The sequence below is a fragment of the Vibrio sp. Vb2131 genome, assembly GCF_033338535.1.
In the GTDB taxonomy this organism is placed as follows: Bacteria; Pseudomonadota; Gammaproteobacteria; order Enterobacterales; family Vibrionaceae; genus Vibrio; species Vibrio alginolyticus.
This window is the reverse complement of the sequence record NZ_JAWOSW010000030.1, coordinates 1-42,162: the sequence shown is the minus strand read 5'-3', so window position 1 is coordinate 42,162 and position 42,162 is coordinate 1. Positions and strand designations below refer to the sequence as shown.

Genomic DNA, 42,162 nt, shown 5'->3' with positions numbered 1-42,162 from the left:
GGTCCGGGCCCTGATCCGGATGATGACCGCCCGAATGTGACTATTACCGATGCTGGCACCATCAATGAGGGTGAGACTGCGAACTTCAAAGTAACGTTGTCGAACGCCGCCGAGTCTACAGTTCAAGTCGAACTAGGCCTGAACTTGGGTGACACCGAAGCCGGTGACTTAGGTACCTTGGAATACAACACCGGAAGTGGTTGGGTGACAGTGCCAAACGATGGTGTGGTGACCGTGCCAGCAGGGCAAACTGAGTTTGATGTGCGTATCGCTTCCATTGATGACGCTGTTTATGAAGGCCCTGAAGATTTCAGCGTGACGGTGACTGGCATTGGCGCAGTGCAAGGCAGCGATACGGGTACGGCAACGATAGTGGATGATGGCAGTGGTCCGGGCCCTGATCCGGATGATGACCGTCCAAGCGTGACTATTTCAGACGCTGGCACCATTAATGAGGGTGAGACAGCGAATTTCAAAGTGACGTTGTCGAATGCCTCCGAGTCTACAGTTCAAGTCGAGCTAGGCCTGCACTTAGGTGACACCGAAGTTGGAGACTTAGGCACCTTAGAATACAACACAGGCTCCGGTTGGGTTGCAGTGCCAAATGATGGCGTGGTAACGGTGCCAGCTGGGCAAACCGAATTTGATGTGCGTATTGCTTCCATTGATGATGCGGTGTACGAAGGCCCTGAAGATTTCAGTGTGACGGTGACTGGCATTGGCGCAGTGCAAGGCAGTGATACCGGTACGGCGACGATAGTGGATGACGGCACGGGGCCAGGCCCCGATCCGGATGATGACCGCCCGAATGTGACTATTTCAGACGCTGGTACGATTAATGAGGGTGAGACAGCGAACTTCAAAGTAACGTTGTCGAACGCCGCCGAGTCTACAGTTCAAGTCGAACTAGGCCTGAACTTGGGTGACACCGAAGCCGGTGACTTAGGTACCTTGGAATACAACACCGGAAGTGGTTGGGTGACAGTGCCAAACGATGGTGTGGTGACCGTGCCAGCAGGGCAAACTGAGTTTGATGTGCGTATCGCTTCCATTGATGACGCTGTTTATGAAGGCCCTGAAGATTTCAGCGTGACAGTAACCGGCATTGGTGCAGTGCAAGGCAGCGATACCGGTACGGCAACGATTATTGATAATGATGCTCCTCCTTCTATTTCAAATGTTGTGAATGCAGTTGTTTCGGAAGAAGGTTTAGCTAATGGTATCCCTGATAATACAGGATCACCTTCAGACACTACTAACTCCGCAAGTTTCTCAGGAACATTCACAGTTGCCGATCCAGACACGGCGAATGTTTCAGTGGTATTGGCAGGTCCTAACAACCTAACATCAGGAGGGGAGCCTATATCGTGGACGTGGGACAACAGTACTCAAACGCTGACTGCGAAAACTGCTCACCTGAGCGTTGTTGCTACTGTTGTGCTGAGCGAGCCTTCAGCTTCAGGTCAAGGCTCTTGGGACTATACTATTACTCTGTTTGAGCCACTTGATCATCCTGTTAATGATGTGGAAGACATCATCAACTTTGATTTACAGATTTCTGTAAGTGATGGACAAACAACAACATCTCAAAGCTTAAATGTGGCCGTTGAAGATGATTGCCCATACGTGCCTGTTGTTGTTCAACCCGTCGATGTGTCGCTTACTGGTGCACCTAACGTTCTGACAGGGCGCATAGATTTTGCAGGAAGTGAGGCAGATGCAACCAGTCGAACATTTGGGGACGTTGTTGTGACTGCAAACGGTTTTGTGTCTGACGAATCTGTGATGCTGGGAACAGCTGAAATCAATCAATCATCAGAAGGGATTGGCGTTAAAAGTTCTGGTAACAACGGCTTCCAATTAGAAAACGAAGTCGATTATCGATTCGCGGGTAATGAGGGTGTATCAGAGCAGTTAATCATAGACTTAGGCAATAAAGTTGCTTACGGAGCAGAAATAGAATTTGAGAAAATGTTTGGTGGTGAACTTGAGAAAGGAATCGCATCTTTTTATAGAGATGGTGTATTAATTGCTCAGCAATCGTTCAGCTCTGACGCAAGCAGTGGTGATTACGCGGCAAATTTCAATGTTCAACAGGGAGGCTTTGATAAAATCATCCTCGAGGCGACCAGTAATGGCAATGGCCCGGATACTGAAGACAACAGTGACTTTACCGTTAAATCAATAACCTTTACAGGTGCGTACTCTGGCGTGCCAATTGCTAGTGCGGATGGGAACCTCGGTGCTGTATATGGAGCTGATGGCCCTGGTTCTATAGTCTTAAATGGAGGTGAGGCTGGTTTAGAGACTCTAGATGGTAAAGACGTGTTGATATACGTCGATCCACAAAACTCTAATAGACTGATTGCAGAGGCTGATGGAGAGCTTGCATTCGAAGTTCAACTTACACCTAGCACTGGAAAATGGGAGTTCTTCCAATACTTGCCTTTGACCTCACCTTATGGCGATGGGGATATCGATTTTAACTACACTATTACTGATAATGATGGCGACAGTAAAACGGGGTACTTTTCTGTCAACCCTTACGCCCCACCAATCGTAGAAGGTGTAACACTAAACGTTTCTGAGGAAGGCTTAAGCAACGCCATTGCTGATGACTCTGCTCTAAACGGCTTTGATGACACAACTGACTCGAGTTCTGATGTAGAACAATTGACGCTGGGTCAAACCGTTGATTCTGTTACGCTCAGTGAACCATCTACAGCTCTTACTAGTAACGGGATCTCTGTAACGTGGACGTTATCAAATAACGACCAAATGCTTATCGGTTCAGCGAACGGTGAAGAGGTTATCAAAATATCAGTCAATGATACTGGAGTGGTATCTACGGAGCTTCTTGGTCCGATTGATCACTCCAACCCATCTGGAGAAGACACCTTAAATATTGAGGTGCCTGTGCTTGTCTCGAATGCTCGTGGCCTTACTAACTCCACAACGGTCAACGTTATTGTGGAAGATGACTCACCAGATTCTGCATCTATTATTCACGATGTAGTTGCAGAAACTAAAGAAAGTGCCAACGTTCAGCTCATAATGGATGTCTCGGGTTCTATGCGAACGGATAATCGCTTGCAGATAATGAAAGATTCGGCAACTCAGTTATTGAATCAATATGAGTCTATCGGTCAAACGCGAGTTCAAATTATTACTTATAGCAGTACAGCATCCACTTACGCTATAGGTGCTGCGACGTGGCTGACGGTCGAGGAGGCCAAAGCGTATATTGAGACGCTAACTGCGGGTGGCGCGACTAACTATAACAACGCGCTAAATGAAGCAAAACAGTCATGGGATGATGTAGGTAAGTTAACCAGTGCGTCGAATGTTAGTTACTTCTTGTCAGATGGTCAGCCAAACCCTGCGTCATCATTTATAAACGACGCTCGCGAGCAGAGTTGGATTGATCACCTAACCGATCCTGATAATCAGATAACAGCCCTAGCGTATGGTATGGGCGTTAATCTTATGCCGGAGCAATTAGATCGCGTAGCATATGATGGCTTTTTGAATCAAGACCTTGATGGTGTTGTGGTTCCTGACGTAACTCAATTACCTCCGGTTATGTTGCAGTCAGTGATTCAACCTGTTGGGGGGAACTTGATGTATACCACTTCTCCAGATACAGGTATTGGTGCAGATGGTGGTTATATTAGCGAAATAGAACATGACGGTGTCACTTATTCGTTTGATGGTACAGACCTAATAGTAACTGACAATAACGATGGTATTTCGCATGCATTTGACGACACAACGATGCAGCTTACTATCTATATCGACAGCAAACATACTCTGGAAATCGACCTAAACGATGGTGCGTATGCATTTTATGGTGCAGTGGGTGATACAGTTGAAACGTTAGACTTCGATTATGTATTGACGGATAACGATGGCGATCAAAGTGAGAATACCCTGCAATTCGTTATTGATGAAAACGGAGGAGTAAATGCTTCAAGTAATGGCTCTGCAAATATTATTGAAGCTGAAGTAGACGTAAGTCATGACATCTTGATCGGTAATGATAACGAGGCAGATGTCTTTAAATGGGTCAACGACTCCTTGGATACAGGAACAGATCTAATTAGAGGTTTTGAGAGAGATTTGGACACCTTAGATCTGAGTGAAGTCGTTGAAGATGCAGGGCACAATACGATAGAAGAACTTCTTAATAGTATTGACTTGAACATTGATGGCGATGACTTATCTCTAGAAATAACCCATAACGATGGAAACTCAATTCAAACTATCGTAATAGAAAACGGGGCGACAGAGTTTAGTGATTTAATCGTGGGAAATGCGGACTTTGAGAGAGATGTGTTATCCGCACTAACTAAGGTTAACTTAGAGCCATAATGAAAAGGGCCAGTAGGCCCTTTTCTTCTGCTTTGTCTTACTTATTCGTAGCCTAAAGCACTTTACATGCAAAACCTTTTAAGTAGAAGCCTTCTGGATATGCTGTATCGGTTGGGTGGTCAGCGGCTTGCTCAAAACGCTCCACAAACTTTACTTGGCGGTTAGCGTCTACGGCTGCATCAGCGATGATTTTCTGGAACAGAACTTGATCCATCAAGCCAGAGCACGAGTAGGTCAGTAGAGTGCCGCCCGGTTTTAGAATTTGCATTGCTAGCATGTTGATGTCTTTGTAACCACGACATGCACCGTTTAGTTGTGCTTTGCTCTCTGCGAACTTCGGTGGGTCCATAATAACCACATCGAACTGAGTTCCTTGATCACGATACTCACGAAGCAGCTTAAACACGTCTGCATTTAGGAACACGGCACGCTTCTTCGAAATATCAAAATCGTTTAGCTCTGCGTTGAATTTTGCGGTATCTAAAGCAGGTTGCGACACGTCAGCGTTAATCACACGCTTTGCATCACCTTTTAGAGCGTAAAGTCCGAAGCCACCTGTGTAAGAGAAGCAGTTAAGAACTTCTTTGCCTTTCATATATTTCATCGCTTGCTGGCGACTATCACGTTGATCTAGGTAGAAACCTGTTTTGTGTCCGCCAACGATATCTACACTAATCTTTACGCCATTTTCTTCGATGACGACCGATTTAGGTGGCTCTTCGCCGTGCAAAACGCCCGTGCTCTCTTTTAAACCTTCTTTTTTACGAACGGCCACGTCAGAGCGCTCGTACACATTACAATCAGGGAAGCACTCAACCAGAGCGTCAACAATAGCCTGCTTATTGTGTTCTGCGCCAGCACTGAGAAGTTGGCACACAAAGAAATTTTGGTAACGGTCGATCGTAACGCCAGGTAAGCCGTCAGACTCTGCTGCGATAAGGCGATAACCCGTAAGGCCATCACGTTTGATAATGTCTTCACGAAGAAGTTGTGCGTCTTTAAGTCGTTTAACGAAAAACGCGGTGTCGATTTCTTCTTTATCAAAACTCCAAATACGAGCACGAATTTGTGAAGCTGGCGAATATGCCGCCTTAGCTAGCCATTTACCGTCGTGAGTGAATACATCAACCGTTTCGCCAAGAGCAGGTTCGCCCTCAACTTTGTTGATGCCTCGAGAGAAGATCCAAGGGTGCTTGCGCTTGACCGATTTCTCACGACCTTTAACCAAATAGATAGCAGCTGTCATTTCATTAGCTCTTGTTGAATTTTGAAAGGGGCGTATTGTCCGGGATGTAAATGGTAAAAGCAATATCCCTCGGCAATCCAGTACATTGTAGTGACTTTTAAATACAAAAAAGGTCACTAAAGTGACCCTTTTATTGAATTTGCTGTAATAGATTCCGTTGCTATGCTTTAAGTCCAGTAAGTAGTGCTTCCATTGTGTCGCTTTGCTTACGCAGTTGATCAACGTTTTGTGAAGTCGTGCTTATCATATTGCACACGTTATCTGCTTGAACTCGAATTTCTTCAACGCTTGAGGCGATATTGTCCGCGACTACACCTTGCTCTTCAGCTGCTGTTGCAATTTGAATGCTACTGTCGGAGATAGTTTGATTTTTATCTGCCAAAGAGCCGATTTCGTGATTCACTTCCGTCATGAGGTTTTGTCCCTCATTTGCGTTATTAACTGTCACTTCCATCAGCTTAGTAAGTGACTGACTGTTACGCTGTAACGATTCAATCATCGTTTGGATTTCCACTGTCGCTTGCTGAGTGCGTCCCGCAAGAGCGCGAACCTCATCCGCAACGACCGCAAATCCACGACCTTGTTCTCCAGCACGTGCAGCTTCAATAGCCGCGTTCAGAGCAAGTAGGTTGGTTTGCTCGGAGATCCCATTGATGGTTGTCACGACTTCATCAATTTGTGCTGCATTGGCATCTAACTCGGCAACGGCTTGAGACGCAGATTGAATCTCATTAGAAAGGTTCGAAATCGAGTGAAGCGTATTCTCAACTTTCACTTGTCCAGACTGAGCCACGTTTCGCGCATCATCGGTTTGCGTGCTTGAATCGTGAGCTAGTGTCGCGACTTCTCGAATCGTTGATGCCATCTGTTCAGTTGCACTCGCAAGAGAGTTGAGGTGTTCCTGCTGAGTCGCTGAAATATCTGAACTGTGATGAATCGATTGATTCAGGTCTGAGCTAATTTGTTGCATTAACGCCACAGACTCTTGAATCGACAGCACCATTTGTTGCTCTCGTTCTGCAACTTTGTCTATCGTAATAGCAATTTCACTAAACTCGTCGCGAACAGGGAAGAAGTTCATTCTCGCAGTTAAGTCGCCACCCGCAAGGGTGTTTAATGCTTTGTTCATCGTGAACATCGCGCCGCCAATAAACGTCATGATGTAGTAAACGCCAAGAGCGAGAATAAACAAGCTCACACAGATGATGCTCACTTGAGTCGTTGATAGGGCAGTCCATAAAGAAAGTTCATGGTTCGCAACCAAACTGTACGCACCATTTAAAACAGACACGGATTGCGAACCAGAGCCAATAGAAACGGTTTCTGAACCCGCTATGAGGCTTGCTACTTGAGATTGAGAAAGGTTGCCTGCCTCTATCAGACCTTTCATAAGCATGAGCTCTTCTTGGTACATACTTGAGATCAGTGTATTAGCCGCGCTATTAAGGACGAGAGTGAGAATGACTAAAGCAAGAAGAGGGAGAACGAAGAGCAAATAGAACTTTTCTTGAATCTTTAAGTGAATGAGATACTTATCAATCCAGCGGAATGGAATTTCTTTCATAATTATAATAACCGTGCAAAAACCCACTATCCTTAGTGGGGTGAATAGACGAAAAGAATATATCACTCAGTAAAAAGAAGCGGTACAAAGATGAACGTAAAGTGTGAGAGATTTATAGTAAAAGGTCATGTTCAAGGCGTGGGCTTTCGTTACCATACTTCCCATCAAGGATTGAAGCTAGGGTTAACAGGTTATGCGAAGAACCTAAACAATGGTGATGTTGAAGTGATGGCGTGTGGAACAGACGCGCAAATAGTTGCGTTTTCGGAATGGTTACAAGAAGGACCGCGAACGGCAACAGTAGAGCATGTGATGCAGGAGCCTGCGTCGTATAAGCCGTTACGCGGTTTTAAAATTTTATGAATCTACAAGCATTTAGCTGGCTTTGGTAGGCCGGCTAATTTGGTTGCTTGTTTGGCTGGCCCCTTTTTAAACAGCTTGAATAGATACTTACTGTTACCTTTTTCCGGGCCGTGCGCTTTTTCCATCGCTTTCACAAGCATACGCACTGCAGGGGAGGTATTAAACTCTTCATAAAAGTCTCGCACAAAATGCACAACTTCCAAATGAGCATCCGTAAGCTCGATGTCTTCTTCTTTTGCTAAAAGCTCAATCATACCTTCTTCCCATTGAGTATGATCCAATAAGTAGCCTTGAGCATCCGTTTCAATTTCTTTGCCGTTGTAAACGAACATAACGTTTTATCCGTTAAGTAAACATGGATGTTTATAGATTAGCGACAGCCGAGAATGTTCTCAACAAAAGAATCTCGAAGTCGTATCGAGCGAATCAAAAGCGTACAAAGTAGTGGCCTATAACTGAATACTCTTAAATTATATTTTAAGCATAAGTTTGTTTTTTTATTCGTGTTGTTAGAAAATTTTCGGGGTTGATATCGGTGGTTTTGCATTGTTATGCAATTCGCTTGGTGTGATTGATTTGTCAGTTATATTTATTGTTTTAGATAAGTCGATCACAACGAATATAAACTAGTTTTAAATCAAAAGAATAAATTGAAAAAAATCGTTATGTTCACCCATGCTTAACAACAACACGGAGCAATTCAGGAGTGTATGGAGTGGTCGAATCTTTTCGTTTCCATTGTATGGGCGGTACTGCAAGCATGCTTTAGCATTTTCTCTTTTCTATGTCTGACGGGATTTGTAAAACATAATCCTATAAAACCGAAGTATGCTTGGTTGCAGTACATCTATGGGCCGTTACTTTTTTTGACTTGGGGAGTCATGTTAGTGACACCGATGATGTCGGCCTACATATTTTTTAGCGTAGCTGGTAAATCAGTAGTCTGGTTGCCCGCGCTCAAGATGTTCGGTTATTGGTGGGTTGCGTTTGGAGTATTTTGCTTCTTGTCATCAGTCGATGAGCGATTGCGAAGTCGCGGTTTGAATTAAGACAAGTTATACCTTGAAATCAGTTTACAAACTGAGAGAGGTGATTATAAAGCGCTCATACAAGCGATATAGCGATTGTTTGAGAATTAATAGCTTAAACGTTGTGTTTGTTTTCATAGACCGATATTCTCATTGGATTAATGAAAGCCTGTATTCAGGTTAGAAACAACAATGATGACAAGGAGTTAGTCATGTCGAAACAACGTTACATTGAGATTAATGACAATGTAAAATCCACTTGGTCCATCGAGCGTATTTGGCAACTTGCAGAATCCTTACCTGTAGAAGAAATTTCGATTGATGATATCAAAGGCCCAAATGAAGTGACTTGGTTTAGTCATGAAGGGCCACAGCCAACCTGCCGTGAAATTGCAAAACATTGCCAACGAATCAACAATGCTGATTTGTCGTATCCGGTAATCTTAACCAGTGACTATCGTGTTTTTGACGGTATGCACCGAATCGCCAAGCAAATCATGTTAGGAGAGGAAACGATCAAAGTGAGACGCTTTAGAGAAAATCCAGAAGCTGACGAAGTTATAGAGTTGTCAGTAGAGCAGGCGTAATACACTGGATTGCACACAAAGAAAAAGCCCGAAGGAATTACCTTCGGGCTTTTTTATTCTACTTAACGAGAAACGATTAATCGTCGTTCATGATGCCTAGAATGCTTAGCAGACTAGTGAACAAGTTAAGGATGTTTAGGTACATCGAAATTGTTGCACTGATGTAGTTTGTCTCTTCACCACGAACGATACGACTTGTATCGAATAGGATGAAACCAGAGAACACGAGTGCAGAAACACTGCTGATTACTAGGTGAGCCATTGTTGAACCAACGAAGATGTTAATCAGCGCTGCAACGATCACAATGATCAAACCTGCCATCAGGAAGTTGCGCATGAAAGAGAAATCTTTCTTGCTTGAAATGGTGTAAGCCGATAGGCCAAGGAACACCATACCAGTCAAACCTAGAGCTTGAGCAATGATAGTAGGACCGTTTGGAATTGATGCGTAGTAGTTAAGCATTGGACCTAAAGCACCACCCATTAGAGTCGTGAAAACGAATGTCCAAACGATACCAGATGATGAGTTGATTGCCTTTGGCATAACAAAGAACAAAATACCAATCGCTGCAACCTGCATCACAATTGCCATGATTGGTGAAATTTGCATTGCCATAGTCGCGACTGCTGCGATAGCACTGGTCATCAGTGTCATCGACAGTAGGAAGTAAGTGTTTTTCAGTACTTTGTTAGTTTCTAGTGTATTAGGAACACTTGTTGAACGAGTAAACATTGGACTGTTCATAATTATCCTCAATAAGGGAGTTTACTATTGGTACATTTATGGGGCTGAAAGTTCAAAAAATCAAGCCCTTTTCATGCATATCCTAGATAAAATGATAATGGAAATAAGATGTTATGTATTTGGCAACTTGTAACACAATATTACTGCCTAGCATAGCTATGTTGATTCTCACACAGATTTTTGAATTTAGTAACAAAAGCACTGGCTTCATAGAAACCAGTGCTTTTTTATGTCGATTCGGCTAAATCTTAGTGGTGTAAGATTTGCGCTAGGAAGTTTTGGGTCCTATCCGATTGAGGATTCTCAAAGAAATCGACCGGGTTGTTTTCTTCGATGATCTCTCCTGCGTCCATGAATATCACGCGATCGGCAACCTCTTTAGCAAAGCCCATTTCATGTGTCACACAAAGCATAGTCATGCCTTCCTCGGCGAGTTCGACCATTACATCCAGTACTTCGCGAACCATTTCCGGGTCGAGTGCAGATGTTGGCTCATCAAAAAGCATGACTTTAGGGTTCATACACAAAGAGCGAGCAATCGCCACGCGTTGTTGCTGACCACCAGACAACTGACCGGGATACTTCTCCGCTTGGTCTGGAATTTTTACACGTTCCAGATATTTCATCGCAACTGCTTCTGCCTCATCTTTTGGCATCTTCTTCACCCAGATAGGCGCGAGCGTACAGTTTTCCAGTACGGTTAAATGAGGGAAGAGATTAAAGTGTTGAAAGCACATGCCCACTTCTCGGCGTACTGCTTCAATGTTCTTTAAGTCTTCAGTTAATTCCGTACCAGAGACGTAAATGCTGCCTGTTTGGTGCTCTTCAAGACGGTTAATACAGCGAATCATCGTTGATTTTCCCGACCCTGATGGACCACAGATAACGATTTTCTCGCCGCGCTTAACGTCGAGGTTAATATTTTTTAGTACGTGAAACTCACCATACCATTTATTCATGTCCTTCAATTGGATCATGTAGTCTTGTTGTTGCGTCATAATACGTCCTTGATCTTGATGAGTTATCGTTTGTGACCGGTATGAAGTTTGTTTTCAAGCCATATCGAATAGCGCGACATGCCAAAACAAAATACCCAAAACACTAACGCGACAAATACATAACTTTCTGTAGCAAAACCTAACCATTCAGGGTCGGTATTTGCTGCTTGTCCTATACCGAGTACGTCAAACATGCCAATGATGAGTACCAAACTGGTGTCTTTAAACAAACCGATGAAGGTGTTCACGATAGAAGGAATAGTAATCTTTAGCGCCTGTGGCAAGATAATCAGCCCAGTCTTTTTCCAGTAACTTAACCCAAGCGCATCAGCGGCTTCATATTGACCTTTCGGAATGGCTTGTAGACCACCGCGTACCACTTCTGCCATGTAAGCGGAGGCAAACATAACCACACCTATAAGGGCGCGAATCAGTTTATCTGTCTCTGAGCCTTCAGACATAAACAATGGAAGCATAACCGAAGCCATGAACAAAACCGTAATCAGAGGAACGCCACGCCAAACTTCAATGTAGACGGTACAAATGCTGCGAATGATCGGCATCTCTGAACGTCTACCAAGCGCAAGCACCACACCAATTGGCAATGAAACTACGATACCAACTAGCGCAATAATGAGCGTAACGAGTAGTCCACCCCACTTGTGTGTATCTACCACTTCTAGTCCAAAGACACCACCGTATAAAAGTCCAGCGATGATGAATGGGTAGATGTTTACGAAGAAAAGCCAAATCCACATCCGTTTCGGTGTCTTCTCATACGCGAGTAAAACAGTAAATATGGCTAATGTGATATAGAACAGGCGAGGGCGCCATAGTTCGGACTCTGGATAAAAACCATACATGAACTGCTCCCAGCGCACGCTGATAAATACCCAGCAAGCACCATCTCGGCTACAGTCGTCGCGCGTTGAGCCAATCCAGTCTGCGTTAATAAACGCCCAATCCACGATATACCATATTGCAGTTACGACAATATACGCAAGAATGACAGTAACAATGGAATTGATAGGGCCATTAAATAGATTTTTCCGCATCCAACCAACGAAGCCTACAGTATTGGCGGGTGGCGGGAGATCCGGTTGAAATTGATGAGTACTCATATTATCTCTCCACCAGCGCGACTTTACGGTTATACAAGTTCATTAATGCAGACGTAATCAGACTTAATGTCAAGTACACGCCCATCGTCATCGCAATGATCTCAATCGCTTGTCCCGTTTGGTTCAGGGTAGTACCAGCAAACACAGAGACAAGATCTGGGTAACCAATCGCCATCGCTAACGATGAGTTTTTGGTGAGGTTGAGATATTGACTGGTTAAAGGTGGAATAATAATTCGTAACGCTTGAGGAATGACAACAAGCTTTAAAGTTTTCGAGCGTGGTAAGCCTAGCGACATCGCTGCTTCGGTTTGACCATGACTAACCGCATTAATACCAGAGCGAACAATCTCAGCAATGAAAGAAGCTGTATAAACACTCAATGCCAAAAGTAGCGCAGCCAATTCAGGAATAATGCTAATACCACCTCGGAAGTTAAACCCTTTTAGTTCAGGATAATTCAGTGAAATTGGCATACCAGCAAGGAAGTACACAACCAATGGAAGGCCAACAACTAAACCCAAAACTATTCTTCCCATTGGGGTTTGTTGCCCAGTGAGACGTTGCTTATTATTCGCCCATACATTAATTAATAAGCTTGCGATTACCCCGAAGATTAACGCGGCAATAACGTAGCTACTGCCGGGTTCCATAGTCGGTGCAGGGAAATATAAGCCACGAACGTTCAGGAAAATAGCTTCACCAAGACTTAAGCTTTGGCGTGGTGAGGGTAATGCTTGAAGAACAGCGAAATACCAGAAGAATATTTGCAGAAGAAGGGGGATATTTCGGAAAGTTTCGATATAAACTGCCGCTAAACGACTAACTAACCAGTTAGAAGAAAGGCGGGCAACCCCCATGGTAAAGCCAATCACAGTAGCCAGAATAATACCTAATACGGAGACTAACGCCGTATTAAGAAGGCCGATGATAAATGTTCTACCGTAAGAGTACGTTTCATCGTATTCAATTAGTGTTAACCCAATACCAAACCCGGCTTCTTGATTCAGAAAACCGAAGCCCGTTGCAATACCACGAGCATCTAAGTTATTGAGAGCGTTGTTTACAATCGTGTAAAAGAAAAATACCAGTGCAGCAATGGCAATGATCTGGAAAATAGCAGAACGAAAGGCAGGATTATAAATCAGGCTCTTGCTTCCGCTTGGTTTGGACATCGTACTTGGCGATGCATCTTGTGTCGGTTTCATACAGCGATAACCTCAAACCTTAGTTATAGATATCGGCCTGTATAAAGAAGTTTCGTCCTTGCTGGCTAAAGAATAACGCTCCATGTCTGGTGACGTACGAACCTTTAAAGCCGTTCCACCAAGCGAGCGCTTTTCGCCATCCAATGAGCGATCCTTACTCATACAGTGAGATATAATCAAGAAAAAGGGCGGCATGAACCGCCCTGATTAACTCTTTCTATCGGATTGGTGGCGCGTACATAAAGCCGCCTGCATTCCATAGCGCATTAACGCCACGAGAGATTTCTAACGGCGAACCAGTACCGACTGTACGTTCGAAGCTTTCACCATAGTTACCAACTTGTTTGATAACCTGGTAGCCCCAATCGTCGCGGATACCCAACCCTTTGCCTTTAGGGCCATCAACACCAAGGATACGTTTGATGTTTGGATCTGTTGACTTCAGCATTTCATCCGCATTCTTCGAACTAATACCGTATTCTTCAGCGTTAATCATCGCAGACAATGTCCACTTAGCGATGTTAAACCATTGATCATCGCCTTGACGAACGACTGGACCTAGTGGCTCTTTAGAGATGATTTCTGGAAGAACGGCCGCAGAGGACGGATCTTTCAAATTCAAACGCAGTGCATAAAGGCCAGATTGGTCAGTTGTTAATACGTCACAGCGTCCCGCATCAAAACCTTTCGAAGTTTGCGCCGCTGTGTCGAATACCACAGGTTTGTACGCCATGCCTTGGTTGCGGAAATAATCTGCAAGGTTTAGCTCGGTTGTTGTACCTGATTGAACACATACCGACGCACCATCAAGCTCTTTAGCACTTGATATACCAAGTTCCTTCTTCACCATAAAACCTTGACCGTCGTAGTAGTTCACACCTACGAAGTTTAGGCCCAGTGCAGTGTCACGGTGGAGAGTCCAGGTCGTGTTACGGGAAAGCACATCAATCTCACCAGATTGAAGCGCAGTGAAACGTTCTTTTGCGGTTAGGGGTACATATTTAACTTTCGTTTTATCCCCAAGAACGGCTGCAGCCAGTGCTTGGCAATATTCTACGTCGATACCTTCCCATTCGCCTTTTGAGTTAGGGTTAGAGAAACCAGGTAGACCGGTACTTACGCCACAAGTAAGAAAACCTTGTTTTGTGACTTTGTCCAGAGTAGTGTCTGCTGCTTGAGCTGATGTTGCCATCATCGCAGTAGAAGCCGCTACGACGGAAGCAAGAACTGTGAGTTTATTTGCCATTTGTATCCTTCCTGTATGATCCATGTTTAATCAGGAGTGACCTGAAATAACGTGTCCAATTCGTTAGAGTTATCGTCCTACGTGATTGATTTTCGAAGAAACGGCATTCGATAGATCAACCAGTTATAAGCGTAGGAAAGGATCTGTTAATTCTCAAATATATAATTTAAATGAAGTTTTGAGAGAACTTACAAAGTGCCTTGAGATTTAGAATGACGAAATGTTAATTGTTTGTAAATAGTGCAATTCATGGACAATTTGGTGCATCAGAACAATCAATAGAAGAGTGAACAATACAAAAGAATAAAAAGTTGTTATTAAAACTGTCATTAGCTGAGCAAGGTGAAGTTCAGTAAAAATTCAAACAAAAATTATTTGTGATACCGAAACAGGGTGATGAGCTTGCCCCATTTTTGGTAGCATGGTCTACAACAGCTAATTAGAGTAATCATGGATTGAAATGCGATATTTTCCTCTGTTCTTAGATTTAATTAATAAACCCGTTCTCGTCGTGGGTGGCGGTGAGGTGGCAAGCCGAAAGGTGGAAGCGTTGCTAAAGGCTGGGGCGGATGTGACTATCGTTTCTCCGACGTTGGTTGATTTTCTGTCTAAGCTTGCTTCTGAGCATCAACTGCGCTGGGTACAACGTTTCTATTCGAGTGACATTGTCACTAAAAACTTTGTTCAAGTGTGGGCGACGACAGACAATCCTGAGCTAAATCACCAAGTGTACAAAGATGCCAAAGAGCTAGGCATCTTGGTTAACGTTGTGGATGATAAGCCTTATTGTGATTTCATCACGCCGTCAATGATTAATCGTGGCCGCATCCAAATCGCTATCTCTAGTGGTGGAGCTTCGCCAGTTTTAATTCGAAACATCCGTGAAAAACTTGAATCGATACTGCCACAAAACATGGGGTTGATGGCGGATTTTGCTAACTCAAAGCGAAACTCAATTAAAGAGGCGCTGCCTAGCGTCGATTTACGGCGCAAGTTTTGGGAGCAATTCTTCTCGAATCCCGAGGTGGAAAACGCGCGAGATAATCGAGAGTTAGAAGCAATTTACCAAGCGACCATGGCAACACCTATAGATGAAAAGGGAAGTTGTACTTGGATACATGTTGGGAAAGATGTTGAGATGTTGCCAATAAAAGCCGTACGCTATATGCAACAAGCGGAGCTGGCTCTGTACTCAACTCGATGTGAAGCGAATGTGTTAGAACTAATACGAAGAGATGCAGAAAGAGAAGCTTTCTCGAGCGCTGCTGAGCTTTCGGATATGCTGGCCAAGGCTAAAGCTGAAAAGCTTCGAATTTGCGTGTTCATACCACAAGGAACGAGCGAATTCGTATTGCTGCAAGGGCAGGACTTAGTTATCTAGCAATGCCAAATGCTAAAAATGGATACGTAGTTCGTTACACAAAAGCCAATAAAAAACGCCAGCGCATAATCCGCTGGCGTTTTTATTTACTTCTCAGATTGATTAGATTGATTAATCACGAAAGTTGTTAAACTGGAATGGGATACCCATCTCTGCTTCACGAATCGCTGCCATTGTCGCTTGCAGGTCGTCGCGTTTCTTACCAGTAACACGTACTTTGTCGCCTTGAATAGAGGCTTGTACTTTTAACTTTGCGTCTTTGATAAGTTTCACTACTTTTTTCGCCGTTGGAGTATCAATACCTTGGCGGAAAAGCAGAGTTTGGTGCCAGTTTTTACCAGTAACGTCTGGGTCTTGTGCATCCATTGCGTTCGCGTCAATGTTACGCTTCGCTAAGTGGCCGCGTAAAATGTCGCGCATTTGCTTAAGTTGGAAGTCACCTTCCGCAGACATTTTTACGTTTTCTTCTACTAGCTCAAAGCTCGCATTTACGTTGCGGAAATCGAAACGAGTAGACAATTCACGGTTAGCATTATCAACGGCGTTACGTAGTTCAACCGTATCGATTTCAGAAACAATATCAAACGATGGCATGAAGATTCCTTGATTATTTTGTTATAGGGACTTTCGGGACTTAACAGCGCTTGCCAGCATATCTAGCATTGTAGCAGTGTCTTCCCAACCTAGGCACGGATCTGTAATAGACTGACCATACGTTAGGTTATTGATGTCAGTCATTGGCTGATTGCCTTCAAGAATAAAGCTTTCGGCCATGATACCCGCAATACGAGTGCTGCCTGACTTAATTTGGTTACAAATGTCTTGAGCTACGTCGATTTGTTTTCTGTGTTGCTTCTGACAGTTTGCATGGCTGAAATCCACAACCAAACGTTGTGGCAATCCAAACTCAGCTAAAGCATCACATGCTTGTTTGACTGATGCTTCATCAAAGTTAGGGCCTTTTTCTCCACCGCGCAGAATAATATGACCGTAAGGGTTGCCACTTGTGCGGTAAACCGTCATTCGACCGTTCTTATCTGGCGAGTAGAAGTAATGCGATGCTTTCGATGCGCGAATTGCATCAATTGCAATTTTTACGTTGCCATTTGTGCCATTTTTGAAACCAACTGGGCAAGATAGTGCCGACGCCATTTCACGGTGAATTTGTGATTCCGTTGTGCGAGCACCAATCGCGCCCCAAGTGATCAAATCCGCGATGTATTGGCCAGTGATCATATCAAGAAACTCAGTAGCAGTCGCAAGACCAAGCTTGTTGATATCCAGTAGTAGTTTACGAGCTTTATGAAGACCAGCTTCAAGTGCGTAAGAACCATCTAGGTTAGGGTCCGTAATCAAACCTTTCCAACCAACTACTGTACGAGGCTTTTCAAAGTAAGTACGCATCACGATAAACAGTTCGTCTTTGTACTTGTCTTGGATTTCACTCAGGCGAGTGGCGTAATCAATGGCAGCTTCAGTGTCGTGAACAGAACACGGACCTACAATCGCAAGAAGGCGATCGTCTTCACCCGATAAAATGTTTTCAATCTGACGACGAGATTGAGCGATACGGTCTGCAACGTCATCCGTAATAGGATGTACACTACCTAGCTCTGCTGGGGTAGGCATTGGACCCAAAGGTTGGGTTCTCAATTCATCTGTTTTTATAGGCATGTTATAGCTTTATTCTCTATTGCGAAGGGGTAAAGATAACGGAATTACAGGCAGGAATAAACCGTTTCACGGGAATCTTCGCCAGGAAATACCGAATTGTATACAAAGGTGTAGGTATTCATTTAAATGACTTATGTATAAATGACAAAACTTGATCATTAAATCAATATATATACATTTGAATTTATAACCATTTTATCTATCTCGCTGTAAGGTAATCTAAGTAACTGCGATAAACTTCATACCTCACGGGTGACGCCGTCACTTCCTGAAGGTTAAATAACTCGTGAGATCGAGCTTTTGTTAACATTTCTTTGACATCTATTTCTTTCGTTGATTAACTGGTCTGACTAGATTGGTAAGGAGACCAAAATGTTATCAGCTCTACGTCGTGCGAATTTGTATCTAAATCTGTTTGGCTTTTCAAAAGTGCCGCTGATTTGGCTTTGCCACCCTAAAATCATTGCGATAGATAGCAAGCATGTTGAGGTTCGTATCCCATTGCGCAGAAGGACGAAGAACCACCTGAATAGCATGTATTTCGGTGCTTTAGCCGTTGGCGCTGATGTTGCTGGTGGTTTTCTTGCTATGAGTAAAGCGCAAGAAAAGGGAGAAGCGATCTCGCTGGCATTTAAAGGTGTGAAAGCCGAGTTTTTAAAGCGCCCGGAAGCCGATGTGCACTTTGTTTGTAACGATGGTCATGTCATTGATGAGATGCTCGAGCACACCTTGGCAACGGGTGAACGAGTAAATCGTGACGTAAAAATTGTCGCGCTGTGTCCTAACTTACATGGTGACGAGCCAATGGCTGAATTTTCGCTTACTCTTTCGATAAAAAAAGCAGCCCAACAAAGAAAAGAGGCTGCCTAGTGGTTTGTGGCTAGTTTGTTTAAAGGCGTTGGCTTAATTGAGTTCAATCTTCTCGATAGAGACGATTTTGGAGCGATTTAAGACCACTTTCCAGCGGTAATAAACAGGCTCATCGGTGTGGTTGTCCTCTTTGACAATCACATTGAGCAAATGACGTTTCTCTACTGACTCTTTGGTTACTTGACCTTCATTTAAACGGTAAACTCGGTTTGAGCTTTTATCCATCAAGCGGATGATAGGGCGCAAACTGATGTTCAATGTTTCTCTCGTTTGTTCGTAACCACTCAAGAAAAGAGAGGTCGCCATTTCGGTTTTCTCGTGATAATGAAGAATCTGCTCTTCACGTTGAACGACGCGTTTTTTACGTATTCTTTGAATCTTATCCGGCAAGCTACTTAAGGTACGATAATCGAGCCACTCCAATTTTTTGCCAACCACTTTTTTCGTCGTTGGATCAACGTACTTCTTACGCCATTTTGGTTTGCCTTTACGGATCCATCGCCACATGGCATCGCGTAAATCATCTTTAAAGATTTCTCGTAAAGCGTAAATAAAAGACATCGCGATAATGAATGAGGCAGAAATTTCCCCCAGATAATCGCGAGCGAGAATCACGGTCGAGGTCACGACAACCATCACTAAACCGGTTGCAATACCTTTGATAGCGCGCTTAATGTTGTTACCCATCGATATGGTTTCTTCACGAAGCACGATAGGGTGTTCAATCAATCGCCTTAGCAAGCGCATTTTGTTAGATAGGCGAGTAACGTCTTCAACGACTCTTGATGAGTTGTATTTGTTGAGTTTACGATGGGCTTGCTCTTTCTCACATAGCGTGATCAGACGCTTTTTGATCGTGCCATAGTCGCCTTCACGTGGTAGATGGGCCACCAGTGACAGGAACTTTTGCTCGGTATACCAAGACAGATAGTTATCGATGTTAACGTAGTAGCGTTTTAAGTTCTCTTCATAAGGAATAGAACGCCGCAAGCGCTTTAAGATCTCAAGCGTGAGCTCGATAACTTCGTCCACTTCATCTTCCGTTACGGAGTTGTTCTCATGCTTGTTTAAACTTGCTACCGCTTTGTCTAGCGCGATAACGTATTGGTAAGCGAACAAACTCAAACTTACTCGGTATTGCTGATTCGACAGGCGTCCACGTTTGGCAAGTCGACTGTGTACTAGCGGAAGAAGGATTTCAGTACTGTAATAAGATCGTTGCTGTGTGATTGAGGTGTAATAAAATTCGGATTCACTGATGATATCGGCGTTTAAACCAAGCTCACCAGGTATAAAAAAGTAAATATCTAGGTCGACACTTTTGCTCTTTGCGAGTGCATGACTGATTTTTAATGTTATTGAGTCTTGTTTATCGACGGTGACCAAAGAAAGCTCCTGACTTTGCTAAAGCATTCTTAACTTATGCGTTCCGTTGAGCAGGTAAGTATAAGAGTGCTAAAAGAGTGACTGGGGCATATAGCTGAACGACAACAGCATAACAGAGCACTATGCTTTTCTCTCTGATTTTCTTGTTAGTTTAGGTATAATTCCACGTAAATTTAAAAAGAGACAAAATCAATGATTAAAATTGGTCAAATTAACAGCTTAGAAGTCATTAAAAAGGCTGATTTTGGCGTATTTCTGGATGGCGATGATTACGGTTCTGTTCTACTACCTAGTAAGTATGTACCAGAGGGTACTGAAATTGGTGAGTATGTAGACGTATTTCTGTACTTCGATTCAGAAAGCCAACTTGCTGCGACCATTGAAAGACCAATTGCCCAAGTGGGTGAGTGGGGTTTAATGAAGATTGAGGGTGTGAATGCGACAGGTGCTTTTGTAAATTGGGGCATCAAAGAAAAGGACTTACTGATTCCTTTTAGTGAGCAACGCACTCGCTTCTCTGCCGGACAAACCATTTTAGTGTATGTTTATACCGACAAAGCGTCAGGTCGCATTGTTGGTACGACTAAGTTCAATAAATGGTTAGATAAAACTCCAGCGAATTATGAAGTTAACGAGCAAGTTGATTTGATCATCGCAGAGCGTAGTCAACTTGGTTATAAAGCTATCGTTAACGGTAAGCATTGGGGCATGATTTTCCCATCGGATGTTTTTGGTAAGCTTTACATCGGTAAAAAGCTGAAAGGCTTTATTAAGCACATTCGTGAAGATGGCAAAATCGACCTTGCTCTACAAAAAGTCGGTGTGGCGAAAATGGACGATCTTTCTAGTAAGATCCTTGACCTGCTAGAGAAGAAAGGCGGATTTTTGCCTTTGAATGACAAGTCGTCTCCTGAAGCGATTTTTGATGCTTTCCGCACAAGTAAAGGGACTTATAAAAAGACCATCGGTGGCTTATACAAGCAGGGTAAAATTGTCATTGAGAAAGACGGTATTCGTCTAGCGTAGTCCTAACTCACGTATAGCGGATCTGCAGCCAAAAAAACGGCCCAAACTTTTCCTTTTTTTGGGCCTAGGGGAAACGGCTCCGCAGAGCCTGCGCTAAACTTGTCCAACAATAATTTTGTTGGTGAACATAGAGAGAAATGCCACATCAAAGCATTACTTTGATACAACTAGTTTAGTACAGCGTATCCGGATCGCTAGCGAGCCCAGTTGCTTTCATACTTACGAATTAAAAAGCCATCGCAAATACGATGGCTTTTCATTTATTTATGATTCGCTACTTCTTTAAAATAAGTTCTTATCTCGTACTAATTCGCGAGGAAGACCATTCTTTATTCGGTTGCTTACCCACTTGCCAAGGCCAATAACTGCGCCTTGATAGGTGACAAGTACTTCGCCTTTACCTGTTTTCATTCCCTCAGGAATGGTTTGTGGGCGAACATCACGCCCCATGTACCATTCGCGCGCTTCTTCAATACTGAGTTCAATGGCGTTGCTTTCAGAACCTGTCGCCAGGGCAGTCGCGACTTGGTGTTGCCAACGGTAGCCATTTTTATGGGCTTCCGCGATCTTTATACCCATACGGGAGAAGCGTAATTCGCCGATCATCGCTTCTAAAGCATTAGGGAACAGCCAGACATCTTTATCGCGAAGCCATACAGAACTGTCATTTGGAAGTTTAATACCTAACGCGCTTTGGAGTTGTTGAGCAATTTCTGTCGATTCTTTTTTTGAAGTTTTAGCAAAGGGGAATTTCCCCATGCGCTTTTTGACTTCTGGCGCCTCAACAGCAGCCAGTTTGCGAATTCTTGCAACAAAGAACCCTTCACAGTCGTAGACCTGCGGGAAAATATGCAAAAAGCCTTCTTCAGTTAGAGCTGCCTCTGCGTTTTCAAACAAGTTCTCAAGGCTTTCAAACTCTACAGCATCCCCAAAGGTTTCTTTCAAGTGATGACAAACTTGTTGGTTTTCTTCTGTACTGAGCGTACATGTTGAGTAAACCATCACACCACCGGGCTTTAATGCATGGAAGGCGCTTTCAATAAGATCTTTCTGCGTGTCAGCGATGTCGAGTACGGAAGCTTGCGTCCAGTTTTTCATCGCATCTTCGTCTTTGCGAACGGTGCCTTCTCCAGAGCAAGGCGCGTCGAGCAAAACCGCATCAAATTGTTCTGGTAGCCAACCGCCAAAAACGCGCCCATCGAAGTTACTTAGTGCGGCGTTACGTACCCCACAACGTTCTACATTAGCGTGCAGTACTTTTACACGACTTGCGGCGTATTCATTGGCCACAAGTACACCTTTGTTGTTCATTAAAGCTGCAATTTGAGTGGTTTTTGAGCCGGGAGCGGCTGCGGTGTCTAACACGGTATCGTAAGATTCATCATTCATAAACAGAGCAGATACCGGCATCATAGAACTGGCTTCTTGAATGTAGAATAAGCCAGACATGTGTTCTGCTGTGTTGCCTAATGGTACAACTGACTCATCCGCTTCAATCCAAAAACCTGTGTCACACCAAGGCACGGGAGAAAGCTTCCAGCCTTTTGCTTCTGCTCGTTCTAGAAACGCTTCAACACTGATCTTCAACGTATTAACTCGAATACTTTTGCGCAGTGGCTTTTGGCACGACGCGATAAAGTCTTCCATGTTGAGGTGAGCAGGAAGGATAGTTTGGATTTTTTCCAGAAACGCGTCTGGGATGTAAACATTAGGATGCAATGTGGGATCTCGTTTGCAGAATTTGTGGCAAATAATATACGAAAGCGAAGCAGAAACGAATAGTGACAAGGGCCGAGCAATAAAAAAGAGCAGCGATTGCTGCTCTTTTAAAGTGATCAAACTTCAATTGTACGTGAATTGAGCTTTATTCTACGGCTTAGGAATCGCTGTACGCCATTGAGTCCAACCTTCTTCAGCTTGTGAATACAAAAAGAAAGATTGCCCACTCTTTGCCGCTGGTGGAATAGTCGATTGCTCTGGCGTTGAAAACGCAATTCCTCCGCGAACTAAACTATCAAAGGTTCCCGCTTTGATGTTAGCGCCGGTAAGCCCGATGGAAACATCTACTCCTGAAACATTCCAGAACACACTGTTTTGACGAACGAGGTAAGCGTATTCAGGCTGTATTTTGATAGTTGTGACGATGCGATCAGCAAATTCTCCTAGGATTACGTCGGTCACTTGGCCAACTTCCATCTGGCGGTAAAGAATAGGTGTACCGACTTGTACTGAGCCTCTTTGTTCACTTTGTAACGTAAACATGATTCCATGCACGCGTTCTGAACTATTTTCTAACTGAAAATCAAATTTGGCTTTACCTTTACCTGGTTCAACACTGATGGATTTCGACACCAACGCTCCGAGGTTTTTAACGCCACCTAAACCAATTTCTGGTTCAGTTAGCCAAAAATGTGAACCTTCAACCGCAATGTTTTCTACGTATTCAGGTAGGATCCTTGCAGTGACTTCAACCATGTTACGACGAAAATTCGGTACAACCAGAGTGATTTCACCAACTTTAACACCTTGATATTCAATCGGCATTCCTTTAGCAATCTCTTGCGAACCGTCGGTTTCTAAAGCAATGACGCGCCCAAACTTGCGAGCGGTTTTTTGATCAGAATACAGCTTCCAGTTTTCTCCGATTTTGTTTTCAACGCCTGGCACGGAGTCAAAAGCGATGCCACCTTCGATTAACGACTTCAAAGGGTGTGCTTTCACACTGACGCCAGCTAATGATGCATCTATCTCAATCCCTGAACGATTCCAAAAAACGGTTTTTGGCGTTACAAGATAAGCGAAGCGGTTTTCGATAGTAGCCTTAATTAGTACTCCGCCATCAACTAGTTGGAAATCGGAGACGTTACCAACTGGAAGATTACGATAGAGTAGAGGACTGCCTTTGGAAATCGGCGGCAATTCAGAAGCAAATAGTGTTAGCGCCCTAGAGCCACTTTGATTGTACTGCGCCAATTCAGCCAATGATTCATTTTGGAACAGTTGATACTCTTTTTGAATATCTTGCTTGCCTTCGCTCACAAAACTAATTGACCCAGTTAACAACTGCTTTGCTGGAGGAACGGTAACGCTGAGCCCCGATTCAGTTAACTCTGCTGATGCACTGCCGGTTACATAAAAACGATTGTTTGATTTGATCAGATGTTTATATTCATGGTCAATCAATACATCCATAAATACTTCGTGTTGTGATTTTTTATCTTCCTTAACTAGGCCCACTTTGATGATTGAACCAACAACGATGCCTTTATAAAGTACATTGGCACCGCTATCTAGGCCAAACGAATTGTCGGATACCAAACGAATCGCGATGGACTTTTCTTGCTGTTGGTTAAACACGTTTTTACGAATGGCAGTAAAGCGGCGAGAGCGTTCACCCGCGCCCGGCACGATCGTTAAGAAGTTTCCTCGCACTAAATTAGCAATGTTTTCAACACCAGAAAGGGACACCTTTGCTTCTTCTAAGACAAATCGAGTACCTGTCGTCAGCATGTCACTAAAAGCGGGTTGAATTGCCGCTGACGCCAATATCACTTCTCGGCCTTCGGAAAGGCTCAAGTCCGTAACTTGGCCAATTTCGATTCCGCGATACATAATTGGAGCGCCTTCTCCGCTGATCTTGCTGTCATCAGGTAGGACGATTTTAACCGCGATGCCTCGACCAGCAGTTTTCAAATCTTTATACAAACGGAACTCGGTGTTCTCTTCTACAGGTTCACCATCATCCGGAGAGTCGACGGCGATGGCGCCACCTAGTAAGGCACTCATGCTTTCTAGTCTTACATCGACACCTTCAAAACCGATGCTGGCACCAATTCCACTGACGTTCCAGAATCGACTGCGGTTGTTAATGATATGTCGGTATTGATCCTGAATGTTGGCTTGAATAGTGATAGATTTTGCATCTTCATCTAGCTGGTAACTGTACACTTCACCGATTGGGATTTTCTTATAAACAATTTGAGAGCCAACCGATACACCACCTAAATCACGGCTTTTGAGCTTAATATTCAAACCTTGAGAAACGCGTAAATCTGTTGGGGCAGAGTCTAACGCATGGAATGTTGTCTCAAACTCTTGACCATCTCCGGGTTGAATCGAGATGTAGTTACCTGAGACGAGCGCATCCAGTCCGGAAACTCCCGTTAGGCTAGCTGTTGGTTTTACTAACCAAAAGCGTGTTTTATCGTTCAGTAACTTTGCAGCTTCAGGATAGATATCAGCATCGACATAAATACTGCCGAGATCTTCGGTGAGGTTAATGTCTCTTACCATGCCGACTTCTAATCCTTGGTAACGGATAGTGGTTCGGCCGGCGACAAGACCAGCGGCATCAGAAAAATAGATTTGCACTCGTTGTCCTGCATCGTGTATCGACTTCACAACAAGCCAGCCAGCTAAGACCATGGTCAAAATTGGCAACAGCCAAAGAGGAGATATGCCTTTACTCCGCTTTACATCTGGTACGTATGACGTTTGAGAACTGTTCTGATCACTCATTCATTGACTCTTTTTCTGATTGTTTTGGGCTTGTTTGGTCCCAGATTAGCCTTGGATCAATACTTTCTGCTGCAAGCATGGTCAATACAACGACAACACCAAATGCTACCGCGCCATATCCTGGTGTGAAATCCAGTATCTGACCACGATCGACTAACGTCATCATGATAGAAATAACAAACAAATCCATCACAGACCATTTACCGATCCATTTAACAACAAAGTAAACCATCATTCGTTGTCTCTTAAACACCGAACGTTTGAATTGGATGCAAAGCATGATGTAGGCGAGCCCAAGTATTTTAATCACCGGGACAACGATACTGGCAACAAAAATGATCGCAGCGATTCCATACATGCCGCTTTTTACCAAACCAGCCACGCCTGAAAAAATAGTGTCCTCCAAACGCTTACCATTGGTAAGCAAGATGGAAATAGGGATCAGGTTAGCGGGGAAGATGGCGACCGTTGCTGCGATGAGGTAAGCCCATGTTTTCTGAATGGAGTTTGGCTTGCGATGATATAACTCGTGATGACAACGCTGGCAATGGTCACCTTTAGGCTGGGACAAGTGGCATTCATGGCAATGCACATCTTTATGCTCAAAAGCATATAAACTTTCTGGTTTCCAAGCTTCCCAATAACGACGCACGCTGATTCTTGAAACTAACAAAACGGTAAATATCTGCAAAAGAACCAGACCAATTAACCCTGGACCGACGAAAATGTCGGAATAATCTTGGAGTTTAAAACAGGAAATGGCGATGCTAACTAAGAACACATCTAACATAACCCAATGCTTCAAATGTTGAATTAGCCACAGTGAGATACGAAGCCCACGGAACCATCGTTGATGTAAAGAAATATGCGCCGTTACCACTGAAACACAAACCGTCAGTGGCGCAAGAGAGCTACAAAATAGAATGAGCAATGAAAGAAGAACAAATCCTTCTTCCATCAATGTGATCATCCCTGAAGGTAGGGTTGCCGGAATCATCACACCAAAGAGTCGGATGCTAATAAAGTTAAAAAAGTGCGATGGAATAAATAGTAGGATGCAGGTTATCGCGACGGCTAGATTACCAGAGAGGCTAGGGCTACCTCCGCGATATAATTGCGTACCACAACGAGGGCAGTGTGCATTTTTGCCATGGGGTAAGTCGACGATGTCGACAGGCAATTCACAACCTTGGCACAAACGTACGTTATTGGGTTGCATGGCGTGCTTAGACAGAGAGGTCATAACGACCTCTCTAGCTTGAACGATTTAAGCGTGGGACTGTATGCCCCCATATAAGGTTTGATATAAGCCTTCTTGCTCAACTAACTCACCATGAGTACCTGTTTGCGTCACTTTCCCATCTTCAAGCACGTAGATCAAATCGGCTTGTTTCACAGCGGATAGTCGGTGCGCAACGATTAATGTTGTTCTACCACGTAAGAACTCGGTCAGTGCTTTGTGTAAAGCCGCTTCAGTAGCGGTATCTAGCGCAGACGTGGCTTCGTCTAAAATAACAAATTGAGGATTACTCAGCACCATTCTAGCAATGGCAAGCCGTTGTCGTTGACCTCCTGACAAACGAATGCCATTACGACCAACTTGAGTATCCAAGCCGTGGTTCAGTTGAGAAATTACATCATGCAGCTGAGCCACTTCAAGCGCACGCCAAAGTGACATTTCGTCAAAATTCCCACCAAGCGTTAGATTATGCCTCAAGGTATCGTTAAATAGTATAGGTTGCTGTAATACCACGGCAATTTTGTCGCGAATTACTTCAAAACCAATATCTTCTGTTAATTCATCATTAAAGCGAATGCTACCGGAGTTTTGACGGTAAACCCCAATAAGTAATTGTATCAAGGTTGACTTACCACCGCCGCTTGCACCAACCAACGCCACTTTCTTTCCTGCCGGCATATGTAAAGAAAGATTATCTAGGACTTTGTTTTCATTATTGTAAGAGAAATTAATGTTTTCTACTTTAACATCAACTTCTCTACCTTCTTTGAAAGGATTTACCTTAGGAACCGGTCTCTGCTCTTCTTCTAACTCTAATAAGTCGTTGATGCGTTTTAATGCGGCTTTAGCGCTGTACCAAGAAAACTGAATCCCAAGCAACTCTTGAACAGGAGAAAGCATGAACCATAGGTAACCAAAAACGGCAAATATTTGGCCAATAGTAAGGTCACTGAACATGACCATTAACATTGCGACAGCTCTGAATAATTCAAAGCCGATCAAAAAGAGAAGAAAAGAAACGCGACCAGCCGCTTCAGATTGCCAAGCATACTTGTCTGCATCAACGCGAACTTGGTTCGCACTGTCTTTGAGTTGCTGGAGAAATTCTCGCTCTTTATTGGCCGCGCGTAGTTGGTAGATTCCATCTAATGTTTCAACTAAACGGTTTTGGAAAATTTCAAAAGAATGATTTTCCTTCCGTTTCAGATGTTTAACCATACTGCCTAGTTTACGTGAGAAGTAAATGACAATAGGGTTAACTAACAGGATAAACAGACCAAGTCGCCAATCGAGCCAAAGTAGAACGATAGCAGTACCAATAACAGTCAGAAAACTGATAACGAATTTTGCTAACGTAGAACCAATAAATTTATCAATGGTCTCAATGTCAGTGATAAGGTGTGCGTTGATTCCTCCGCTACCTTTGGTCTCGTATTGTCGGATGCTGATACGGCCGAGTTTGTCGATCATTTTACTGCGCATCTCAAACGTGATGGTTTTTGAAACAAGCGTAAATTGTCGGCTTTGAAGGATATTTAATCCTTGGCTCGCAGCTCGCATAAGAACAACCAAGAACAGGGTGAAGAAAATATAGCCTGTCGGAGTGTGCCACGCTTCAGGGAGAATGGCATTCATGGCATCTAAGCCTTTTGCAGGTTGGTCCAATAAGACCTCATCAACCATCAAAGGCATGAGGAGGGGAATTGGAACACTAATCAAGGTTGCAAGCACCGCTATCAAGTTCGCTATGATCAGCTTGGACTTGTGCTTTTTTACTTGTGTTATCAACCAAGAACGGCTAATAGTGTCATTTTTCAGAAGCATTGTAATTGAGAATAAGTCCTATTATAAAGTAGGGCTGCATTTTAGCGCCATACATTGAGAATGGAAGCTTTTATAGTAAGTAGGAAGTTAATATGAACTTAGAACAATACCAAAGACTAACCAAACAAGCTGTTGCTCTAATTGAGTCTGAACCAGACTTTATTGCGAACCTAGCAAACTTGAGCTCATTGCTTTTCATGGAACTTGACGATCTTAACTGGGCAGGCTTTTACCTAACAAAAGGTGAAGAGCTTGTTCTTGGTCCGTTCCAAGGAAAACCAGCTTGTGTTCGTATCCCAATGGGTCGAGGCGTCTGCGGTACTGCTGCACAAACTAATACTATACAAAGAGTATACGACGTTCACGAATTTGAGGGGCATATTGCGTGCGATGCAGCGAGCAATTCAGAAATTGTGATTCCATTTTCTATTAATGGAAAGGTGGTTGGTGTACTTGATATTGATAGTCCAAGTATTGGCCGATTTAATGAAACAGACGAAGAAGGTCTCACTCATTTCATGGTTGAAGTAGAAAAGCTGCTTAATTCACACGCGAACGACGCATAAATTAGCCTTCGAGTGTGGTTTTTCCTTGGCATGTCACTATAATACGAGAATATTTTTTCTTAATGCTCGCGGAAATCCGCTCAAATCAGGACCCCTCATGACTGAAAAGTTAAAAAACAGCAAAGAAGTTATTGCATATATTGCTGAATGTTTCCCTAAGTGCTTTACTTTAGAAGGTGAAGCAAAACCTCTGAAAATTGGTATTTTTCAAGATCTTGCGGAACGTCTAAATGAAGACGAAAAAGTAAGCAAAACACAGCTTCGTGCAGCGTTAAGACAGTACACTTCATCATGGCGTTACCTACACGGTGTAAAACCAGGTGCAGTACGTGTAGACCTAGATGGCAACCCTTGTGGTGAGCTAGAAGAAGAGCACGTTGAACACGCGAAAGCGACACTTGCAGAAAGCAAGGCGAAAGTTCAGGCTCGTCGTAAAGAACAAGCACAAAAAGCTCGTGAAGAGGGTAAGGCGAAAGCGAAACCTGCGGCTAAAAAGCCTCAACAGCCTCGTCGTACTAATAAACCAAAAGTACAAAAACCAACTAAGCCTGTAGAAACGCGCGCTCTAAATGCTGATGAAATCACAGTAGGTAACGCAGTTAACGTGAACATGGGCAAAGGAAACATGGCAGCGACCATTGTTGAAATCAATAAGGATGATGTACGTGTTCAACTTGCTAACGGCCTACAAATGGTTGTGAAAGCGGAGCACTTGCGCGCATAAAGGAGATACTCCTACGCATGAATTGCCGTTCAAAAGTGACCCTGATTGCTGCTAGCTTATGGCTAGCAGCATCAGCTCAGGCTCTTGAAGCCAAACTACATAAAGATGACCTGCCGGTTCTTTCTCCTGAAGTTCAGCATGAAACAGCTAGCAAACGAGTCACCTCGCGATTTACCCGCTCTCATTATAAGCACTTCAGCCTCAATGATGATTTCTCTAAAGCGATATTTGAACGCTATGTAGAGTTGCTTGATTACAATAGAAATATTTTCACTCAAGCAGACATCGATTCATTTAAAAATTGGTCAGTAGAGCTTGATGATCAGCTTAAATCGGGCAACAACCAAATTGCTTTTGATGTTTACAACCTCTCAATGCAGAAGCGTTTCGATCGTTTTGCTTATGCGTTAACTTTACTCGATGAAGAGATCAAGTTTGATACCGATGACGAGATAGAGTTAGACCGCTCTGAGGCCGCATGGCCAAAAGACGAAGCAGAGCTTAACGAGTTGTGGCGCAAGCGTGTGAAATATGACGCGTTAAATCTGAAACTGACTGGCAAAGAGTGGCCAGAGATTAAAGAAGTTTTAGAGAAGCGTTATAACAACGCGATGAAGCGCATCACACAGACCAACAATGAAGATGCATTTCAGTTGTATATGAATGCCTTCGCGCGACAGGTTGACCCTCATACAAGCTACCTTTCTCCACGTAATGCCGAGCAATTCCAATCGGAAATGAACCTTTCTCTAGAAGGCATCGGCGCCGTTTTGCAAATGACAGACGATTACACAGTAATTCGTTCACTTGTTGTTGGCGGTCCGGCATCAAAGAGTAAGCAACTTGGTGAAGGGGACCGAATCACTGGTGTTGGACAAAACGGTGAAGAAATTGTCGACGTGATCGGTTGGCGTCTGGATGATGTTGTTCAGTTAATCAAAGGCCCTAAAGGCACAAAGGTTAAGCTACAGATCTTGCCAGAAGGTAACGATGCGAAGAGTTACATTGTCACAATTGTTCGTGACAAAGTTCGCTTAGAAGATCGTGCGGTTAAGTCAGAAATCATCGAAAAAGACGGTAAGAAGATTGGTATTTTAGAAGTACCAAGTTTCTACGTCGGCTTATCGAAAGACACCGATAAATTACTAGCTGAGTTGAAAACCAAAAACGTTGACGGCGTAATCGTTGATCTACGCAACAATGGCGGTGGTGCGCTAACAGAAGCAACGGCATTGACAGGTCTATTCATTAAAGAAGGCCCTGTAGTTCAAGTCCGTGACAGCTATGGCCGCATCAAGGTGAATGCCGATACCGATGGAAAAGTGAGTTATGATGGCCCATTGACGGTGTTGATTAACCGCTACAGTGCTTCAGCATCTGAAATTTTTGCAGCGGCAATGCAAGATTATAATCGTGCAATCATCTTAGGTGAAAACTCTTTCGGTAAAGGTACAGTTCAGCAACATCGTTCACTGAATCATATTTACGATCTTTTCGATAAAGAGCTAGGTTATGTTCAGTACACGATTCAGAAGTTTTATCGTATTGACGGTGGAAGTACGCAAAATCGTGGTGTTGCACCAGATATTTCGTACCCAACGCCAATAGAGGCTTCTGAAACAGGTGAAAGTGTTGAAGACAATGCTTTACCTTGGGATCAGATTGATAAAGCACAATATCAAACGTTTCCAAGTAACGACGCCTTAGTTGAAAAACTTACTGCTCTTCATAACAAGCGTATTTCTGATGAAATGGAGTTCCGCTTTATCAATGAAGACATCGAGAAATATCGTAAAGAAAAAGACGATAATACTTTGTCTTTGAACGAAAAAGTTCGTAAAGCTGAATCGGATAAAGCGGAAGCCCTTCGATTACAACGCATAAATGAACGTCAAGTTGCTTTGGGTAAAAAAGCATTCAAAACATTGGATGACATACCAAAAGACTACGAGGCTCCTGATGTTTATTTAGATGAGTCTGTCGCGATTATGGTCGATCTACTTAAGCAGGAAAATCAGTCATAATAACTGGCAATTTAGAATAAAAAGAGTGAGTCTTTCAGATTCACTCTTTTTTTATGCCTTTTTGTCTTCCGCTGTCTCGATATCGAGCAAGATATTCGCTTATTTTCCCCCAATAATTTACGTGATCTACATCTAAAATTTCGCGAAAGTGAGGACTACTGGCTAAGCTAAAAGAAAACGATAAGGATGCCGATATGAAGTGGTTCTTTATTTTACTTAGCTTTTGCTGCTTTAGTGTGTTTGGTGGAGAAAACACCAGAGAAGATGAATTAAGTCACTTTGACACGCCGTTTCTCATCGGAGACTGGTATTTGATGAACCCAAACCCCGAAGAGTCGGCTGAAAACTTTCGTGCGATCAAACTCTCATTAGGTTCTGACTACAGCTTTTCTATTGATATTCAAAAGAAAGACTATTCCGTTGACCATTGGGAAGGGCTGTATAACGCAAATGAAGACACCATCGTTCTTGGTTTAAACACCGACGAGCCTCAAATTTATGCCTATCGCAACAACCATAATACGCTTGATCTTAATGGTGTAACGTTCACTAAAGGATTATCTAATTCACTTGCAGGTATTTGGTCCAGCTCTCACGTATCTGGCGACGGTCTTGTGGCCAACAACATTAATCAGATGGATTTGATACTTCAACCTGATTTCGTGTTCATGTTTAGGGTTTCGAACGAAGAAGGGGATGAGTCCATCAAACAAGGTGTGTTTTACACAGAAGATGAGTTTTTGGTTCTGCTGTATGAAAATGGCGAGCATGGAACCACGTATAAGCTCAACAAGAATGAGCTAACGATCGAAGATTCCAATGGTGATATGTACGCCGTACTCAATAGAGTTACGCCATGATGCCTTTAACATGCGCCAAATTACGCGTGCGTACGGTAAGTCATTAATGTTGTTTAAATGTTAATCAAAAAACGGAGCTAGAGCACTAAAAGCTCCGTTTTTTGATGGAAAGACTTGTATTCTGATACCACAACCCCTACAAATAGCTTATATAGTGATACCAGAAATGCATTTTTGATCATGCAGTCTGGTATTTTTGTTGTTCGACATACAAGGATTTATGCTCATGTCTCAAGCTCCCCAGGCCAAATATCGTAAAGATTATAAAGAGCCATCTCATGCGATTACTGATATCGATCTTACTTTTGATCTATATGACAATGACACAATCGTTACGGCGGTATCAAAAGTTGCTCAAAAAGGCGATACAACAACGCTAGAACTCGATGGCGAAGGGCTTGAGCTACGCGCTGTAAAAGTAAATGGTGAGGATTGGGCTCATCACGAGGTGAAGGAGTCATCGCTGGTACTGACCGATCTTCCATCCGAGTTTGAACTTGAAATCGTCACCAAAATTGATCCTGAAGCGAATACAGCACTCGAAGGTTTGTACAAATCAGGCGGCGCATTTTGTACTCAGTGTGAGGCTGAGGGCTTTCGCCGTATCACGTACTATCTAGACCGTCCGGATGTTCTAGCAAAATACACAACAAAAGTGATCGCAGATAAAGCTGCTTACCCATATTTGCTGAGCAATGGTAACCGAATTGCAGAAGGCGATGCAGAGAACGGTCGTCACTGGGTTCAATGGCAGGATCCGCATCCAAAACCAGCTTACTTGTTCGCCCTTGTTGCAGGCGACTTTGATGTATTGCGTGACAAATATACAACGATGTCAGGTCGCAGTGTTGATTTAGAAATCTTTGTTGATAAAGGTAACTTAGATCGTGCAGGTCATGCGATGACATCGCTGATCAACTCGATGAAGTGGGATGAGGAACGCTTTGGCCTGGAATACGATCTGGATATTTACATGATCGTTGCTGTTGATTTCTTCAACATGGGTGCAATGGAAAACAAAGGCTTGAACATTTTTAACTCAAAATATGTTCTGGCGAACGATCAAACTGCGACAGATCGTGATTATTTAGGCATCGAAGCTGTGATAGGTCATGAGTACTTCCACAACTGGACTGGCAACCGTGTCACTTGTCGTGATTGGTTCCAACTAAGTCTAAAAGAGGGCTTAACCGTATTCCGTGACCAAGAATTCTCTTCTGACTTAGGCTCTCGTGCTGATAACCGTATTGATAACGTACGTATTATTCGTGGTCCTCAATTTGCGGAAGATGCAAGCCCAATGTCTCACCCGATTCGTCCTGACAAAGTCATTGAGATGAATAACTTCTACACGCTAACGGTGTATGAAAAGGGCAGCGAAGTTATTCGCATGTACCATACACTCCTTGGCGAAGAGGGCTTCCAAAAAGGAATGAAACTTTATTTTGAACGTCACGATGGTACCGCCGCGACGTGTGAAGACTTTGTTTCTGCAATGGAAGATGCCACCGGTGTTGATTTAAAACAGTTCCGTTTGTGGTACAGCCAATCGGGTACACCAACGCTACGCGTAAATAGCGAATACAACGCTGATGCAAAAACTTACGCACTAACGGTAGAGCAATTTACGGAGCCGACGCAAGACCAAGCAGAAAAACAAGCGCTGCATATCCCGTTCGATATCGAGTTGTATGATTCGAAAGGTCAAGTTATCCCACTGATGAGTAACGGTGAATTTGTTCATAACGTGCTGGATATTAAACAAGATAAGCAAACGTTCGTATTTGAAAATGTCGAAGAACAGCCAGTGCCATCTTTGTTGCGTGAATTCTCGGCACCAGTCAAATTAGAATACGATTACAGCGATGACGAGTTAGTCTTCTTGATGAAGCACGCAACGAACGATTTTGCTCGATGGGACGCTAGCCAAATGCTATTGGCTAAATACATTCGTCAGAATGTGAAAAACGTTCAAGCGGGACAAGAAGTATCGCTTTCTGAAGGTGTGATAGATGCTTTCCGCGGTGTGCTGTTGGATGAAACGCTTGAGCCAGCTTTCATTGCTCAAGTTTTCTCTATGCCTTCAATCAATGAGATTACTGGTTGGTACCAGCAAATTGATATCGATGCCGTAGATAAAGTGCTAAACAGCATTACAGTGTCACTTTCTAAGGAATTAGAAGATGAGCTAAGTGCGACTTATCACACGCTTAAGCAAGCAGAGTATACGATCGACCATGCTGCTATTGGCAAGCGTGCTTTACGTAACCGTTGCCTTCAGTACCTAGCACATACGGAAAAAGGTAATGATTTAGTCAACGCGCAGTACGCATCTGCAAATAACATGACAGATACGATTGCTGCGATGAGTGCTGCAAATAACGCTCAGCTCGAGTGTCGTGAAGCACTTATGGCTGATTATAGCGATAAATGGAAGCACGATGGTTTGGTTATGGATAAGTGGTTTGCACTTCAAGGTAGCAATCCTGCAGAGGATGCTCTTGAAAAAGTAAAAGCAACCATGAACCACGAAGCATTTAGTTTGAAAAATCCGAACCGTACGCGCAGCTTAATTGGCTCGTTCTTAAGTGCGAACCCTGTACGTTTCCATGATACATCCGGCGTAGGTTACCAGTTTGCCGGTGAAATTCTTCGCCAACTAAATGATTCGAACCCACAAGTAGCTTCTCGAATGATTGATCCTTTGCTTAAGTTCCGTAAATACGATGAAGCTCGCCAAGCAATGATTCGTGCAGAACTTGAAAAGCTCAAAGCAATGGATAATCTTGCTAAAGATCTATTCGAAAAAGTGACTAAAGCACTAGACGAATAGTAAACAACACAATAGGGTGGTCATTAAGACCACCTTATTTGTTTATGTCACTTAGTTTTAACTTCATGAACTATTACTACTTCAATCTCAACATTTCATATCAAACGTTTTTATCTCATTATTCTGGTGCGGCAAGTGTTGTTCAAGTTGTCACACACAACGGTTTGCGTTTGCAGTTACCCGCCGCGAGATTTAGACCATTTCTTAGTCAATTGGGCGTTAGAGGCCAGTTTAGACTAACAACTGACCAAAATAATAAGTTTCTTAAGTTAGAAACTCTGTGATGTATTGTATTTGCAGAGAGTTAAATAGGAATCTTAGTCACAGAATCGGACATTTCACCTCTTACCACTACGATTAGTTGTTAAACATTTGTAATTATGCTTTTACAATGGGCACATGCATTACCTATGCTTAGTTTCTAAGGTAACAACCTAGCTACTAAGTCCCCCTACAAAACAACAATTCTAATGTGGAGTGTGAATATGACCGCGCGTGAAAATGTAGTGCCGGTTCTGCTTGAAAAGGTTTACCAACTGATTCAAGACAAACTCGAGCTTTCTCACCAAACGCTTGTAACTAAACTTGCTCAACACTTATTCAGTAACATTGCTGATGATGATCTAATTCAGCGAAACGAATCCGACCTTTATGGTGCTGTCGTTAGCCTTTGGCACCATATCAATGAAAAAAAACCAGAAGAGATTTCGGTTCGAGTATTTAACCCGACCGTAAGTCGTCAAGGCTGGCAATCCACACACACAATCGTAGAAATTGTTGTTCCAGATAGTCCATTCTTAGTGGACTCAGTCAAAATGGCTTTAGCGCGTTTGGATCTTGTTTGTCACCTAATGTTGAATAACCCAACACAGATTCAGCGTGATAAAAAAGGCCAAGTTACAGACGTAAACGGTGAGGGTGGTGTTCTTCAATCACTTTTCCACATAGAGGTAGACCGCCTTACTAGTAAAGACGAGATGCAAGCGCTTAAAGAAGAGCTGTTAAGAATTCTATCTGATACTCGCTTAGTCGTTGATGACTGGAAGCAGATGGTTGATAAGCTTAAGTTTGTTACTGATGAACTTGAGAAAAATAAAGATCGTGTTTCTATCCAAACTGATCGTATGGATGAAACGATCGCATTTCTTCGTTGGCTAGAAGATCATAACTTTACCTTTATGGGTTATAAAGATTATGACTTAAAAGAGGTCAATGGTGATACCGAACTTGTTCCTGCTAAAGAAAAAGGACTAGGTCTGTTTGCTGATGACAAGCGCGTGCGTAGCGTCAAGCTCTCTGAATTATCAGATTCAGCGCGATTAGAAGCGAAAAAACCATACGCTCTGATCATCACCAAAGGTAACAAAGCATCTCGTATCCACCGTCCAGCTTATACTGATTACATCGGTATTAAAAAGTTTGATAAAAACGGTAAAGTAATAGGTGAGCATCGCTTTACTGGTTTATATACCTCCGCTGTTTACAACCAAGCGGTACAAAGTATTCCTCTGATCCGTGAAAAAGTTGACCGTATCCTTGAAGCAAGTGGATACCGTCACGGATCATACTCATACAAAGCATTGCACAATATCTTAGAAAACTACCCACGCGACGAGTTGCTTCAAGCTAATGAAGAAGAGCTGCTTGAGGTGGGAATGGGTGTTGTACAAATGCAAGATCGTGACTTGCTGCGTTTGTTTGTTCGTAAAGACCCATTTGGTCGTTTCTTCAGTTGCATGGTTTATGTCACTAAAGATCGTTACAACACAGAATTGCGCCGTCAAACTCAACGCATTCTTAAGCAGTACTTTGGTTGCGAGCAAGAGGTTGAATTTACAACGTACTTCTCAGAAAGCCCACTAGCGAGAACACATTACATTGTTCGTGTAGACAATAACAACATTGACGTAGACGTGAAAAAGATCGAGCAAAATCTAATGGAAGTTTCTACCTCTTGGGATGACAGACTAAAAGAATCCATCATTGCTAACTTTGGTGAAAGTAAAGGCCTTCCTCTTTCAAAAGAATATATGAGTGCGTTCCCTCGCTCATACAAAGAGGACATGATGCCAGGTTCTGCGGTTGCAGATATCGAGCGCTTAGAAGCGTTAAGTGATGATAATAAACTTGGTATGTTGTTCTACCGACCTCAAGAAGAGGGAGCAGATTCCAAAGCTGTCCGCTTAAAGTTATATCATCGCGATGAACCAATTCACCTTTCTGACGTAATGCCGATGTTGGAAAACCTTGGTTTGCGTGTGATTGGCGAATCGCCATATGAGATCGAGAAAAACAACGGTCAGACCTTCTGGATCCTTGACTTCTCTATGCTGCATAAGAGCGAGAAAACCGTTGACCTTCGTGAAGCTCGTGATCGTTTCCAACAAGCATTTGCTGCCATTTGGGCGGGTAATCTTGAAAGTGATGGTTTCAACCGATTGTTATTAGGTGCGTCTTTATCTGGCCGTGAGATTTCCATTCTTCGCGCTTACGCACGATACATGCGCCAAGTCGGCTTCCCATTCAGTCAGCAGTACATCGAAGACACGCTAAGCCACTACCCAGACTTAGCGACAGGTCTAGTCAAGCTGTTCACCAAGCGATTTGATCCGAAACACAAAGGCAGCGAGAAAGGCCAAAACGATCTAATTAAAAAGCTAACAGAGCAGTTGGATCGTGTAGAGAGCTTGGATGATGATCGTATTATTCGTCGTTATATCGAAATGATCATGGCGACGCTTCGTACCAACTACTACCAAGTAGACGAGAATAAGCAGCCTAAGCCTTGGTTATCTTTGAAAATGAAGCCAAGCGATATTCCTGAGATTCCGCAGCCTGTACCTGCATTCGAGATCTTTGTTTACGCACCAGATATTGAAGGTGTTCACCTTCGTGGTGGAAAAGTGGCTCGTGGTGGTTTGCGTTGGTCAGATCGTCAAGAAGACTTCCGTACGGAGATTCTTGGCTTAGTGAAAGCGCAACAGGTTAAGAACACTGTAATTGTACCAGTGGGTGCAAAAGGCGGCTTCGTTTGTAAACGCCAGCCATCTCTCACCAGTCGTGATGAAATTTTTGCGGAAGGTCAGCGTTGTTACAAACGCTTTATCCGTGCACTGCTTGATGTGTCAGATAACATCATTGAAGGAGAGGTGGTACCACCACAAAACGTTGTTCGTCACGATGAAGATGACCCATATCTAGTAGTGGCTGCCGATAAAGGCACAGCAACCTTCTCAGATTTGGCAAACTCTGTTTCTGCAGAATACAACTTCTGGCTAGGTGACGCATTCGCTTCAGGTGGTTCAAACGGTTACGATCACAAAGCAATGGGAATCACCGCAAAAGGTGGTTGGGAATCTGTTAAACGTCACTTCCGTGAAATGGGCATCAACTGTCAGACCACTGATTTTACTGCAATCGGTGTAGGTGATATGGCAGGTGACGTGTTCGGTAACGGTATGCTGTTATCGAAGCATATTCGATTGCAAGCTGCGTTTAACCACATGCACATCTTTATTGATCCAAATCCAGATTCAGCCAGCAGCTGGGAAGAGCGTAACCGCTTGTTTAATCTGCCAAGATCAAGCTGGGAAGATTACAACAAAGACTTGATCTCTCAAGGTGGTGGCATCTTCTCTCGTCGATCAAAATCGATCCAGTTGACGCCAGAAATTCAGAAAATGTTAGGTACTAAGAAAGCATCTTTAGCGCCTAACGATCTGATAAAGATGATCTTGAAAATGAAAGTCGATCTGCTTTGGAATGGTGGTATCGGCACTTACGTTAAATCATCGACAGAAACTCATACAGATGTTGGCGACCGTGCTAACGACATGCTGCGCATTGACGGCCGTGACTTAAGAGCCAAAGTGGTTGGCGAAGGTGGTAACTTGGGTATGACTCAGCTTGGTCGTATCGAATACGCACTAATTGGCGGTCGAGTGAACACGGACTTCGTTGATAACGTAGGTGGCGTTGACTGTTCGGATAATGAAGTCAACATCAAGATCTTCCTCAATGGACTGGTTTCAAATGGCGATCTTACGGTTAAGCAACGTAACCAAATTCTAGAGTCTATGGAAGACGAAGTGGGTGAAATTGTCTTGGATGATGCTTACCGTCAGTCGGAGTCGATCTCTGTTACTGAACAGCAAGGTGTTGGCATTGTTAAGGAGCAAATTCGATTCATCCACACTATGGAGAAAGCAGGGTACTTGGATCGTGCTCTCGAATACATTCCTGATGATGAAACGCTAATCGAGCGTGAAAAACAGGGACTAGGTCTGACTCGCCCTGAGCTATCAGTGTTAGTTGCCTACGGTAAAATGGTACTTAAACAGCAACTTGTTACGGATGAAATCGCAAATGATGAATTCCATGCAAAACAACTTGTTGAATATTTCCCAAGTGCGTTACGACGTAACTATAAAGATCAAATGGTTAATCACCCACTGCGAGCTGAAATTATCGCTACAGCATTGGCTAACCAGATGGTTAATGAAATGGGCTGTAACTTCGTTACTCGTTTGCAAGAAGAAACTGGTGCAAGTGTTGTCGATATTGCCAACGCTTACAGTTCGGCTAGAGAAATCTTTGATTTAGAAGAAATCCTCAAGCAAACTCGCAAACTTGATAACGTTGCGACAGCGCAAGCTCAATACGAAATTATGTTTTACGTGCGCCGAGCACTGCGTCGAATTGCACGCTGGTTGCTTCGTAACCGTAGCGGCAAATGCACGGTCGGTGAGTTGATTGCTATCTACAAGCAAGATGTCAATGTTATCACTGAAACCCTAGACACTATGTTAGTTGAGTCTGAAGTTGAAGAACACAATGAGTTGGCTCAAGGTTGGATAGAGAAAGGGGTTGAAGAGAAACTCGCTCACCAAGTTGCCCGCTTATCAAGCTTACAATCTGCACTGGATATTTCATCAGTAGCAAGTGAAACAGGTAAAACGGTTGAGCAAGCATCGAAACTCTACTTTAACTTGGGTGACCGTTTATCGTTGCATTGGTTCTTGAAGCAAATTAATAGCCAAGCCGTTGATAACAACTGGCAAGCACTTGCTAGAGCGGCATTCCGTGAAGATCTGGACTGGCAACAACGTCAACTTACCGCTCAGGTACTGACTTGTGGCTGCTCAACCGAAGAGCTTGACGTGATGGCTGCGCTAGAAGATTGGATTGAAACTAACGAGCAATCGTTGCACCGCTGGGAGAGTATCTTAAACGAGTTCAAAGTTGGCTCAGTACACGAATTTGCTAAGTTCTCTGTAGCACTTCGAGAGCTAGTACTTTTAAACCTCAACTGCTCATCGAAAGAGTAGTGGAATAATCAAGTCATAAGTAAAAGCCTCGTTATTTAACGGGGCTTTTTATTATCTATTATTCACATTTGGAACGAAAATAGTTACATTGTCACATTTAATTGAAATTAAAACAGAGTGAAATCGATTGCTTTTAAGCGGTTAGTTACGATTTTTATCGCAGAAACTTGATTGTAATTGTTTGTTTTATATTTAAAAATCTTATAAAGATATAGGTTTTTACTTATTACGTTCATTTTCATTGAATTACGATGAAAAACGGTAAATAATATTGTCCCGTTTATACGGGGCTTTTTTCTTTCGGAGGCACAATGCTTTACCGTCTAGCCAGAACTGGCTTTTTCCAACTCGATGCCGAGAAGGCACATGATCTTGCAATCAAGAACTTCCAACGCTTTAACGGCACACCACTTGATCTCTTTTACCGCCAACAGTTACCAACTCGTCCAGTTGAGTGTATGGGTCTAACATTCCGTAACCCTGTTGGTCTTGCGGCTGGTTTAGATAAAAACGGCGAATGTATTGAAGCATTTGATGCCATGGGCTTTGGCTTTGTCGAAGTCGGCACTGTAACGCCACGACCACAACCAGGTAATGATAAACCACGCTTATTCCGTTTAGTGGAAGCAGAAGGGATCATCAACCGCATGGGCTTTAATAACCTAGGCGTTGATAATTTGATCGAGAATGTTAAACGAGCAAAATTCAATTGTGTTCTCGGAATTAATATCGGTAAAAATAAAGATACGCCAATTGAGAAAGGGGCAGAGGACTACCTGATTTGTATGGGAAAAGTGTATGAGTATGCTGGCTATATTGCAGTAAACATCTCCTCGCCAAACACTCCAGGTCTTCGTTCACTTCAATATGGTGAAGCGCTTGATGAACTGCTTTCCGAATTAAAAGCGAAACAAGCGGAGTTATCAGAGAAGTACAACAAGTATGTCCCGTTAGCATTAAAGATTGCGCCAGATTTAAGTGACGATGAAATCTGCCAAATCTGCGATTCTTTATTGAAAAACAATATAGATGGTGTGATCGCGACTAACACAACTTTGGATCGCACGATCGTAGAAGGGATGAGACACGCCAATGAGGCAGGTGGCTTGAGTGGTCGCCCTGTGCAATCACGCTCTACGGAGGTCGTACGTAAGCTTCATGAAAAGCTTGGAGACAAACTTCCAATTATCGGTGTTGGTGGTGTAGATTCCTATGTTGCGGCCAAAGAAAAGATCATGGCAGGCGCTAAACTTGTTCAAGTCTACACTGGCTTTATTTACCACGGCCCAGGTCTCGTACGTGATATTGTTAAGAATCTTTAACATATACATTAAAAACTACTGAAAAATCAGTACCTTGACCCGTCCTGATATGGGTTGACACTTTTTAACTAAAACGCTCGATGTACTTCATCGGGCGTTTTGTATTTTAAA

General features: G+C 43.3%; 29 protein-coding genes. 14 read left to right on the top strand and 15 right to left on the bottom strand.

The features are described from left to right. On the top strand, positions 1 to 4,371 hold a 4,371-nt coding region (locus R7E38_RS21880), incomplete at its 5' end, for a Calx-beta domain-containing protein (protein WP_318082100.1). Positions 4,372 to 4,423: 52 nt separating this feature from the next. On the opposite strand, the gene R7E38_RS21875 is transcribed toward R7E38_RS21880, so the two are convergent. Continuing rightward, positions 4,424 to 5,617 carry a class I SAM-dependent methyltransferase gene (locus R7E38_RS21875; RefSeq protein ID WP_054579311.1) on the bottom strand — a complete coding sequence of 398 codons (1,194 nt, stop codon included), beginning with the start codon at positions 5,615 to 5,617 and terminating at the stop codon, positions 4,424 to 4,426. A 160-nt stretch (positions 5,618 to 5,777) separates the two neighbouring features. Beyond that, positions 5,778 to 7,181, bottom strand: coding sequence for a methyl-accepting chemotaxis protein (locus R7E38_RS21870; RefSeq protein ID WP_017821867.1), 1,404 nt, complete (start codon positions 7,179 to 7,181; stop codon positions 5,778 to 5,780). 90 nt (positions 7,182 to 7,271) lie between these two features. Here R7E38_RS21870 and yccX point away from each other — a divergent pair, with 90 nt between their 5' ends. Then, positions 7,272 to 7,544: an acylphosphatase gene (gene yccX / locus R7E38_RS21865; RefSeq protein WP_017634611.1), complete on the top strand. Its 273-nt coding sequence runs from the start codon at positions 7,272 to 7,274 to the stop codon at positions 7,542 to 7,544. Positions 7,545 to 7,546: 2 nt separating this feature from the next. Here yccX and R7E38_RS21860 read toward each other — a convergent pair whose 3' ends face one another. Then, the gene (locus R7E38_RS21860) at positions 7,547 to 7,876 is read right to left on the bottom strand and encodes a TusE/DsrC/DsvC family sulfur relay protein (RefSeq protein WP_005377396.1); all 330 of its coding nucleotides are present in this window, start codon (positions 7,874 to 7,876) and stop codon (positions 7,547 to 7,549) included. A gap of 908 nt (positions 7,877 to 8,784) precedes the next feature. Between R7E38_RS21860 and R7E38_RS21855 the strand changes: the two genes are divergently transcribed. After that, positions 8,785 to 9,159, top strand: a complete 375-nt coding sequence (locus R7E38_RS21855; RefSeq protein WP_005377398.1) for a chromosome partitioning protein ParB — start codon at positions 8,785 to 8,787, stop codon at positions 9,157 to 9,159. A gap of 76 nt (positions 9,160 to 9,235) precedes the next feature. Here the strand turns inward: R7E38_RS21855 and R7E38_RS21850 are convergent, their stop codons facing one another. The 5 genes from R7E38_RS21850 to R7E38_RS21830 form a co-directional block, all read right to left on the bottom strand. Next, complete coding sequence (locus tag R7E38_RS21850) at positions 9,236 to 9,904, bottom strand: Bax inhibitor-1/YccA family protein (protein WP_017634610.1); 669 nt, start codon at positions 9,902 to 9,904, stop codon at positions 9,236 to 9,238. 248 nt (positions 9,905 to 10,152) lie between these two features. Continuing rightward, entirely contained in the window at positions 10,153 to 10,902 is a 750-nt protein-coding gene (locus tag R7E38_RS21845) for an amino acid ABC transporter ATP-binding protein (protein WP_017634609.1), read from the bottom strand. 23 nt (positions 10,903 to 10,925) lie between these two features. Continuing rightward, complete coding sequence (locus R7E38_RS21840) at positions 10,926 to 12,023, bottom strand: amino acid ABC transporter permease (RefSeq protein ID WP_005389988.1); 1,098 nt, start codon at positions 12,021 to 12,023, stop codon at positions 10,926 to 10,928. 1 nt (position 12,024) lies between these two features. Further along, positions 12,025 to 13,230, bottom strand: a complete 1,206-nt coding sequence (locus R7E38_RS21835; RefSeq protein WP_005377402.1) for an amino acid ABC transporter permease — start codon at positions 13,228 to 13,230, stop codon at positions 12,025 to 12,027. A gap of 217 nt (positions 13,231 to 13,447) precedes the next feature. Continuing rightward, positions 13,448 to 14,476: an amino acid ABC transporter substrate-binding protein gene (locus tag R7E38_RS21830; protein ID WP_005377403.1), complete on the bottom strand. Its 1,029-nt coding sequence runs from the start codon at positions 14,474 to 14,476 to the stop codon at positions 13,448 to 13,450. A 460-nt stretch (positions 14,477 to 14,936) separates the two neighbouring features. On the opposite strand from R7E38_RS21830, the gene R7E38_RS21825 reads away from it, so the two are divergent. Then, positions 14,937 to 15,857, top strand: a complete 921-nt coding sequence (locus tag R7E38_RS21825) for a bifunctional precorrin-2 dehydrogenase/sirohydrochlorin ferrochelatase (protein ID WP_226084255.1) — start codon at positions 14,937 to 14,939, stop codon at positions 15,855 to 15,857. A 111-nt stretch (positions 15,858 to 15,968) separates the two neighbouring features. Here the strand turns inward: R7E38_RS21825 and R7E38_RS21820 are convergent, their stop codons facing one another. Together R7E38_RS21820 and R7E38_RS21815 are read right to left on the bottom strand one after the other, a co-directional pair. Continuing rightward, positions 15,969 to 16,451, bottom strand: coding sequence for a YajQ family cyclic di-GMP-binding protein (locus tag R7E38_RS21820; RefSeq protein WP_005377415.1), 483 nt, complete (start codon positions 16,449 to 16,451; stop codon positions 15,969 to 15,971). 21 nt (positions 16,452 to 16,472) lie between these two features. Beyond that, a complete protein-coding gene (locus R7E38_RS21815; protein WP_005390197.1) occupies positions 16,473 to 17,531 on the bottom strand; it encodes a 3-deoxy-7-phosphoheptulonate synthase in 1,059 nt (352 codons plus the stop codon). Between the two features lie 372 nt (positions 17,532 to 17,903). Here R7E38_RS21815 and R7E38_RS21810 point away from each other — a divergent pair, with 372 nt between their 5' ends. Next, positions 17,904 to 18,401, top strand: a complete 498-nt coding sequence (locus R7E38_RS21810; RefSeq protein WP_005377418.1) for a DUF4442 domain-containing protein — start codon at positions 17,904 to 17,906, stop codon at positions 18,399 to 18,401. A 33-nt stretch (positions 18,402 to 18,434) separates the two neighbouring features. On the opposite strand, the gene R7E38_RS21805 is transcribed toward R7E38_RS21810, so the two are convergent. Next, positions 18,435 to 19,787 (bottom strand): hypothetical protein, encoded by a 1,353-nt coding sequence (locus tag R7E38_RS21805; protein WP_005377421.1) that lies wholly within the window; start codon positions 19,785 to 19,787, stop codon positions 18,435 to 18,437. Positions 19,788 to 19,979: 192 nt separating this feature from the next. On the opposite strand from R7E38_RS21805, the gene R7E38_RS21800 reads away from it, so the two are divergent. Then, positions 19,980 to 20,813: a S1 RNA-binding domain-containing protein gene (locus R7E38_RS21800; protein WP_054576876.1), complete on the top strand. Its 834-nt coding sequence runs from the start codon at positions 19,980 to 19,982 to the stop codon at positions 20,811 to 20,813. Positions 20,814 to 21,095: 282 nt separating this feature from the next. Here the strand turns inward: R7E38_RS21800 and rsmF are convergent, their stop codons facing one another. From rsmF to R7E38_RS21780, 4 genes are all read right to left on the bottom strand, one after another. Beyond that, positions 21,096 to 22,532: a 16S rRNA (cytosine(1407)-C(5))-methyltransferase RsmF gene (rsmF, locus tag R7E38_RS21795; RefSeq protein ID WP_151514807.1), complete on the bottom strand. Its 1,437-nt coding sequence runs from the start codon at positions 22,530 to 22,532 to the stop codon at positions 21,096 to 21,098. A 150-nt stretch (positions 22,533 to 22,682) separates the two neighbouring features. Continuing rightward, positions 22,683 to 25,331, bottom strand: coding sequence for an MlaD family protein (locus R7E38_RS21790; protein ID WP_226084254.1), 2,649 nt, complete (start codon positions 25,329 to 25,331; stop codon positions 22,683 to 22,685). Then, a complete protein-coding gene (locus R7E38_RS21785; protein WP_318082098.1) occupies positions 25,324 to 26,574 on the bottom strand; it encodes a paraquat-inducible protein A in 1,251 nt (416 codons plus the stop codon). Before R7E38_RS21785 ends, R7E38_RS21790 begins: the two co-directional genes overlap by 8 nt. A 24-nt stretch (positions 26,575 to 26,598) precedes the next feature. Further along, complete coding sequence (locus R7E38_RS21780) at positions 26,599 to 28,395, bottom strand: ABC transporter ATP-binding protein (protein ID WP_005377431.1); 1,797 nt, start codon at positions 28,393 to 28,395, stop codon at positions 26,599 to 26,601. Between the two features lie 92 nt (positions 28,396 to 28,487). On the opposite strand from R7E38_RS21780, the gene R7E38_RS21775 reads away from it, so the two are divergent. The 8 genes from R7E38_RS21775 (at position 28,488) to pyrD (ending at position 42,051) form a co-directional block, all read left to right on the top strand. Continuing rightward, positions 28,488 to 28,961: a GAF domain-containing protein gene (locus R7E38_RS21775; RefSeq protein WP_005377433.1), complete on the top strand. Its 474-nt coding sequence runs from the start codon at positions 28,488 to 28,490 to the stop codon at positions 28,959 to 28,961. A 97-nt stretch (positions 28,962 to 29,058) separates the two neighbouring features. Further along, positions 29,059 to 29,685, top strand: a complete 627-nt coding sequence (gene proQ, locus R7E38_RS21770) for an RNA chaperone ProQ (protein WP_005377435.1) — start codon at positions 29,059 to 29,061, stop codon at positions 29,683 to 29,685. Positions 29,686 to 29,702: 17 nt separating this feature from the next. Next, entirely contained in the window at positions 29,703 to 31,709 is a 2,007-nt protein-coding gene (prc, locus tag R7E38_RS21765; RefSeq protein WP_226084253.1) for a carboxy terminal-processing peptidase, read from the top strand. Between the two features lie 194 nt (positions 31,710 to 31,903). Next, positions 31,904 to 32,569 carry a hypothetical protein gene (locus tag R7E38_RS21760; protein WP_005377438.1) on the top strand — a complete coding sequence of 222 codons (666 nt, stop codon included), beginning with the start codon at positions 31,904 to 31,906 and terminating at the stop codon, positions 32,567 to 32,569. 226 nt (positions 32,570 to 32,795) lie between these two features. Then, positions 32,796 to 35,402 (top strand): aminopeptidase N, encoded by a 2,607-nt coding sequence (gene pepN, locus R7E38_RS21755; RefSeq protein ID WP_064377195.1) that lies wholly within the window; start codon positions 32,796 to 32,798, stop codon positions 35,400 to 35,402. A gap of 65 nt (positions 35,403 to 35,467) precedes the next feature. After that, positions 35,468 to 35,686 (top strand): DUF2835 domain-containing protein, encoded by a 219-nt coding sequence (locus R7E38_RS21750; protein WP_005377440.1) that lies wholly within the window; start codon positions 35,468 to 35,470, stop codon positions 35,684 to 35,686. A 201-nt stretch (positions 35,687 to 35,887) separates the two neighbouring features. Further along, positions 35,888 to 40,729 (top strand): NAD-glutamate dehydrogenase, encoded by a 4,842-nt coding sequence (locus R7E38_RS21745; protein ID WP_226084252.1) that lies wholly within the window; start codon positions 35,888 to 35,890, stop codon positions 40,727 to 40,729. Positions 40,730 to 41,040: 311 nt separating this feature from the next. Beyond that, positions 41,041 to 42,051 carry a quinone-dependent dihydroorotate dehydrogenase gene (gene pyrD / locus R7E38_RS21740; protein WP_318082095.1) on the top strand — a complete coding sequence of 337 codons (1,011 nt, stop codon included), beginning with the start codon at positions 41,041 to 41,043 and terminating at the stop codon, positions 42,049 to 42,051. Positions 42,052 to 42,162 lie beyond the last annotated feature (111 nt).

Bases quoted from the DNA above. Each gene is read 5' to 3' on its own strand.
- R7E38_RS21875 (WP_054579311.1), bottom strand. From the start codon at position 5,617: ATGACAGCTGCTATCTATTTGGTTAAAGGTCGTGAGAAATCGGTCAAG.
- R7E38_RS21870 (WP_017821867.1), bottom strand. From the start codon at position 7,181: ATGAAAGAAATTCCATTCCGCTGGATTGATAAGTATCTCATTCACTTA.
- yccX (WP_017634611.1), top strand. From the start codon at position 7,272: ATGAACGTAAAGTGTGAGAGATTTATAGTAAAAGGTCATGTTCAAGGC.
- R7E38_RS21860 (WP_005377396.1), bottom strand. From the start codon at position 7,876: ATGTTCGTTTACAACGGCAAAGAAATTGAAACGGATGCTCAAGGCTAC.
- R7E38_RS21855 (WP_005377398.1), top strand. From the start codon at position 8,785: ATGTCGAAACAACGTTACATTGAGATTAATGACAATGTAAAATCCACT.
- R7E38_RS21850 (WP_017634610.1), bottom strand. From the start codon at position 9,904: ATGAACAGTCCAATGTTTACTCGTTCAACAAGTGTTCCTAATACACTA.
- R7E38_RS21845 (WP_017634609.1), bottom strand. From the start codon at position 10,902: ATGACGCAACAACAAGACTACATGATCCAATTGAAGGACATGAATAAA.
- R7E38_RS21840 (WP_005389988.1), bottom strand. From the start codon at position 12,023: ATGAGTACTCATCAATTTCAACCGGATCTCCCGCCACCCGCCAATACT.
- R7E38_RS21835 (WP_005377402.1), bottom strand. From the start codon at position 13,230: ATGAAACCGACACAAGATGCATCGCCAAGTACGATGTCCAAACCAAGC.
- R7E38_RS21830 (WP_005377403.1), bottom strand. From the start codon at position 14,476: ATGGCAAATAAACTCACAGTTCTTGCTTCCGTCGTAGCGGCTTCTACT.
- R7E38_RS21825 (WP_226084255.1), top strand. From the start codon at position 14,937: ATGCGATATTTTCCTCTGTTCTTAGATTTAATTAATAAACCCGTTCTC.
- R7E38_RS21820 (WP_005377415.1), bottom strand. From the start codon at position 16,451: ATGCCATCGTTTGATATTGTTTCTGAAATCGATACGGTTGAACTACGT.
- R7E38_RS21815 (WP_005390197.1), bottom strand. From the start codon at position 17,531: ATGCCTATAAAAACAGATGAATTGAGAACCCAACCTTTGGGTCCAATG.
- R7E38_RS21810 (WP_005377418.1), top strand. From the start codon at position 17,904: ATGTTATCAGCTCTACGTCGTGCGAATTTGTATCTAAATCTGTTTGGC.
- R7E38_RS21800 (WP_054576876.1), top strand. From the start codon at position 19,980: ATGATTAAAATTGGTCAAATTAACAGCTTAGAAGTCATTAAAAAGGCT.
- R7E38_RS21790 (WP_226084254.1), bottom strand. From the start codon at position 25,331: ATGAGTGATCAGAACAGTTCTCAAACGTCATACGTACCAGATGTAAAG.
- R7E38_RS21785 (WP_318082098.1), bottom strand. From the start codon at position 26,574: ATGACCTCTCTGTCTAAGCACGCCATGCAACCCAATAACGTACGTTTG.
- R7E38_RS21780 (WP_005377431.1), bottom strand. From the start codon at position 28,395: ATGCTTCTGAAAAATGACACTATTAGCCGTTCTTGGTTGATAACACAA.
- R7E38_RS21775 (WP_005377433.1), top strand. From the start codon at position 28,488: ATGAACTTAGAACAATACCAAAGACTAACCAAACAAGCTGTTGCTCTA.
- proQ (WP_005377435.1), top strand. From the start codon at position 29,059: ATGACTGAAAAGTTAAAAAACAGCAAAGAAGTTATTGCATATATTGCT.
- prc (WP_226084253.1), top strand. From the start codon at position 29,703: ATGAATTGCCGTTCAAAAGTGACCCTGATTGCTGCTAGCTTATGGCTA.
- R7E38_RS21760 (WP_005377438.1), top strand. From the start codon at position 31,904: ATGAAGTGGTTCTTTATTTTACTTAGCTTTTGCTGCTTTAGTGTGTTT.
- pepN (WP_064377195.1), top strand. From the start codon at position 32,796: ATGTCTCAAGCTCCCCAGGCCAAATATCGTAAAGATTATAAAGAGCCA.
- R7E38_RS21750 (WP_005377440.1), top strand. From the start codon at position 35,468: ATGAACTATTACTACTTCAATCTCAACATTTCATATCAAACGTTTTTA.
- R7E38_RS21745 (WP_226084252.1), top strand. From the start codon at position 35,888: ATGACCGCGCGTGAAAATGTAGTGCCGGTTCTGCTTGAAAAGGTTTAC.
- pyrD (WP_318082095.1), top strand. From the start codon at position 41,041: ATGCTTTACCGTCTAGCCAGAACTGGCTTTTTCCAACTCGATGCCGAG.